Origin of the sequence: Aeromonas sp. 97A, from assembly GCF_051919185.1 — a bacterium.
GTDB lineage: Bacteria > Pseudomonadota > Gammaproteobacteria > Enterobacterales > Aeromonadaceae > Aeromonas > Aeromonas veronii.
Genome location: NZ_JBQBFF010000001.1, coordinates 3,895,344 through 3,937,500, shown reverse-complemented (window position 1 = coordinate 3,937,500; position 42,157 = coordinate 3,895,344). Strand labels below are relative to the sequence as shown.

Below are 42,157 nucleotides of genomic sequence, written 5' to 3'. Positions count from 1 at the left end.
GGCAGTTGAGGCAGTTGAGGCAGTTGAGGCAGTTGAGGCAGTTGAGGCAGTTGAGGCAGTTGAGGCAGTTGAGGCAGTTGAGGCAGTTGAGGCAGTTGAGGCAGTTGAGGCAGTTGAGGCAGTTGAGGCAGTTGAGGCAGTTGAGGCAGTTGAGGCAGTTGAGGCAGTTGAGGCAGTTGAGGCAGTTGAGGCAGTTGAGGCAGTTGAGGCAGTTGAGGCAGTTGAGGCAGTTGAGGCAGTTGAGGCAGTTGAGGCAGTTGAGGCAGTTGAGGCAGTTGAGGCAGTTGAGGCAGTTGAGGCAGTTGAGGCAGTTGAGGCAGTTGAGGCAGTTGAGGCAGTTGAGGCAGTTGAGGCAGTTGAGGCAGTTGAGGCAGTATCAGAATGGATTAAAAGAAAAGCCGGGACAAGCCCGGCTTTTTCTTTATCACTCAGCAGCTGCTTCAGCAGCGGCCGGGCGGTCTACCAGCTCAATATAAGCCATAGGGGCGTTGTCGCCTGCACGGAAACCGCATTTCAGAATGCGAGTATAACCGCCGGCGCGCTCCAGGTAGCGCGGGCCCAGTTCATTGAACAGCTTAGCCACGATCGCGTTATCGCGAGTACGGGCAAATGCCAGGCGACGATTAGCAACGCTATCAGTCTTGGCAAGGGTGATCAGCGGTTCAACTACACGACGCAGCTCTTTTGCCTTAGGCAGAGTCGTCTTGATGATCTCATGACGAACCAGGGAGCTGGCCATGTTGCGGAACATTGCCTGACGATGGCTGCTGTTCCGGTTCAGTTGACGACCACTCAAACGATGGCGCATGACCTTATCCTTCTAACTAAATCTGTGAAACCCGTAATCTGGATTACTCGTCAGCGATGCTGGCGGGCGGCCAGTTCTCAAGGCGCATGCCAAGAGACAGACCACGGGAGGCCAACACGTCCTTGATCTCAGTCAGGGACTTCTTACCGAGGTTAGGAGTCTTAAGCAACTCAACTTCGGTACGCTGTACCAGATCACCAATATAGTGGATAGCTTCTGCCTTCAGACAGTTCGCAGAACGAACTGTCAGCTCCAAATCATCGACAGGACGTAGCAGAATCGGATCAAACTCGGGTTTCTCTTCTTTCTTCTCGGGCACGCTGACATCGCGCAGATCCACGAAGGCTTCCAGTTGCTCGGCCAAGATAGTGGCAGAACGACGGATGGCTTCTTCAGGATCCAGGGTACCATTGGTCTCCATGTCGATGACCAGCTTGTCCAAGTCGGTACGCTGTTCCACACGCGCTGCCTCAACATTGTAGGCAATACGAACGATGGGGCTGAACGCGGAGTCCAGCAGCAGGCGACCAATAGGACGCTCTTCGTCATCGTTGTGAACACGAGCAGAAGCAGGCACATAACCACGACCGCGCTGAACTTTCAGGCGCATGCTGATTTCAGCATTGGCACCAGTCAGATGGCAGATTACGTGCTCCGGGTTTACGATCTCGACTTCATCACCGTGAGTGATATCACCAGCGGTAACGGGGCCTGTTCCAGACTTGGTCAGGGACAGAGTTACCTCGTCCTTGCCTTCCAGCTTCACAGCGATACCTTTCAGGTTGAGCAGGATTTCAAGAATGTCTTCCTGTACACCTTCTTTGCTGCTGTACTCATGCAGTACCCCGTCAATTTCGACTTCAGTAACTGCACAACCGGGCATAGATGACAGCAAAATACGACGCAGGGCGTTGCCCAGCGTGTGACCAAAGCCACGCTCGAGTGGCTCAAGAGTCACTTTCGCATGAGTCGGGCTAACTTGCTCGATGTCAACTAGCCGCGGTTTAAGAAAATCTGTTACAGAACCCAGCATTGTGTCCTCTCTTTAGAAGCTAGCTTTACTTGGAGTAAAGCTCGACGATCAGCTGTTCGTTAATGTCGGCAGACAGGTCGGAACGCTCTGGCAGACGCTTGAAAGCACCTTCCATTTTAGCGGCGTCAACCTCTACCCAAGTCGGCTTCTCACGCTGACCAGCAACTTCCAGGGAAGCTTTGATACGCGCTTGCTTCTTAGCCTTCTCACGAACGCAGATCACGTCCTCAGGGGAAACCTGGAAAGAAGGAATGTTCACAACGCGACCGTTTACCATGATGGCCTTGTGGCTCACCAGCTGACGAGATTCAGCACGGGTAGCGCCGAAGCCCATACGGTAAACAACGTTGTCCAAACGACCTTCCAGCAGCTGCAACAGGTTTTCACCGGTGTTACCCTTTTGACGGGCAGCGTCGCGGTAGTAGTTGCGGAACTGTTTTTCCAATACGCCGTAGATACGACGAACTTTTTGTTTCTCGCGCAGCTGAACACCGTAGTCGGACAGACGCGCTTTACGCGCACCGTGCTGACCAGGGGCGGTGTCAATCTTGCACTTAGAATCAATCGCACGAACACCTGACTTCAGGAAGAGGTCGGTGCCCTCACGACGGCTAAGCTTAAGCTTAGGACCGATATATCTTGCCATCTTCTTTCTCCAACAATCCTAGACCAAGTAGCTACAGCGTTATACGCGGCGCTTCTTGGGAGGACGACAACCGTTGTGCGGGATCGGAGTCACATCAGTAATGTTAGTGATGCGGAAACCAGCCGCGTTCAGGGCGCGGATGGAAGACTCACGACCGGGACCCGGACCTTTGACCATGACTTCCAGGTTCTTGACGCCATATTCTTTGGCCATCTCACCAGCGCGCTCGGCAGCTACCTGAGCAGCGAACGGGGTGGACTTACGAGAACCACGGAAACCGGAACCACCAGAAGTAGCCCAAGACAGAGCATTGCCCTGACGGTCAGTAATGGTCACGATTGTGTTGTTGAAAGATGCATGAACGTGCGCAATACCGTCGCTCACTTGCTTTTTAACGCGCTTGCGAGCACGAGTCGGAGTTTTAGCCATTTTCTACCTTCCCGTTACTTCTTGATAGCCTTGCGCGGACCCTTACGGGTACGAGCGTTGGTCTTGGTACGTTGACCACGAACAGGCAGGCTACGACGGTGACGCAAACCACGGTAGCAACCCAGATCCATCAATCGCTTGATGTTCATGGAAATCTGACGACGCAGGTCACCTTCAACGGTGAATTTACCTACTTGTTCACGCAGACTCTCGATCTGAGCTTCGTCCAGGTCTTTAATTTTCACATTCTCAGCGATACCGGCTGCGGCACAGATGGCCTTGGAGCGGGTACGACCGACGCCATAAATCGCAGTCAAAGCGATGACTGCATGCTTATGGTCAGGAATGTTAATGCCAGCGATACGGGCCACTATTCACTCCTACATATAGTAGATTACGACCACCACAAAGCCCGTGAGCGGATACGTGGCGGTCAACCAATACACAACAAAAGTTGGCTGGCTATATTAGCCAGCACAACTATTTGTTGCAAGTACTAACCGTAAAAAATTAGCCTTGGCGCTGTTTATGCTTTGGCTCGCTGCAAATCACACGCACCACACCGTGACGCTTGATGATTTTGCAGTTACGGCAGATTGCCTTAACGGAAGCACGAACTTTCATTGCTTAACTCCGTAACTACGCCGACCTTTAGCGGCCGTAGCCCTTCAGGTTGGCCTTCCTCAGGACGTCGCCATATTGATGAGACATCATATGGGTTTGTACCTGAGCCATGAAGTCCATGATAACAACCACGATAATCAGCAGCGAAGTGCCACCGAAGTAGAACTGTACGTTCCAGGCAGTCATCAAGAACTGGGGTACCAGACAGATAAAGGTTATATAGAGCGCACCTGCCAATGTCAGGCGAGTCATAACCTTATCGATGTAACGTGCTGTCTGCTCGCCCGGGCGAATCCCCGGGATAAAGGCTCCACTCTTCTTCAGATTATCTGCTGTCTCGCGGGGGTTGAACACCAGCGCGGTATAGAAGAAGCAGAAGAAGATAATGGCTGCTGCATACAGCATCTCGTAAAGCGGTTGACCCGGCTGCAGGACCATAGAGACCTGTTGCAGGATATCAGCTACTTTACCCTCGCCCTGACCAAACCAAGAGGTAATGGTCCCCGGGAAAAGGATGATACTGGATGCGAAAATCGCAGGAATCACACCAGCCATATTCACTTTCAACGGCAGGTGTGTGCTTTGCGCGGCAAATACCTGGCGGCCTTGTTGACGCTTGGCATAGTTAACGACGATACGACGCTGACCACGCTCCACGAACACCACAAAGTAAGTCACTGCGAAAACAATCAAGCCCAGCAACAACAACAGCAGGATGTGCAATTCCCCTTGACGTGCCTGTTCGGCCGTAGCGCCAATGGCATGCGGCAGACCAGCAACGATACCTGTGAAAATAATCAACGAGATACCATTACCAATCCCACGCTCGGTAATCTGCTCACCCAACCACATCAAAAACATGGTACCGGTGACCAGACTCACAACCGCTGTGAAATAGAAGCCCAGACCCGGATTAGTCACGAGTCCATGCATCATATTCGGCAGACCGGTTGCAATACCAATGGCCTGGAAAGTTCCCAAAACCAGCGTGCCCCAACGGGTATATTGGCTAATCTTGCGACGGCCGGATTCACCTTCTTTCTTGAGTTCAGCAAGAGCGGGGTGAACCACTGTCAGCAGCTGGATAATGATCGACGCCGAAATGTACGGCATGATCCCCAACGCAAGAATAGAAGCACGCGAGAGTGCACCACCACTGAACATGTTGAACATCTCAATGATGGTGCCCTTCTGTTGCTGGAACAACTCGGCCAGTACGGCGGCGTCAATACCAGGAATCGGCACATAAGAGCCTGCACGGAAAACGATAATCGCCCCGAGAACGAAGAGCAGACGGCTCTTCAGTTCACTCAGACCACCCTGTGCTTTAACATCCAATCCTGGTTTCTTAGCCATTGTACTGATTATTCCTCGATTTTACCGCCAGCGGCCTCGATGGCTGCGCGTGCACCTTTGGTGACGGACAGACCACGAACGGTCACAGCACGGTCAATGTTGCCTGACAGAACAACTTTAGCGAACACGATGTTCTTAGTAACAACACCGGCTTGCTTCAGAGTGCTCAGGTCGACCACATCACCTTCTACCAGGGCGATTTCGTTCAGACGCACTTCGGCAGAAACCAAAGATTTGCGAGAGAAGAAACCGAACTTCGGCAGACGGATTTTCAAAGGCATCTGGCCGCCTTCGAAACCGTTGCGGACTTTACCGCCACCGGAACGAGAGGTTTGGCCTTTAACACCACGACCACCAGTCTTGCCCAGGCCGGAGCCGATACCACGACCACGACGTTGTTTTTCAGGCTTGGAACCAGCGGCCGGAGACAGAGTGTTCAGACGCATGCTTAGCCCTCCACCTTAACCATGTAATAAACCTGGTTGATCATGCCGCGTACGCAAGGAGTATCTTCCAGCTCAACGGTGTGACCAATGCGACGCAGACCCAGACCACGCAGAGTCGCCTTGTGCTTTGGCAGACGGCCGATAGAGCTGCGAGTTTGAGTTACTTTTACAGTGTTAGCCATGTCGCATTACCCCAGAATTTCTTCAACGCGCAGACCACGCTTGGCAGCGATCTGTTCCGGTGATTGACCGTGAACCAGAGCGTCTACAGTAGCGCGAACAACGTTGATTGGGTTGGTGGAACCGTAGGTCTTGGCCAGCACGTTGTGGATACCGGCAACTTCCAGAACAGCACGCATAGCGCCACCTGCAATGATACCAGTACCTTGGGAGGCCGGCTTCATGAACACGGTGGAGCCAGAGTGAACACCACGCACCGGGTGGTGCAGAGTGCCGTTGTTCAGCTCAACCTTGTTCAGGTTACGCTTAGCCTGTTCCATTGCTTTTTGAATAGCAGCCGGAACTTCACGGGCTTTACCGTAACCGTAACCTACACGGCCGTTACCATCACCCACCACGGTCAACGCGGTGAAGGACATGATACGACCACCTTTAACAGTTTTCGAAACACGGTTTACTGCAATGAGCTTTTCTTGCAGTTCGCCGGCTTGAGATTCGACTTTAGCCATCTTCGACTCCTAGCTTAGAACTGAAGACCAGCGTCACGTGCGGCAGCTGCCAGGGCAGCGATGCGACCGTGATACTTGAAACCGGAACGATCGAAAGATACGTTCTGAACGCCTTTGGCAATAGCACGCTCAGCGATAGCCTTACCTACAGCGGTAGCAGCATCTGCGTTACCGGTGTATTTCAGAGCTTCACTGATGGCTTTCTCTACTGTGGAAGCAGAGGCCAGAACTTCGGAACCGTTGGCTGCAATAACCTGCGCATAGATATGACGCGGGGTACGGTGAACAACCAGACGGGTAGCTCCCAGTTCCTGCATCTTTTTCCGAGCACGAGTAGCACGACGGAGACGAGCTGCTTTCTTGTCCATAGTGTTACCTTACTTCTTCTTAGCTTCTTTAGTACGCACTTGCTCGTTGGCATAGCGTACACCCTTGCCCTTGTAGGGCTCCGGAGCGCGGTAAGCACGGATATCGGCGGCGACTTGGCCAACCAGCTGCTTGTCGACGCCACGCAGAACGATTTCTGTAGCAGTCGGGCACTCAGCGGTCACACCAGCCGGCAGCGCATGCTCTACCGGGTGAGAGAAGCCCAGAGCCAGCGCAACAGCATTGCCCTTGATGGAGGCTTTATAACCTACACCAACCAGCTGCAGCTTGCGCTCGAAGCCTTGGGTAACACCGATTACCATGTTGTTGACCAATGCACGGGCAGTACCGGCCTGAGCGTCAGCACCAGCGATGCTGCCGCGCGGGGCGAACTTCAGTACATTGTCTTCTTTGGTCACTTCTACACCGGCGTGAATAGAGCGAACCAGAGAACCTTTACCACCTTTGATGGTCAGTTCCTGGCCGTTCAGAGTCACCTCTACGCCAGCAGGAATAGTGACGGGTGCCTTAGCAACACGAGACATTTCCTACCTCCTATTAAGCGACGTAGCAGATGATCTCACCGCCCATGCTTGCTTTGCGAGCAGCACGGTCAGTCATCACACCTTTAGACGTGGACACGATAGCAACACCGAGACCGCCCATAACTTTCGGCAGATCAGTAGTGCGCTTGTAAATACGCAGGCCTGGACGGCTTACGCGTTGGATCAGTTCTACAACTGGCTTGCCCTGGAAATATTTCAGTTCAATTTCCAGTTCCGGCTTCACGTCACCAGCTACGGAGTAGCCAGCGATGTAACCTTCTTCTTTCAGCACTTTGGCGATAGCCACTTTCAGCTTGGAAGAAGGCATGGAAACCGCAACTTTGCTCGCCGCCTGACCGTTACGGATGCGGGTCAGCATATCCGCGATCGGATCTTGCATGCTCATAAGTCTAACTCCCGAGATTCGTTACCAAGAAGCCTTCTTCAGGCCCGGAATTTCGCCCTTCATGGCATGCTCACGCACCTTGATGCGAGACAGGCCAAACTTGCGCAGGAAACCGTGCGGACGACCAGTAATATTGCAACGGTTACGCTGGCGGGACGGACTGGAATCACGGGGCAGCTGTTGCAGTTGCAGTACAGCATCCCAACGCGCTTCTTCAGAAGCGTTCATGTCAACGATGATAGCTTTCAGCTCGGCACGCTTGGTCGCGTACTTGGCTACCAGCTTGGCACGCTTTGCTTCGCGCGCTTTCATGGATGTTTTAGCCATAACCCTAACCTTACTTGCGGAATGGGAAGTTAAAGGCAGCCAGCAGAGCACGGCCTTCTTCATCGGTATTCGCGGAAGTGGTGATGGTGATATCCAGACCACGGACGCGATCGACTTTGTCATAGTCGATTTCCGGGAAGATGATCTGCTCACGCACGCCCATGGAGTAGTTACCACGACCGTCGAACGCTTTAGCGTTCAGGCCACGGAAGTCACGGATACGCGGTACGGAGATGCAGATCAGCCGTTCCAGGAACTCCCACATACGCTCGCCACGCAGGGTTACTTTACAACCTATCGGGTAGCCTTCACGAATCTTGAAGCCCGCAACAGATTTGCGAGCTTTGGTGATCAGCGGCTTCTGACCGGAAATGGCAGCCATATCGGCAGCAGCATTTTCCAGCAATTTCTTGTCAGAGATCGCTTCACCAACACCCATGTTCAGGGTGATTTTCTCGATCCGAGGGACTTGCATGATAGTCTTGTAACCGAACTGCTTGGACAGTTCATTTACTACATCGGATTTGTAGTAATCATGCAGTTTCGCCATCGTTAAACTCCAATTACTTCACAAGTTCGCCGGTGGATTTGAAGAAACGGACTTTTTTGCCGTCTTCAATCCGGAAACCAACGCGGTCAGCTTTGCCAGTGGCAGAGTTGAACAGCGCTACGTTTGATACATCGATGGGGGCTTCTTTGGTGACGATACCGCCAGCCTGACCCAGTGCGGGTACCGGCTTCTGGTGTTTCTTCACCTGGTTGATGCCTTCCACGATTACCTTACCTTTTGCAATCAGGACTTGAGTGACTTTGCCACGCTTGCCCTTGTCTTTGCCGGTAAGAACAATCACTTCGTCTTCGCGACGGATTTTAGCTGCCATCGTTCGACTCCTTACAGTACTTCGGGTGCCAGGGACACAATCTTCATGAACTTCTCATTACGCAGTTCACGGGTCACCGGGCCAAAAATACGAGTACCGATTGGCTGTTGGTTGTTGTTAAGCAACACAGCCGCATTGTTGTCGAAACGGATGACAGAGCCGTCCGGACGACGAACGCCTTTACGGGTGCGTACGACCACCGCGTTATACACATCACCTTTCTTCACTTTACCGCGAGGAATGGCTTCCTTGATGGAAACCTTGATGATGTCGCCGATGCCGGCGTAACGGCGGTGCGAGCCACCCAGAACCTTAATACACATTACACTGCGAGCGCCGGAGTTGTCGGCAACACCCAGCATACTTTGCATCTGGATCATCTTAGTGCTCCGCTTTGTTTACTTCTTATCCCTAATGGGATCTGGCTGCCTTCAAAAGGCGCGAAACTATAACACAGGATTTTCAGAAAAGGTAGCCTAAAAAACAAACGGCCCCTGAAAGGGGCCGCTTGGACTACAAAGTACCGATTAGGCCTTTTCTACAACGGCAACCAGGGTCCAGGACTTGGTCTTGGACAGCGGGCGGCATTCGCGGATTTCCACGAGGTCGCCAGCTTTGCACTCGTTGTTTTCGTCATGCACGTGCAGCTTGGTAGTGCGCTTGATGATCTTACCGTAGATCGGGTGCTTTACCTTGCGCTCGATAGCAACAGTGATGGACTTGTCCATCTTGTCGCTGATTACACGACCTTGCAGAGTACGGATCTTGTCAGTCATTACGCACCTGCCTTCTCAGTCAGTACAGTCTTGATACGTGCGACGTCACGACGCACTTGTTTCAGAGTGTGAGTCTGAGCCAGCTGGCCGGTGGACGCTTGCATGCGCATGTTGAATTGCTCACGCAGCAGGCCCAGCAGCTCCTGGTTCAGTTCTTCGACGCTCTTTTGACGCAGATCTTGGGCTTTCATCACATCACCGTCTTAATTACGAAAGTGGTCTGAACAGACAGCTTAGCTGCGGCCAGGGCAAACGCTTCACGCGCCAGAGCCTCAGGTACACCGTCCATCTCGTACAGAACCTTGCCAGGCTGGATCGGGCAAACCCAGTATTCCACGTTACCCTTACCTTTACCCATACGAACTTCGAGGGGCTTTTCGGTGATGGGCTTGTCCGGGAACACACGGATCCAGATCTTACCTTGACGCTTAACGTGACGGGTCATGGCACGACGGGCTGCTTCGATTTGACGAGCAGTCAGTTGACCACGGGATGTCGCCTTCAGGCCAAAGGTACCGAAGGATACTTCGTTACCAGAGGTGGCCAGACCGCGGTTACGACCCTTGTGGGTCTTGCGGAATTTAGTACGCTTAGGTTGCAACATTTACCGAATCTCCTTACTTAGCAGCGCGGCGCTTGTTGTCACGCTTGGGCTTTGCAGGAGCTTGCTCTTGAGCAGCGGCAGCGTTAACAGCAGCCAGACCGCCCAGAACTTCGCCCTTGAAGATCCAAACTTTAACGCCGATCACACCGTAAGTGGTGTGGGCTTCAGAAGTTGCGTAGTCGATGTCGGCACGCAGGGTGTGCAACGGCACACGACCTTCACGGTACCATTCGGTACGCGCGATTTCAGCGCCGCCCAGACGACCGGAAACTTCCACTTTGATGCCCTTGGCACCCAGGCGCATTGCGTTCTGTACGGCGCGCTTCATAGCACGACGGAACATTACACGACGCTCCAGCTGGGAAGTGATGCTGTCGGCAACGAGTTTGCCATCCAGCTCCGGCTTGCGGACTTCGGAAATGTTGATCTGAGCAGGCACGCCAGCAATAGTGGCTACAGCTTTGCGCAGCTTCTCAACGTCTTCGCCTTTCTTACCGATGACAACACCCGGACGAGCGGTGTGAATGGTCACACGGATGCTCTTGGCCGGACGCTCAATGGTGATCTTGGACAAGGACGCGTTTTTCAGTTCCTTGGTCAGGAACTGGCGTACTTGAAAATCGCTGTACAGGTTGTCAGCGAAGTCTTTGGTGTTCGCGAACCAGGTAGAATTCCAAGGCTTGGTAATACCCAGGCGAATGCCATTAGGATGTACTTTCTGACCCATTGCTTATCTCCCAGCCTTAGCGTCGGATACCACTACAGTGATGTGAGCGGTACGCTTGAGGATACGATCCGCACGACCTTTGGCACGCGGACGGATGCGCTTCATGGAGGGACCTTCGTCGACCATGATAGTAGCAACACGCAGCGCGTCGATATCGGCGCCTTCGTTGTGCTCAGCGTTTGCAATGGCAGATTCCAGCACTTTCTTAACCAGCACAGCAGCCTTTTTCGGGCTGAAGGTCAGGATATTCAGAGCCTTGTCTACGGACAGACCACGTACTTGATCGGCTACCAGACGAGCTTTCTGGGCAGAAGTACGGGCATAACGGTGTTTAGCGATAGCTTCCATCATTTATCCCTTAGCGCTTCTTAGCCTTCTTATCAGCAGCATGGCCGCGATAAGTACGAGTCGGTGCGAATTCACCCAGTTTGTGACCGATCATTTCTTCGGTAACGAAAACCGGAACGTGCTGACGACCATTATGGACAGCGATGGTCAAACCGATCATGTTCGGGATGATCATTGAACGACGGGACCAGGTTTTAACCGGCTTTTTATCCCCGCTTTCCACCGCTTTCTCTACCTTCTTCAGCAAGTGCAGGTCAATAAATGGACCCTTCTTGAGAGAACGTGGCATGGTGATTCCTCTATGTTAACAATTACTTGTTACGACGACGTACGATGTACTTGTCGGTACGCTTGTTCTTACGGGTCTTGAAGCCTTTAGCCTTCTGGCCCCATGGGGACACAGGCTGCATGCCCTTGTTACGACCCTCACCACCACCGTGCGGGTGGTCAACCGGGTTCATCGCCATACCGCGAACGGTCGGACGAATACCACGCCAGCGGTTTGCACCGGCTTTACCCAGTTGACGCAACATGTGCTCGGAGTTACCGACTTCACCGATGGTAGCGCGGCACTCGGCCAGAACTTTACGTACTTCGCCGGAACGCAGACGCAGAGTTACATAGTTACCTTCACGAGCCAGGATCTGGATGAAAGTACCAGCGGAACGAGCCAGCTGGGCACCTTTACCAGGCTTCATCTCTACAGCGTGAACGGTAGAACCAACCGGGATGTTGCGCATCGGCAGGGCGTTACCTACCTTGATGGCTGCATCAGCACCAGAAGCGATCGCGTCACCAGCTTTCAGGCCTTTCGGAGCCAGGATGTAACGACGCTCACCGTCTGCATACAACACCAGAGCGATGTTAGCGGTACGGTTCGGATCGTATTCCAGGCGCTCTACTTTAGCCGGGATACCGTCTTTGTCGCGCTTGAAGTCGACGATACGGTAGTGCTGCTTGTGACCACCACCGATATGACGGGTAGTGATACGGCCGTTGTTGTTACGACCACCGGACTTGCTTTTGCTGTCCAGCAGAGCGGCGAAGGGCTTGCCCTTGTACAGCTCTTGATTGACGATCTTGACGACGTGGCGGCGGCCCGGAGAAGTAGGCTTGCACTTAACGATTGCCATTTTTGAGAACTCCTCTTACTCGGCTGCGCCCATGAAGTCGATGTCCTGACCAGCTTTCAGGGTCACATAAGCCTTTTTCCAATCGGAACGACGGCCTACGCGTGCACCTGCGCGCTTGGTCTTACCCTTCATGTTCAGGGTACGGACGGTCTCAACTTCGACCTCGAACAGTTTCGCAACTGCAGCTTTGACTTCCGCCTTGGTAGCATCAACAGCAACTTTGAACACGATAGTGTTCTGCTTTTCTGCAACCATGGTGCTCTTTTCAGAGATGTGCGGAGCCTTCAGAACTTTCAGCAGACGCTCTTCACGGATCATGCCAGCATCTCCTCGATTTGCTTAACTGCGTCAGCAGTCATCAGAACCTTGTCGAAAGCGATCAGGCTGACCGGGTCGATACCGGCAACGTCACGCACGTCAACTTTGTACAGGTTGCGAGCAGCCAGGAACAGGTTCTCATCGACTTCAGCAGTCACGATCAGAACGTCAGTCAGTTCCATTTCTTTCAGCTTGGCGATCAGTTCTTTGGTCTTCGGAGCTTCGATGCCGAACTTCTCAACAACGATCAGGCGCTCTTGACGTACCAGCTCGGACAGAATGCTACGGATAGCGCCGCGGTACATCTTCTTGTTTACTTTCTGGCTGTGATCTTGCGGCTTAGCAGCAAAAGTCACACCACCGGAACGCCAGATGGGCGAACGGATGGAGCCAGCACGGGCACGACCAGTACCCTTCTGACGCCACGGCTTTTTGCCGCCACCAGACACTTCAGAGCGAGTCAGCTGCGCACGAGTACCCTGACGGGCACCAGCGGCATATGCAACGACGACCTGGTGAACCAGAGCTTCGTTGAATTCGCGCCCGAAGGTAGTCTCGGAAACTTCAAGAGCGCTCTTGGCGTCTTTCATTACCAATTCCATTACTATCTCCTCAGACGTTACGCTTTGACGGCAGGTTTGACGATCACGTTGCCGTTGGTTGCACCCGGTACTGCACCTTTGATGAGCAGCAGGTTGCGTTCAGCGTCAACACGAACCAGTTCCAGGTTCTGAGTCGTTACACGCTCAGCACCCATGTGACCAGCCATCTTTTTGCCCTTGAATACACGACCCGGAGTCTGGTTCTGACCGATAGAACCCGGAACGCGGTGAGACAAGGAGTTACCGTGGGTCATATCCTGGGTGCGGAAGTTGTGGCGCTTAACAGTACCAGCAAAGCCCTTACCTTTGGATGTGCCGGTAACGTCTACCAGCTTAACGTCAGCGAGAAGATCTACTTTCAGCTCGCTACCAACAGTGAAAGTTTCACCGTTGTTCAGGCGGAATTCCCACAGACCGCGACCGGCTTCTACACCAGCTTTGGCGAAGTGGCCAGCTTCCGGCTTGGTCACACGGCTGGCTTTCTTGGCGCCAGTGGTAACCTGAATAGCGTTGTAGCCGTCGGTTTCTACAGATTTGACCTGAGTTACACGGTTAGCTTCAACTTCGATAACAGTCACCGGGATAGAAACGCCATCTTCAGTGAAGATGCGAGTCATACCCACTTTGCGACCTACAAGACCGATTGTCATTGTTATCAACCTCTTTCCGTAATTAACCCAGGCTGATCTGGACGTCTACACCAGCTGCCAGATCCAGACGCATCAGGGCGTCTACGGTCTTGTCAGTCGGCTCAACGATGTCTACCAGACGCTTGTGAGTGCGGATCTCGTACTGATCACGCGCATCTTTGTTGACGTGCGGGGAGATCAGGACGGTGAAGCGCTCTTTGCGAGTCGGCAGCGGAATAGGACCGCGAACCTGCGCGCCAGTGCGCTTAGCAGTTTCAACGATTTCCGCAGTGGATTGATCAATCAGGCGATGATCAAAAGCCTTCAGGCGGATACGGATTCTTTGGTTCTGCATTGACAGAGCTCCAATAGATAAAAGAACATAAATCAACACCGCCCGACCGAGATTTCTCCCGCCAGAGGTGTGATTTTTCACGTTTCCCCCCATATCGGGAGGACTGTATGGCTGGCTCCTGTAAACAGGAAACTCAGCAGCAGACATATCGTCTGGCTTACCTCATGGGTAAGCGGAGGGGATTATACAGATTTTTCAAATTTGCGCAAGGGAGAGCGAACAGATTATGCGCAGCTTTATGTGACAGATGGATCTCGCCTGCGGCAACGCACTCTGCTGCCGCCACCCAGGTAACGACAATGTTACAAGCAGACTGGTAGACTGTGCGCTTGCCTCTGTCAGTGGAACGACATCCCATGCTCAAAGATCAAAAGAAAGCCTATCAATATGGCCTCTGCGCCGTTGCCCTCTGGTCGACGGTCGCCACAGCCTTCAAGATCTCCCTCGCCTATTTCGAACCTGTGCAACTGTTGCTTGTGGCCGCATTCACCTCGACTCTCACGCTGACAGCCGTCGTCGCCAAACAGGGCAAACTGCCGCTGCTGGGGAGCTACATCAAGGCCCGCCCTCTCTACTACCTGACTCTGGGCGTGCTGAATCCCTTTCTCTATTACCTGTTGCTGTTCAAAGCCTATGATCTGCTGCCTGCCCAGCAGGCACAGACCCTCAACTACACCTGGGCCATTACCCTCAGTCTGCTGGCCGTACCCTTCCTCGGCCAGAAGCTGCGTCGGCGCGATGGCGTCGCTATCGTGCTGGGGTATTTTGGCGCACTGGTGATCGCCACCAGAGGGGATGTATTCGGCCTCCAGTTCGACAGCCCCCTCGGCGTGACGTTAGCGCTGGTCTCGACCCTCATCTGGGCCAGCTACTGGATCCTCAACACCCGCAATCAGGGGGATCCCATCGTCAGCCTGTTGCTCGGCTTTATGATCAGCCTGCCTTTTATCGTCGTTGCAACCTGGTTGCTCTCCGATTTTGCCATGACCGCCTGGCAGGGATGGGCTGGAGCCATCTATGTGGGACTGTTCGAAATGGGCTTCGGTTTCGTGCTCTGGCTGATGGCGCTGCGCCATGCCACCAACACGGCCCCCATCAGCAACCTCATCTTTATCTCGCCGTTTGCCTCACTGGTGCTGCTCAATCTGTTGATCGGCGAAACCATCCATCCGGCCACCCCCATCGGGTTAGCGCTCATCGTTGCCGCCCTGTTGATCCAGCAGCTCAAGTACGGCAAACGCTATCGAGCATCAGTCGAAACCAAGAGCTGACCATGCAGAAGGGCGTATCCACAGATACGCCCTTCTCTCAATCCATCCACTCCTGTGGCTGATGTTTCGGCAGCCGCATCTCGACCAACAAGCCGCCGAGATCCGAGCTTCCCAACCGGATAGTGCCGTGGTGCTGGGCGACTATCTTGGCCACGATGGCCAACCCCAGCCCACTACCTCCAACAGTCCGCGCCACATTACCCTGAGTAAACGGCTTGAGCACCCGGGAGTAGTCCTGCTCCGGAATCCCGGGGCCATCATCGGAGAGGCGCAAGCGCACCCAGTGCCCATCGTCCTTGAGCTCGGCATGCAAGCGGCTCGCCCCGTAACGCTGCGAGTTGCTTGAGAGGTTGTTCAACACTCGCCGGATACTGACCGGATTGCAGGCCACCCGCACCGCCTCTTGCGGCAGCGCCAGATCGACCTCCAGCCCCTGCTCCGAGTAGATCAGCAAGGTATCGTGCACCAGCTGGGTCAGGTCGATCGGCTCCAGATCCTGGCCTTCATCCGGGCGGATGTAATCGATGAACTGATCGATGATGGCATTGGACTCATCGATGTCGGCGTTGATGCTCTCCTTGAGGTACTCGTCACCGGAGGACATCATCTCGGTGGCCAGCCGGATGCGGGTCAGCGGGGTACGCAGATCGTGGGAGACCCCCGCCATCATCAGGTTACGCTCTTCGATCAGGCTCTTGATGGAGTGCGACATATGGTTGAAGGTGCGGGTCAGCCGCCGCACCTCCCTTGAGCCCAGCTCCCCCAGCGCCTCGGGGAAATGGCCCCTGGAAACAGCAACAGCACCAGCCTCGAGATCCTCGAGCGGGCGCACCAACTGCCGGGCAAAACGCCAGGCCGCAAACAGGGTGATCACCAACAACACGCTCAGATAGATGATGAGGGGTTCGATATCGTCATCTTCAATCTCGGTCAGCGGGATCCGCACCCAGATTTTGCTGGCCTGCGGCGGCTGGATCCAGATGATGTAATGATCCTGGATCTCGACCCGCACCTTGGCCGGGCCACCCAGTTCGCGGCTGATATTCTCCTCCAGATAGGGGTACGGCTTGGCCTCGTTGAAGCCATGCTGCACCGCCTCGCTCTGGGTATAGATGTCGGTACCGGTTGTCACATAGACCAGCGCCTCGGCATCTTCGCTCAGCGCCAGTTGTTCAGTGTTGACCGGAAAGATCAGCTTGACCTGGTTGGCCAGCAAGTGACTGATCTGCTTGACGGTTGGCGCCAGCAGATAGTTGTAGAAGGTGACGTAGGAGACTGCTTGATAGACCACCAGAACGGCAGCCAGAAACCAGAGCATGCGCGAGAACATGCTGCCGACCTTTTTCATGCACCGTCACCATCTGGCACGAACACATACCCCAGACCCCAGACGGTCTGCAGGTAGCGGGGCTGGGCCGGATCCTGTTCCAGCAGACGGCGCAGGCGAGAGACCTGCACGTCGATGCTGCGCTCGGTGGCGGTGTATTCGCGGCCACGGGCCAGATTCATCAGCTTGTCGCGGGAGAGCGGCTCGCGCGGATGGCTGACCAGTACCTTGAGCACCGCAAATTCACCGCTGGTGAGCGCCATCGGCTCACCATCCCGGCTCAGCTCGCGGGTCGCCAGATTGAGCTGGAAGGCCCCGAAGTTGACCACCTTTTCTGCAGCAGAGGGAGCCCCCGGCAGCTCGACGGTATGGCGACGCAGCACGGCACGGATCCGCGCCAGCAGTTCGCGGGGGTTGAACGGCTTGGGCAGATAGTCATCGGCCCCCATCTCGAGCCCGACGATGCGATCCACTTCATCCCCCTTGGCAGTGAGCATCAACACCGGGATCTGGTTGCCCGCTTCCCGCAGACGACGGCAGATGGAGAGCCCATCCTCCCCCGGCAACATCAGGTCGAGCACCATCAGGCTGAAGTTTTCACGAGTCAGCAAGCGATCGGCCTGCTCGCCATTGGCCACGCCGCGCACTACGAATCCCTGCTCGGTGAGATAGCGCTCCAACAGGGAACGTAATTTCAGGTCATCGTCCACGACCAGGACCTTGTATTGCTGCTGACTCATTGCTTTGCCTCTTCATTCTTTAGCTGCCCCCAATACTAGGGGGGGATATAGCGGGAGCAAAGCACAAATATGTTACCGGTTATTACCCGTCCCGAGAGCGTGACGGCCATCAAGTCACTGCGCTGGCCAGCGACTCCCTGAATGGCGCCAGCCGAGCCATCACGATTTCCCTCGACAGCAAGAGGACAAAAGCTAATATTCCCGAGCAGTTAGCGATGAATACCCCTCTTTGACAGGTCCGCATCACCATGAAGACAAAGCTGATCACCCGCGAAGGCTACAACAAGCTGAAAGAAGAGCTCGATTTCCTCTGGCGTCAGGAGCGCCCCGAGGTCACCAGGAAGGTGGCATGGGCCGCCAGCCTGGGGGATCGCAGCGAAAATGCCGACTACCAGTACAACAAGAAGCGGCTGCGGGAGATCGACCGGCGGGTGCGTTACCTGCGCAAATGTCTCGAAGAGCTGGGGATCGTCGACTATGCCCCCGCGCAGGAGGGCAAGGTCTTCTTCGGCGCCTGGGTCGAGGTGGAAAACGAAGAGGGCGAGACCAAGCGCTTTCGCATCGTCGGCTATGACGAGATCTTCGAGCGCAAGGATTACATCTCCATCGACTCCCCCATGGCCCGCGCCCTGCTCAAGAAAGAGGTCGGTGATGAGGCCATCGTCCGTACGCCAGTTGGTGACGTCTGCTGGTATATCAACGAGATCAACTACCCCAAATAGCCGGACTGCTTGCCACAGGCACATTCTGAGTCACAGGTGCAATGGCAAGATAAACGCCTCCCCTGCGACTTTCTCAGTCTGACGGGTGCAGCCCCCAGCGCAGGGTGGCATCCCGCAACACGACCCCATATAGTGCTCACACTTGGCGCCTGATGGCGCGGACTCGACCACAGAGGCCCTCAACAACATCATGATGCAAACCATAGAGAGACAGATTGCCGGTGAGCTCCATGCTCGCCCGGAGCAGGTGCAGGCCGCAGTGCGCCTGCTGGATGAAGGCTCGACCGTACCCTTTATCGCCCGTTACCGTAAAGAGGTGACCGGCGGTCTGGACGACAGCCAGCTACGTACTCTGGAGAGCCGCCTCGGCTATCTGCGTGAACTGGAAGATCGCCGTCAGGTGATCATTCGCTCCATCGAAGAGCAGGGCAAACTGACCCCCGAGCTGGCCCGCGAATTGAATGGCGCCGACAGCAAGACCCGACTGGAAGACCTCTACCTCCCCTACAAGCCCAAGCGCCGCACCAAGGGGCAGATGGCCATCGAAGCCGGGTTGGAGCCGCTTGCCAACCTGCTGCTCAGCGACCCGATGCAGGATCCAGAGCAAGCGGCGGCCACCTTCCTCAATCCCGAACAGGGCATTGCCGACAGCAAGGCTGCCCTCGACGGCGCCCGCTATATCCTGATGGAGCGCTTTGCCGAGCAGGCCGACCTGCTGGAGAAGTTGCGCGACTACCTGTGGCAGAATGCCACCCTGCGCGCCCGCGTGGTGGCAGGCAAGCAGCAGGAAGGGGCCAAGTTCAAGGACTATTTCGAACACGACGAACCACTGCACAAGGCCCCCTCCCACCGGGTGCTGGCCATGCTGCGCGGCCGTAATGAAGGGATCCTCAATCTGGCGCTGGTAACCGGTGACGATGAGAGTGCCAGCCCCTGCGAAGGGATCATTGCCCACCATCTCAAGCTCAATCTGCAGAACCGCCCGGCCGACAAATGGCTGCAAGGGGTGGTGAGCTGGACCTGGAAGATCAAGTTGTCGCTTCAGATGGAGACCGAGCTGATCGGTCGCATCCGCGAGTCGGCAGAGGAGGAGGCGATCAAGGTGTTCGCCATGAACCTCAAGGATCTGCTGATGGCGGCCCCGGCCGGCATGCGCTGCACCATGGGGCTGGATCCGGGCATCCGTACCGGGGTCAAGGTTGCCGTGGTGGATGCCACCGGCAAACTGGTCGATCACGCCACCATCTATCCGTTCGAACCAAAACGCCAGATTGATCAAAGCCTCAAGACCCTGAGCGAGCTGTGCCAGAAACACAAGGTCGAGCTCATCAGCATCGGCAACGGCACCGCCTCGCGGGAGAGCGACCGGCTGGTGAGCGACCTGTTCGAGCGCTACCCCGCCGCCAAGGCGCAGAAGATAGTGGTGAGCGAAGCGGGGGCCTCGGTCTATTCCGCCTCCGAGCTCGCCTCCCAGGAATTCCCGGATCTCGATGTCTCGATCCGTGGCGCCGTCTCCATCGCCCGCCGCCTGCAAGACCCGCTGGCCGAGCTGGTCAAGATCGACCCCAAGAGTATCGGGGTGGGCCAGTATCAGCACGACGTCGGCCAGAGCCAGCTGGCCCGCCGACTGGATGCCGTGGTTGAGGATTGCGTGAACGCGGTCGGGGTCGATGTGAACACCGCCTCGGTCGCCCTGCTCAACCGGGTTTCCGGCCTCTCCCAGACGTTGGCCCAGAACATCGTCGCCTATCGGGATGAGCACGGCGCCTTCAAGAGCCGTCAGCAGTTGCTGAAAGTGAGCCGACTCGGCCCCAAAGCCTTCGAACAGTGCGCCGGCTTCCTGCGCATTCGCGGCGGCAGCAATCCCCTCGACAGCTCAGCGGTACACCCGGAGTCCTATCCGGTCGTGGAGCGGATCCTCGCCAAGCTGGAGCAGACCGTGGAGAGCCTGCTCGGCAACAGCAGCCTGCTGCGCAGCCTGAAACCGGCCGATTACACCGATGAGCAATTCGGCGTACCTACCGTCACCGACATCATCGGCGAGCTGGACAAGCCGGGCCGCGACCCGCGCCCCGAGTTCAAAACCGCGACCTTCAAGGAAGGTGTGGAGCAGATCAGCGACCTGGTGCCAGAGATGGTACTGGAAGGGGTGGTCACCAACGTCACCAACTTCGGCGCCTTCGTCGATATCGGTGTTCATCAGGACGGTCTGGTGCACATCTCCTCCCTGACCGACCGTTTCGTCAAGGATCCCCGTGAGGTGGTCAAGGCCGGCGACATTGTGCGGGTCAAGGTGCTGGAGGTGGACGCCCCGCGCAAGCGGATCAGCCTGACCATGCGCCTCGACGAAAAGGCAGGGCAACCCGCCCGCAAGCCGGCTGAAGCGCGCAACAGCAGTGCTGGCAACACCAAACCAAGAAATGAGCCGCGGCAAAGCCCCCCTATGGGTGGTGCCATGGGCAACGCCTTCGCGGCAGCGCTCTCCAAAGCGAAAAAGTAACGACACCGTCCAGAACACCTCTGAATGCAAAAAGCCCCGCAAGGGGCTTTTTTACACGCGAAGCTCAGGATCACTGCGTCAGGGCAGCAAGAATACTCTCGGGCTCTCCATGCTGGGCCAGCACCTCCCGCAGTCGGTTGAATGCCTTGCAGGCCTCTTGCGGATACTTGCCGTAAGAGACGACGCCGGTGTGGCTCCAGCCAGCCGCCAGCATCACTTTCTTCTTGAAACTGGTTCCTTCAGTTCCCCCTCCCCCGAGCTGCATCAGAAACTGCTCCATCTGCAGGTGGGGGGGCGGTACACGGGAGAAGGTGGTGAAATCTTCCGCTTTGACTTCATCGAAATGCATGACAGCTCCTGTGAAATTGGAATGGGCCTGATCTTCAGGTTAGTTGCAAAACAGGCAAAGCAGCTGAAAGTTTGGCGAGGGTGACTCAGATATGCAGACTGAGGGACTGGGTAGAGGCTGGGCTGACAGCCTGTTGATAGTGGCCCGCGATGACGCTGTTGCGCTTGTCCATATAGGCACTCAGCACACCGCCCGATTTCGCGCTCTGCTCGGCCATCAGCTCTTTGCGCGCCTTGGCCTCACTCGCGGCGGCGCTGCGCGCGACGGCCAGATCTTGCGCGGAAGGCTCGGCAGGCGCCAGCGCTGCAGAGCGGATCTGCTGCATCTTGGCGATGGTGGCGGCAGGGTCACCGGGTACGACACTGGTATCGATCTGGACTTCGCCACCCGTCGCATAACGCTTGCCATCCGGCCCTTGCGTAAACTGATAGGTGGGTGAGCTGGCGTACTCTCCACCCGCAGACTGGTGAGCCTGCTCGTGAGTACGCACCTCCTTGTCACGCTCGACAAGATCCTGAACCTGCTGCTCTTGCCGCTGTTGCTGCTCCTGCTGTTTGGGATCTTGCTGCTTGCGCTGCCCATCCTCACCGGTGGCCTCGACAAAGCGATTGTCTGGCAGTGTCGTCGGCGCCAGTTGCCCGGTTTCACGGCTGTTCTGGGAGCTCTGATTGCTGGAGGCCTGACCGGCTTTGGATTTCTCTTTCTGGGAGCCGACTTCAGATTCGGCAACGGAGGCTTGGCCCGCTCGGGCCTGCGGGATCAGTTCTGCCCGGCGATTATCCGTCCTCGCCGCTTCCACTTGGGGTTGCAGCTGTGTCGGGATAAGGGGAGGCAGACTGACATTGATGTTCATCTCACACCCGGATGTCGATCAGGGTTCCCATCATCTCGCTGGCCGTCTGCACTACCTTGGCAGAAGCGCCAGCCTGCTGCTCGGCCACCTTGAGATTGACGAGCTCATCGGTCACTTGCACCTGATCCCCGCTGGGGGTGTTGAGGCGGGCGATCTGATTGGATGCCTTGTCGGCAATCTGCTCGGCTCGCTGAAATCCCTGTACCCCGCTGTTGAAAGCAGAATCAATACGCATGGTGTTACTCCTCTGGTCACAGCTTAATTATCCGCCAGACCAGAGGATTAATGAAGCTTGCAGGCTGTTTTTTAGCCAACAAAATCTCGAACGATTTCAATGAATTCGTCAGGGTGGGAGATAAAAGGTGCGTGTGAGGCCTTATTGAGGGTCACGCTACGGCTGGCAGGGTAGAGATCATCCAGCAGGGGAATAGCCGCCTTGGGTACCAATGAATCCAGTCGGCCATAAATCCGCAACCAGGGCAGATCCAGCTCCCGCAGCGGTTCGCGCAGGTCAATCTCGGCCAACAGCGTCAGCCCGGCCTCGAGTGCGGCAAACTGGGGCGCCGGGCGCTCGGCCAGCCAGTGGCGCAACTGACGGATATCGTCCCGGGCATGTTCGCTGCCCATGGCCTGGATCGCCAGAAAGCGCTCTATGGTCTGGCGAAAATCCCCCGCCAGCATCTGGTTGAAGCCGGTCAGTACCTTGGGGGCGATCCCCGGCCACTCATCACGGGCCATGAAACAGGGGGAGCTGGCCACGGTGATCAGGGAGTGCAGCAGATCGGGATGCGTCAGCGCCAACTGGCTTGCCACCAGACCGCCGAGCGACCAGCCAAGCAGATGGCACTTCTGCGGCAAGATAGCAGCCACCTGCTCGGCAAGCCAGGGCAGGCTGTAATCCACCTCGTCTGCCAGCGGGCTGTTGCCAAAGCCGGGCAAATCCACCAGATGAACCCGATAGTGGGACGACAACTGTTGGGCAACACCATGCCAAACCGCACCGTTCATCCCCCAACCGTGCAACAGCACCAGATCGGGCCCCTGGCCAAACTGCTCTACCGATATGCTCATCTAGACTCAAGATCCCTGTTCATGCTCTTGGGGTCAGCATGTTAAAGCGACTGCTCGCTAAAGCAAGCCCGCTGCTCGGCAGCCACGGTGACTGGCAAGGGAGTTGCCTGCTCTGTCATCAGCCTTGTGACAACGAGCCCCTGCTCTGCAGCTGGTGTCGGCAGGCGCTGCACCAGTCACAGCCGAGATGCCACCTCTGCGCCGCACCGCTGGCTGACTATATAGAAGAGAGCATACCGGTCTGCGGCCGCTGCCAACGCAGACCTCCCCCCTGGGAGCGGTTGCAGGTGATCGGCGACTACCAGGCTCCCTACCCCATGCTGATCCCCCGGCTCAAATATTCCGGCCAGATCCTGCTGGCGCCGCTACTGGCACGCCTCTTGGCCGATCATCTGGATGGCCGCGAGCCGCCGGAGGCGATCATTCCGGTTCCCCTGCACTGGTGGCGGCAGTGGCGACGTGGGTTCAACCAGGCGGAGGAGATCGCGCAAGCCCTTGGCGAGTTCACCGACATTCCCTGCGACAACACCCTGTTGCAGCGCATCAAGGCGACCCCGCAACAAACAACCCTGAGCGCCGGGCAGCGGCGGCGCAATCTGCGCGGGGCATTCCGGATCCGCCCCCACCACTATCGCCATGTCGCCCTGCTCGATGACGTCGTGACCACAGGCGCCACCGCTGGGCAGCTCAGCCGTTTGCTCCATGAGAGCGGCATCACAAAGGTAGAAGTATGGGCAATCTGTCGTACCCTGCGGCACAGCAAGTAGCCATCGGCATGCTACCCAAGCATTAATAACCGCGTTATCATGAATACCCTAGTCGTACACTCAGGTTTATGAGGATAGTGATGATCAGCATTTCCGACGCCGCCCAGGCCCATTTCCGTAAACTGCTGGAAAAACAGCCTGATGGCACCAATATCCGGGTGTTTGTGGTCAATCCGGGAACCCAGAATGCCGAGTGTGGCGTATCGTATTGCCCGCCCGATGCCGTGGACCCGGAAGATCAACACCTGCCCTTCAGCGGCTTCGACTGCATGGTCGATCCCCTGAGCGCCCCCTTCCTGGTGGATGCCACCATCGACTTCGTGACCGATCAGATGGGCTCCCAGCTCACCCTGAAGGCACCGAACGCCAAGATGCGTAAAGTGGCCGACGACGCGCCGCTGATCGAGCGCATCGAGTACGTGTTGATGTCCGAAGTGAACCCCATGCTGGCCGGTCACGGTGGCAAGGTCACCCTGGTAGAGCTGACTGAAGACAAACTGGCCATCCTGCAGTTTGGCGGCGGTTGCAACGGTTGCTCCATGGTCGATTACACCCTGAAAGAGGGGATCGAGAAGCAGCTGCTGGAGAAGTTCCCGGGCGAACTCAACGGCGTGAAAGACGCCACCGAGCACCAGCGCGGCGACCACTCTTACTACTGATTTGCAGCCCTTGCAGCAAAGAAAAGGCCCCGCCATCTGGCGGGGCCTTTTGCATGGGCAATCGGCAGATTACTCGTCCTTCTTGTCTCGCGACAGCAGGGCGATGGCCGCCTCTTTCGGGTTCTTACCCTCGTAGAGCACCTTGAAGATCTGCTCACAGATGGGCATCTCGACGCCGCAGCGGGCCGCCAGCAGATGCACCTCTTTGGTGTTGCGATACCCCTCCACCACCTGACCGATCTCGGTCATGGCGGTGTTCACATCCTTGCCTGCCCCGAGGGCCAGCCCGAAGCGACGGTTGCGCGACTGGTTGTCGGTACAGGTGAGCACCAGATCCCCGAGCCCCGCCATCCCCATAAAGGTTTTGGCATCGGCACCCAGCGCCGCACCCAGACGCTGCATCTCCACCAAACCCCGGGTGATGAGCGCGGTTCTGGCATTGGCGCCAAACCCTAGCCCGTCGGAAAGACCGGCACCGATGGCGATGACGTTCTTCACCGCCCCGCCCAGCTGCAGACCGACGAAGTCCGGATTGGTATAGACCCGGAATGAGCGGCCACAGTGCAGCAGGTGGGAGAGATCGTCGGCAAACTCGTCGTGAGTCGAGGCGACCGAGATGGCGGTCGGCAGACCGGCAGCCAACTCCTTGGCAAAGGTGGGACCGGAGATGACCGCCAACGGTATCTCGTCACCCAGCACTTCGCGGGCCACATCCTGCAGCAGACGGCCACTGTCCGGCTCCAGACCCTTGGTGGCCCAGGCGATACGGGTATCGGGGCGCAGGAAGGGTTTGATCCGGGTCAGCACATCGCCAAATACATGGCTCGGCACGACCAGCAACAGCACGGGGGCAGCCTGTACCGCACGTTGCAGATCCGCGGTCAGCTGCAGAGCGGCGGGAAAAGGGACATCAGGCAAAAATGCCTTGTTGCAGCGGTCTTGTTCCAGCTCGGCGACATGAGCAGGGTCGTGACCCCACAGCAGGGTCGGATGACCGTTGCGCGCCAGAGAAATGGCAAGGGCGGAGCCATAAGACCCCGCCCCCAAGACCGAGATAGCGATCTGGTCAGCCATTATCAGGCTTCCGCAGTCGCCTGCTGGGCCTGTGCTTGCGCCATATGCTGGGCAAACAAGGCATCGAAGTTGACCGGTGCCAGGTTCAGCTGCGGGAAGGAACCCTTGCTCACCATGTTGGCCACTGCTTCGCGGGCATACGGGAACAGGATGTTCGGGCAGAAGGCAGCCAGGCAGTGAGCCAGTTGCGGCTCCGGCAGGTTGCCGATGGTGAAGATACCAGCTTGCTGTACTTCGCACAGGAAGGCAGTTTCGGTTTCCAGTTTGCAGGTTACGGTCAGGGTCAGGACAACCTCGTACACGTTCTCAGCCAGGATGTTGGTCTTGGTATCCATATCCAGCTTGACGTCCGGCTGCCACTCTTTCTGGAAGATGTGCGGGGTGTTCGGCGCTTCGAAAGAGACATCCTTGGTGTAAACACGCTGGATGTGGAATTCCGGTTGTACTTCCTGGTTGTTGATCTCGTCAGCCATTTCGTTTGATTCCTTGTTATATGGATAAGTGGGCTCAGGCCCTGCTTAAATCAGCGTTTCTTGGTTACCGGCAGATTTTCTGCACGCCATTGGGCCATGCCACCACCGAGCACATAAACCTGCTTGAAGCCAGCTTTGCTCAGCTGACGGCCCGCGCCGCCCGCAGTCATTCCCGACTCGCACACCACTATGATGGGGGCATCTTTATGCTTTTCAACCGGGCCCAGATTATTGCTCTGGATCTGGGTCAGCGGCAGGTGCTGGGCACCGGCCAGATGGCCCTTGGCGTACTCTTCCTGACTGCGAATATCCACCACGGTGGCATTCTCGCGGTTGATCAGCAGGGTCGCAGTGTGATTGTTGACGGTTTTTACCGGAGACAAACGGGCACGCACAGTGGTGTAAACCAGGGTGCCAGCCAGACCCAACCAGGCTGCGGTCAGCAGCGGGTTACGGGCCGCAAAATCCAAATACTCTTGCATCTTCTACTATCCAGGGACCAAGACAAGGGCCCGAGTATACATGGGGGTATTGATAAGATCAGCCATCTTGGCGGCAAAGCGCGAGCAGGCTCCCATCATCATTGGGCAGCGAGCATGGCAGGAAGGGCGTGGCTTGCGGGGCCGCGGGAGCGCCCCTTGGCTATCAGGTGACTATTTCGGCAGATGTAGTAATATTACGCTAGTTTCATTTCCCGCATTTTTTCCAATCCGAGAGGACATAGTCTTATGTCAACAGCTAAGAAACCTTTGGTTCTGGTCATCATGGACGGTTGGGGCTACAGCACCAAGCAAGAGCACAACGCCGTCGCTGCCGCCAAGACTCCCAACCTCGACCGTCTGGCCCGTGACTACACCAGCACCCTGATCTCCGGCTCCGGTCTGGACGTCGGTCTGCCGGATGGCCAGATGGGCAACTCCGAAGTGGGCCACGTCAACATCGGTGCCGGTCGCATCGTCTATCAGGAGCTGACCCGCATCTCCAAAGACATCCAGGACGGCGAATTCTTCCAGAACGTCGAGCTGGCCAAGGCTGTTGACGCTGCCGTGACCAACGGCAAAGCCGTTCACATCATGGGCCTGATGTCCCCGGGTGGCGTACACAGCCACGAAGAGCACATCATGGGCATGATCGAAATGGCTGCCAAGCGTGGCGCCGAGAAGATCTATCTGCACGCCTTCCTGGATGGCCGCGACGTTCCGCCGCGCTCCGCCCAGTCCTCCATCGAGCTGTTCGATGCCCTGTTCGCCAAGCTCGGCAAGGGTCGTTTCGCCTCCATGATCGGTCGTTACTTCGCCATGGACCGCGACAACCGCTGGGATCGCGTGCAGCAAGCCTATGACCTGATGACCCAGGGCAAGGGCGAGTTTACCGCCGAGAGCGCCACCGAAGCGCTGGCTGCCGCCTATGCTCGCGACGAGAACGACGAGTTCGTCAAAGCCACCCGCATCGGCGAAGCGGCACCGATGGAAGATGGCGATGCGCTGATTTTCATGAACTTCCGTGCCGACCGTGCCCGTGAAATCACCCGCGCCTTCGTTGACACCGACTTCACCGGCTTCGCCCGTGCAGTCGTGCCGAAGCTGAACTTCGTGATGCTGACCGAATACGCGGCCGACATCAAAACTGCCTGTGCCTACCCGCCGACCGCTCTGGTCAACACCCTGGGTGAGTGGCTGGCCAAGCAGGGCAAGACCCAGCTGCGCATCTCCGAAACCGAGAAGTATGCTCACGTCACCTTCTTCTTCAACGGTGGCGAAGAGTCCTGCTTCACCGGCGAAGATCGCGAGATCGTGGCCAGCCCGAAAGTGGCGACCTATGACCTGCAGCCGGAGATGAGCTCCGAAGAGCTGACCGACAAGCTGGTTGCGGCTATCAAGAGCGGCAAGTACGACGTCATCATCTGTAACTACCCGAATGGCGACATGGTTGGTCACACCGGTGTGTTCGATGCCGCCGTCAAAGCGTGTGAAGCCGTTGACCACTGCATCGGTCGCGTCACCGACGCCCTGGCCGAAGTGGGTGGCGAGTGCCTGATCACTGCCGACCACGGTAACGCCGAGAAGATGCTGGACGAAGAGACTGGTCAGGCCCACACCGCCCACACCAATCTGCCGGTTCCTCTCATCTATTTCGGTCGCAAAGCCGAGGTAGTTGAAGGTGGCAAACTGTCCGATCTGGCCCCCACCATGCTGACCCTGATGGGTCTGCCGGTGCCGCCGGAAATGACTGGCAAGCCCCTGATGATTCTGAAATAATCCTTCCCCATGCGGGGATGCGAAGTTATTTCACAAAAAACCAGTCGCGTCGGCCTGTTGGCCGGCGCGCTGTTTTTTTGCCTGTCATTTGGCGCCAGCACAGCAGCTTTGGCCGCCAATCAGCAGCTGGGGACCATGCAGTCCCAGATCAAAGAGCAACAGAAGACCATCAAGCTCAGCAAGCAGGAGCTTGCCAAGCTCAATACCCAGCTCAAGGCTGACGAGCAGGCCATCTCGGCCGCCGCCGCCAAACTCAACCAGACCAAGCAGCAGTTGAAGCAGAACCAGCAGACGCTGGCGACCCTGCAAAAAGACAAGCTGGCGCTGGAAGTTCAAGCCAAACATCAAAAGCAGTTGCTGGCCAAGCAGGCGGAAAGCGCCTTTCAAGCGGGCAACCACGACTACCTCAAACTGCTGCTCAATCAGCAGGATCCGGCCAAACTGAGCCGCTCACTCGACTACTACGACTACCTCAACAAGGCCCGCATCGAGGCCATCGACGCCCTGCGCGCCACCCGTGACAAGCTGGCGAAAAACCAGCAAGCCACCAAAGAGACCGAAACCAGACTGCAGACCCTGCTTGCCGAACAGCAGGAGCATCACCAGACCCTGCTGGCCAGCCAGCAGAGCCGGGCCAAGGTGCGCAACCAGTTGCAGCAGTCGGTACAAGATGACGAGCAGAAGCTCACCAAGCTGGTCAAGGCGGAGAAGGCGCTGAAAGCCCGGCTGGAAGAGCTGCGCCGCCAGCGTGAAGAGCAAGAGCGCCGTGAACGGGCCGAGCGGGAACGGCTGGCCAAGCTGAAAGCGGAGCAGGAGCGTCAGCGCAAGCTGGCTGAACAGCGCCGCGCCGAGCAACAACGACTCGCTGCCCAGCAGAACAAAACCGTCAAACCGGCAGAACCTGCCGAAGAGGTGGCCAGCAGCAAACCGGAGCGCGGCTCGGGCATCAGCAGTGCTGGCCACTATAGCGGCCTCAAGACCAATGGCAGCCTGCGCTGGCCGGTGCAGGGACCGATCCTCATCTCCTATGGCTCGCCCCGTACCGCCCAGCTCAAGTGGAAAGGCACCCTGATCGGCGCCAGCGAAGGAACCCAGGTCAAGGCGGTTGCACCGGGACAAGTGGTCTACGCCGACTGGCTCGACGGCTTCGGTATGCTGCTGGTGATCGACCACGGTAAAGGCTATATGAGCCTCTACGGTCACAATCAGTCGCTGCTGCGTCAGGTTGGCCAGAATGTGGAACAGGGTGAACCGGTAGCGCTGGTCGGTGACAGTGGCGGTCAGGACAGACCGGGCCTCTACTTCGAAATTCGCTATCAGGGCGAGGCGATCAACCCGACCAAATGGCTGGCCAAGGGTTGAGTCAACCCGGCCGACAAACGCGTCATACGCTCACTAGCAAAAGCCTGCCTCACGCAGGCTTTTGTCATTTCAGGAGCGCCCTCCCCACCGTCGGCCTCATTTGATGAAAAATTACCTATTTTTTCGCTCGGCTCAGGGGAAGACAACCAGACCGATCTGCTCCAGCAATGTCTGCTGCTGATCCTCGTTGATCTGTACCCCTTGCAGATCAACCCGGCGCAGATCCAGCCCCGGCAGATCGCACTGGCGCAGATCGCAGCCCTGCAGCTTGAAGCTGGTCCAGTCAATCTGGCCAAACTCGGAGCCGCTGAGATCGGAACCCGCCAGCGAGGCACCGAACAGGTTGGCCCCCTGCCAACGGTTACCGGTCAGCTCGCACTTCTCCAGCAGACAACCCTCGAAGCTGGCATAGCTGAAGTTGTTGCCGGTCAGATGGGCCTCGCAGAAGTAGCTTTTGGCGGTGATCTGGTTGGCGAAGCTGGCATGGCTGAAGTTGATACCGACCGCCTGACAGTCGCGCATCTCCAGCCCCAGACACTGGCTGCGGCTGCAATCGGCCATGGTGAGATCGCAGCGCAGAAAGCTCGCCTCGCGCAGCTCGCAACCCTGCAACAGGCAGCCCCGTTCACTCTCCCGATCGTAGAAGCTGCAGTCGATGAAGCGGCTATCGCTCAAATCCAGCCAGGAGAAGTTGCAGCCGATAAAGCGGCACTCCGAGAACTGCTCCCCCTCCACATCCTGTTGCTCGAACCGGACATCCACGAACTGCTTGCCTCTGATCATCGGAAAACTCCTGCAAAAACGGCTTCATATGCTGACTTTATCCGCCAAAAACGGTAATGTTACATGTAACATCCACGCTGGACACCCCTATGAGCCCCACCCGCAAGCGCCGCCCCACCCTGCAAGATATCGCCGACCAGACCGGCGTGACCAAGATGACTGTCAGCCGCTATCTGCGCGACCCACAGACCGTGGCGGAGGGGACCCGCGAGCGGATCGCGGCTGTGGTGGAAGAGCTGGGTTATATCCCCAACCGGGCGCCGGACATTCTCTCCAACGCGACCAGCAAGGCGATTGGCATCCTGATCCCCTCGCTTTCAAACCAGGTATTCTCGGCGGTGATCCATGGCATCGAGTCGGTGACCCGACCGGCTGGCTACCAGACCCTGCTTGCCCACTACGGCTACAGTCCGGAGAGAGAGGAAGAGCAGGTCGCGTCCCTGCTCTCCTATCACGTGGATGGGCTGATCCTCTCCGACAGCCAGCACACCGAACGCACCCGCAAAATGATCGCCACCGCCGGCATTCCGGTGGTGGAGACCATGGATCTGCCGCAAACCCCCATCGACATGGTGGTCGGCATGGACCATAGAGCCGCGGCCCGGGCCATGGTAACAGAGATGCTGCACCGGGGCCGACGCAAGGTGGTCTATCTGGGAGCGCGGCTCGACGTGCGTACCCAGCTGCGGATGGAGGGCTACTATCAGGCGATGACCGACTTCGGCCTCACCGGCCAGCATCTGCTGACCGAGCAATCCTCCAGCTTCACCCTGGGGGGTGAGTTGCTGGATCAGGCGCTGGTACGCTATCCCGACCTCGACGGCCTGTTCTGCACCAACGATGACCTGGCGGTGGGCGCCCTGCTGCAGTGTCAGGCCAAGTGGATCCCGGTGCCGCAGCAGATCGCCATCGCCGGTTGCAACGCCCTCGACATCGGCCACGCCATGACCCCCAAGCTGGCCAGTATCGCCACCCCGCGGGAAGCGATAGGTCGGGAGGCGGCCACCATGCTGCTGGCACGTCTCAACGGCCAATCCCAACCCGACACCCGCAAGGATATCGGCTTCTCCCTCTATGTCGGGGAGAGTCTGGGGTAATCCCTTCCCTCACCCACTTAAGTCACGCCGATAACAAACAGGCCACCCGAGGGTGGCCTGTTCGATTTATCTACACGACTTGCGCTTAGCGTTTAACCAATTCAACCGCTTCGCGGGAGAGGCGGGTCACCTCTTCCCAGTTGCCGCTCTTGACCGCATCGGCCGGCAGCATCCAGGAACCGCCGACGGTGGCGACGCACTTGAGTGCCAGATAGTCGGCCACGTTTTTCGGGCCGATACCGCCGGTCGGGCAGAACTTCACCTGGGGCAGCGGCGCGGCAATGGCGGAGAGCGCCTTGGTGCCACCGTTCGCTTCGGCCGGGAAGAACTTCAGGTGGTCGTAGCCTGCTTCCAGCGCCTGCATCACTTCAGACGGAGTAGCCACACCCGGGATCAGCGGTGCAGTACTCTTGGCGGCGTGGGCCAGCAGGGCCGGGGTCATCCCCGGGGAGATGACGAAGCGGGCACCGGCAGCAACGGCTGCGTCAAACTGCTCGCAGTTGAGCACGGTACCGGCACCGACCATGGCATCCGGCATCGCCTTGGCAATGAGGGCGATGGCATCGAGCGCCACCGGGGTGCGCAGGGTGATTTCGAAGACAGAGATGCCGCCGTCGAGCAGCGCCTTGGCCATCGGCAGGGCCTGATCCAGCTCGTTGATAACCATCACGGGTACCAGCGGGGAGGCGGCAAACACCTCGGCCGGGGTCACTTTCCAGTTCTGCATAGCTCTTCCTTAGTCAAAGATGGTAGCGCCACACTCGGCGCTCGATACCGCGCGACGCATCACGCTGAACAGTTCACGGCCCCACCCCTCTTGTTCCAGAGTGAGGTCAATCTCGGCCTGGGTACGGCCACTCAAATCGGTCAGGCAGTCGAGGCTGCCGTTTACCGCGTCAACCCGCAGCAGGTCGCCGTCAGCCAGCAGGCCGATGGCCCCGCCGTGCAGCGCTTCCGGGGTGACGTGGATGGCGGCCGGGATCTTGCCGGAGGCACCGGAGAGACGGCCATCGGTGACCAGCGCCACCTTGTAACCCGCCTTCTGCAGGTTACCGAGCACCGGCATCAGCTTGTGCAGCTCCGGCATACCGTTGGCGGCTGGGCCATTGTGGCGCACCACGATCACGGCATCCTGATTGAGATCGCCCGCCTTGTAGGCCGCTTCCACCGCATGCTGGGAGGAGAAGACCCGCGCTGGTGCTTCAATCACCCGATACTCGGGAGCCACGGCGGAGACCTTGACCACGGCGCGGCCCAGATTGCCCGCCAGCAGCTTGGTGCCGCCGGTGGCCTGGAATACGCTGCCGGAAGGCGACAGCACGCTCGCATCGCCGCTCTCGCCGACCGGCTGCCATACCAGCTGGCCATCCACCAGAGCCGGACGGCTGAGGTAATCCTGCATCTCGCCAAAGACTGGAGTGGCGTCCATGTGGATCAGCCCCTCTTGCGCCAGACGGCGCATCAGGCCGGGCACGCCGCCTGCTTGTTCGAAGGCGTTCACGTCGGCCGGGCCGTTCGGGTACATGCGAACCAGCAGCGGCACCACGTCGGAGAGATCGCTGATGTCATCCCAGGTCAGTACCAGACCGGCGGCGCGGGCCAGCGCCACCATGTGGATGCTGTGGTTGGTGCTGCCGCCGGAGGCGAGCAGGGCCACCAGACCGTTGACCAGCGAGCGCTCATCCAGCACCTCGCTCAACGGGCGATAGGCCGGGGAACCCGGGATCATGGCGCTGATACGGCGGGCCGCTTCGGCGGTCAGGGCGCGGCGCAGCTCGCTATGCGGGTGCACAAAGGCGGAGCCCGGCAGCATCAGGCCCATGGCCTCGAACACCAGCTGGTTGGTGTTGGCGGTGCCGTAGAAGGTGCAGGTGCCCGCCGCGTGGTAGGCGCCGCACTCCATCTCCAGCAGGGCATCACGACCCACTTCACCGGCAGCGTACTTCTGACGAACTTTCACCTTCTCGTCATTGCTGATACCGCTCGCCATGGGGCCCGCCGGTACGAATGCAGTCGGCAGGTGAGCGTGGGAGAGGGCCCCCATGATCTGACCCGGAGCTATCTTGTCGCAGATGCCGAGCAGCAGGGTGGCATCGAAGGTGTTGTGAGAAAGAGAGAGCGCGGTCGCCTGAGCGATCAGGTCGCGGGAGAAGAGGGACATGTCCATCCCCGGCTGCCCCTGGGTCACGCCGTCGCACATGGCGGGCACGCCGCCGGCGACCTGGGCACTGTGGCCCAGCTCGGCCAGCACTGCCTTGATCTGATCCGGATAGCCCTGATAGGGCTGATGGGCGCTCAACATATCGTTGTAGGCGGTGACGATGCCGACGTTGGCGCGGGTCATATCGAGAATGCGACCCTTCTCGTCACTGCTGCAGGCGGCCACGGCGTGAGCCAGGTTGCCACAGGCCAGCGCGGCGCGGGTCTTGCCCTGCTCTGCCTGACGCTGGATGCGGGCCAGAAATGCCTGACGACGGGCGACACTGCGCTCGCGGATGCGAGCGGTGACGTCGGAAATTACCTGATGAATCATTGGGCTTGCTCCAATGCTGTGACGGCGCGGTCAACCACCTGTTCGAAGGTGCCGTCTATATCAATGTGGAATACACCGGCTTCGCCATCCGGGCGCTCCAGAGTATCGAACTGACTTTGTACCATGCTTTCACGCATGAAGTGGCCCTTGCGGGCACGCATCCGCTCGAGGATCAGCGGCTGGCTGCCATCGAGGAAAATGAAGCTGACCGACTCGTTGCCTTCGCGGATCTGGTCGCGGTACTTCTTTTTGAGGGCGGAACAGACAATGATGCCGGTCTCGTTCTTCTGCTCGAGACTGTAGGCGGCGTCGCGGATCCGCTCCAGCCAGGGGGCTCGATCCTCATCGTTGAGGGGGTTGCCGCCAGCCATCTTCTGGATGTTGGCCTTGGGGTGCAAGTCATCACCATCGATGAACTTGGCGCCCAGCGCTTCGGCCACTTTCAGACCCACGCTGGATTTGCCGCTACCACACACACCCATCACGATAATGCACTTACCCGCCATAATTTGACCTCTGTCCCACTTTTCAAAAAACCAGCTGTTGATGGGTTCTAATCTATCACGTTACCGGTAACATGTTACCGGTAACGCCTGAAAATGTGAAGTCGGCCACAGACTGAAACTAACACTCGCCGGCCCCGTGCCTGATGCTGCAGACTAGCCATATATACAAATAAATCATAATGTTATGGTTAGTAATGAGTCCTGCGGCATTGCCACTGAACAACTAACAAGGAACAGAGAACAATGTCGGATATCTCTTTGATCATGACGGCCGCCGGCTCGATCGTGCTGCTGCTCTTTCTGGTAATGAAGGCCCGGCTCCACGCCGTGGTCGCCCTGATCCTGGTCTCCATGGTGGCGGGTCTCGCCGCCGGCATGAACCCGGCCGACATCGCCGCCACCATCCAGAAAGGGATGGGCGGCACCCTCGGCTTCGTTGCCGTGGTGGTGGCGCTGGGTGCCATGTTTGGCAAGGTGATGGAAGTGACCGGCGCTCTCGACCGGGTGGCTCACACCCTGCTCGGCAAGTTTGGCGTCAAGCGCGCCAACTGGGCCATGGCCCTGACCGGCTTTGTCTGCGCCCTGCCGCTCTTCTTTGATGTGGCCGTGGTGCTGCTGATCGGCGTCGCCTTCGCCATCGTCCGTCGTGGCGGCGGCAGCGTGGTGAAGATCGGTATCGCCCTACTGGCCGGTATCGCCACTTGCCAAGCCTTCCTTATCCCGGCGCCGGGCCCGATCCTGGTGGCTTCCCAGCTGGGTGCCGACTTCGGCTACATGATCCTGTTCGGCCTGATCGCCGCCGTGCCGGCGCTGATCCTGGCAGGCCCGCTGTTCGGTGACTTCATCAGCAAGATCGTCGATGTGCCGCTGCCTGCCGATGCCCAAAACAGCGTCCACGATGACAGCAAATCCCTGCCCTCCTTCGGGCTGGCCATGGGCCTCATCGGTCTGCCGCTGCTGCTGATCGGCCTCAAGACCATCGTCGGTCGCTTCGTCGAGGCAGGCTCCACCCTGCACAACTGGCTGGAGTTCATCGGTCACCCCTTCACCGCCATCATGGTCGCCTGTCTGGCCGCCTTCTACCTGCTGGGTATTCGCCGCGGCATGTCCCGTGACGAGGTAATGAGCGTCTGCAACAGCGCCATCCAGCCGGCCGGTGTCATCATCCTGGTGACCGGTGCCGGTGGCGTGTTCAAGCAGGTGCTGGTTGATTCCGGCGTAGGCGCCGCGCTGGGCAACATGCTGGCCGACTCCGGTCTGCCTATCGTCGCGCTGGCCTTCATTCTGGCCGCTGCGGTACGGGTGATTCAGGGTTCTGCCACCGTCGCCATGCTGACCGCCTGTGGTCTGGTGCTGCCGATGCTTGAGCCGCTCGGCCTGAACGGTGCCCAGCTGGCTGCCGTCACCATCGCCATCGGCGGCGGTGCCATCGTGCTCTCCCACGTCAACGACTCCGGTTTCTGGCTGGCGAACCGCTACCTCGGCCTGACCGAGAAGCAGACCCTGCAGACCTGGACCGTGATGGAGACCATCATCGGCACCACCGGCGGCGTGATGGCGATGATCATCTACAGCTTCCTCTGACAAGGGGGAAATGCTGACAAAAAGGCCTCACTCGTGAGGCCTTTTTCATCTTTCTGATGATTCTTTCTTTGGCTGAGAGGGCGAGATTGCTAGAATCGCCTATTCATCGCTCCGAGTGGAACGCTTAACCCCGTGATTTCAGGTTTATCTATGCATTCATCGGCCCATTATCGACAACTGCTGGCGCGCCTGCCCCAGATCGCCGTCGCAGCGGATCAGTTTGAAGTGCTCTACAGCGCCCAGGATTTCAAACGCCGCATTCTTGCGCTTATCGCCAGTGCCACCCGGCGCATCTATCTGGTCGCGCTCTATCTGCAGGATGACGAAGCAGGCCGGGAGATCCTCTCCGCCCTCTACGCTGCCAAGCAGCGCAATCCGGCCCTCGACATCAAGCTGTTCGTCGACTTCCACCGTGCCCAGCGCGGCCTGATCGGCAAAGGCAAGCAGGGCGGCAACCACCTGATGTATCAGGCCATGGCTGCCGAACACGAGCACCAGATCGAAATCTACGGCGTACCGGTCAAGGGGCGCGAGCTGCTCGGCGTGCTCCACCTCAAGGGCTTCATCTTTGATGATGTGGTGCTCTACTCCGGTGCCAGCCTCAACGACATCTACCTGCACCAGCAGGATCGCTACCGCTTCGATCGCTATCACCAGATCACCAGCCCGGAGCTGGCCCGCAGCATGGTCAACTATGTGGATGACCTGTTCGTGAAGAGCGACGCGGTGCAGCGACTGGATCACAGCGATATCCCCAGCGCCAAACAGCTGAAGGGGCCGATCCGCCGCTTCAAGCAGAACCTGCGCCAGAGCCAGTACCGCTTCAGCACCATGCCGGTCAACACTCAGGAAGTGGCCGTCACCCCCATGGTGGGTCTGGGCAAGCGCAACAATCAGCTCAACCTGATGATCCGCAATCTGGTGCGCGCCACCGAGCGGGAGATCTTCATCTGCACCCCTTACTTCAACCCGCCCAAGGAGTTGAGCAAGGATATCGAGGATCTGCTGCAGCGCGGTTGCAAAGTCACCATCGTAGTGGGCGACAAGACCGCCAACGACTTCTTCATTCCGCCGGAAGAGAAGTTCTCCACCATCGGTGGCCTGCCCTATCTCTACGAGACCAACCTGCGCAAGTTTGCCGAGCGCAACCAGCGCCACATCGACGACGGTCGCCTCAACCTGATGCTCTGGTGCTGCGAGCGCAACTCCTACCATCTCAAGGGGATCTTCGTGGATGACGAGTGGGCGCTGCTCACCGGCAACAACCTCAACCCCCGCGCCTGGGCGCTGGATCTGGAGAACGGCCTGCTGGTACACGATCGTCGCCACCTGCTGCGTCCCCAGTTCAACGCGGAGCGGGAGAACATCCTGACCAACACCAAGCGGATCAGTCACTTCGATCAGGTGGAGCAGATCCAGGACTACCCGGAACAGGTGCGCAAGCTGCTGGGACGGATCCACAGGGTCAAGGCCCACCTGCTGCTAAAACGCATCATCTGACCTTGGGCGCCATGCGCCCGCACCTTGCCTGTTGGCAGCCGCACAAAGGCCTCCCGTTTTCGGCAGGCCTTTGTTATATCCGCCGTTTCCCCCGCCTTGGCGGCCCTGCCAGCAGCAACTCGGCTTGCATCGGCCCCTCAACAACCCCTATCATCTGGACATATTTACAGTGTTTTCGGGCATCTAATTGATGAAATTGGATAAAATTCCTCTCGATAGCCTCAAGGGTGTCGGCAGCAAGATGCTGGAGAAGCTCGAGCGGCTGGGGCTGGCCACGGTACAGGATCTGCTGTTCCACCTTCCCCTGCGCTACGAGGACCGCACCCAGGTATGGCCCATCGGCGATCTGCCGCCCGGCCTGCACGGCGCCGTCGAGGCCGAAATCCAGGACACTCAGTTGGTGATGGGGCGCCGCCGCATGATGGTCTGTCGCATCAGCGATGGCACCGGCACCCTCACCTTGCGCTTCTTCAACTTCACCGCCGCCCAGAAAAACAGTCTGGCGGCGGGCCGTCTGATCCGCTGCTTTGGCGAGGTGCGCCCAGGCAAATACGGGCTGGAGATGGCCCACCCCGAGTACAAGCTGCTCGGCGAGGAGCAGGCCGGTCAGACCGAAGAGGCGCTCACCCCCGTCTACCCGACTACCGAAGGGCTGCGCCAACTCACCCTGCGCAACCTCACCGATCAGGCGCTGGCCCAGCTAGACCTCTATGGCGTGGAGGAGCTGCTGCCCGCCGGACTCTATCCCCATCAGATTGAACTGGCCGCCGCCCTGAAGCTGCTGCATCGCCCGCCCCCCTCGGTAGCGCTGCCGCTGCTGGAAAGCGGCCAGCATCCGGCCCAACAGCGGCTGGTACTGGAGGAGCTGCTGGCGCACAACCTCTCGGTACTCAAGGTGCGTGCTCAGGCGCAAACCCAGCTGGCTCGCGCTCTCAAACCGGCGCCCGAGCTGGTTGAACAACTGCTCGGCGCTCTGCCGTTCAAACCCACCGGCGCCCAGAGCAGGGTAGTAGCGGAGATAAGCAAGGATCTGCAACAGAGTCACCCCATGATGCGGCTGGTGCAGGGTGACGTAGGTTCCGGCAAGACCCTGGTCGCGGCACTGGCAGCCCTGCAGGCTATCGGCAATGGCTGTCAGGTGGGCTTGATGGCGCCGACCGAGCTGCTGGCGGAACAGCACGCTATCAACTTCGCCAAGTGGCTGGAGCCGCTCGGCATTGGAGTCGGCTGGCTGGCGGGCAAACAGAAAGGCAAGGCGCGGGAAGAGTCGCTGGCCGCCATCGCCGATGGCAGCGTCAAGATGGTGGTGGGCACCCACGCCATCTTTCAGGAGCAGGTGGTGTTCCAGCGTCTGGCGCTGGTCATCATCGATGAACAGCACAGATTTGGGGTGCATCAGCGCCTCGCTCTGCGCGAGAAAGGGGAGCGGGAGGGGGTACATCCCCATCAGCTCATCATGACCGCCACTCCCATCCCCCGTACCCTGGCAATGACCGCCTATGCCGACCTCGACACCTCGGTCATCGACGAACTGCCGCCGGGCCGCACCCCCATCACCACGGTGGCGCTGCCCGACAGCCGTCGCGGCGACGTGATCGAGCGGGTCAAACTCGCCTGCACCGAGGGCAAGCAGGCCTACTGGGTCTGCACCCTGATCGAGGAGTCGGAGGTGCTGGAGTGTCAGGCCGCCGAGGATACCGCCGCCGAGCTGCAAAACCTGCTGCCGGGGCTGCATATCGGGCTGGTGCACGGCAGGATGCGTCCGGTCGAGAAACAGCGGGTGATGGAGGAGTTCAAGGCAGGCATACTGCAACTGCTGGTCGCCACCACCGTCATCGAGGTGGGGGTGGATGTGCCCAACGCCAGCCTGATGATCATCGAGAATCCGGAACGGCTCGGGCTGGCGCAGTTGCACCAGTTGCGCGGCCGGGTTGGCCGGGGGGCGGTAGCCTCTCACTGCGTGCTGCTCTATCATGCCCCCTTGTCCAAGACGGCCCAGAGCCGGCTCGGGGTGCTGCGGGAGACCAACGACGGCTTCCTCATCGCCCAGCGCGATCTGGAACTGCGCGGCCCGGGGGAACTGCTCGGCACTCGCCAGACCGGTCTAGCCGACCTCAAGATCGCCGATCTGGTGCGGGATCAGCCGCTTATTCCACAGGTGCAAAAGATGGCGCGCTTCCTTATGGATAGGCATCCGAGTCATGTCGAACCCTTGATTCGCCGTTGGCTCGGCTTACGGGATCACTATTCCAATGCCTGACCGAGGTAGATGCAGAAGATGGGCACATCTCCTTATGGATAGGTCCCCAAGCCATGTCGAACCTTTGATACGGCGCTGGCTCGGTCTGCGAGACCACTACTCAAACGCCTGACAACCAATCCCAAAACAGGAGGAAAGCAACCATGAATTCCTGGCTACGCGGCCTGCTCTACACCTTCGCCTTCCTGCTGCTGTTTGTCTGGGTTGCCCTCGGCCTGTTCGACGCCGAGCGCGCCAAAGGCCCCATCGCCAGCTGGATCAGCCAGCAGACCGGCGTGCCGGTCACCATAGGGCGACTGGTGTTCAACCCGCTGCACCCCTACACCCTGCTGGCAGAGCAGGTACGCTACGGCGATGCGGTCTCCCTCGACAAGATCTATCTGGAGATCGAGAGCATCGACTGGCTGAGCCGCGACGTGCGCATCGCCCATCTCGATCTCATTCGCCCCGCCATCAAGCTGCCGCTGCCCAACCAGCTGCCGAACCTGCCGGTGCACTCCCTCACCATCAGCGACAGCACCATAGACCGGCTCAGTCTGGAAAGCCCCGAGCTGACCCTGCGCGGTCTCAACGCCACCCTGAGCGACTGGGAGCTGATCGATCCGAAACGGCAGCCACAGGCCAACCTGAGCCTCAATATCGGCCAGCTGGAAACTCCGCAGTTCACCTTCACCCGTCTCAACCTGCAAGGACGGCTGGAGGGAGAGGTGCTGCGCACCGACAAGCTGGTGACCAACCTGTTCGACGGTCTGCTGGAGACCGGCATGGTGCTGGACTGGCCCGCCCGCACCCTGCAACTGCATGACCTCAAGGCGCGCGGCATGCGGGTGGAGCTGGGGGATCTGACACAACAAGGCTTCCCGCAGCGCTTCCCGTTGCAAAGCGTGTCGCTGGATCGCGGCCAGCTGGACGGCGTCAGCCTCAACGACATCAATCAGGAGCTCTCCTTCAACAACTTCAGCGGCCAGCTCACCGCCTTCAACTGGCAGGCGGGCAACCAGCCCACCGGCTATCTGAGCGGCACCCTGGGCGACATGGGCCGTGGCCTGTTCCAGCTGGAGGAGATCAAGGGCAAGCTCGCCTTCTCGCCCCAGCAGATCGACGGCGAACTGCAGGGCAAGGCCTATGAAGGGGAGTTCAATGTCGAGCTCTCCCTCGATAGCCAGCAGCAGAAGCTGACCCTGAAAGACGTGGCGCTGAGCGGCATGGATATCAGCCTGCCACAGGGTTGGTGGCAGGATTGGCAGAGCTGGCGCCCGCAGCAGGTGGATATCCGCAAGCTGGCGTTCGACAAGCTCAAGGTGCTCTCCTTCGACGATTCCATCCCTCTGTCGCTGACCGGCTGGCAGCTCTACCTGAGCGATCTCGCCCTGCGCGGCAATCAGCCCGGCCCACTGCTTGGCCGTGCCCGCATCGAGAGCAAGTGGTTCGAGCTGGTATGGGATGGCCTCAGCGCCCGCAACGGTGAACTGGATGGCGAGCTGACCCCCAGCTCCTGGCAACTGGGCAAGCTCACCAGCTCGCTGCCGGATGAGGGCAGCCTCAGCATGAGCGGCCAGTGGGCACGCGAGCCGGGCCAGAGCAGCACCCTGCAGTTGAAGGCGACCAAGCTCGATCTGGAGCAGTGGGGCAAGATGTTCGGCTCTCCCGTCTCCTTCTCCGGCAAGGCAGATCTGAGTGCCGACCTGCAGGCGGAGCACGGCAGCGCACCGGGTGCGTGGCGCAGCACCCTGCAGGGCAACTTCGCCCTCGATGCCAACGAGCCGTTCTGGGACAAGGTGAAGATAGACCCGCTGCTGGATCAGTGGTTCAAGCAGGCAACGGCGCCGGCGCTCAATCCGGATCAGCTGTGGCAGGCGATGCAGGAGGGTGACACCCCCTTCTACCGCATCAAGCTGCAGGGCAAAATCGACAGGGGGCAGCTGCAGCTCGAACAGGCTGGCGCCTCCACCATCACTCACCTGCTGGGTGTGCAGGGCGGCCTCGATCTGGTCAAGGAGCAGTGGCAACTCGATCTGGGAGTGCTCAACGGCAACCGCTGCGCCGAGCTTGTCGGCCAGTGGCGCGGCCCGCTCACCGCGCCCACTCTGAGCTGGGATTTCAAGCAGAAGCCGGATGGCTGCGACTGGGAGACCGGGGTGCGCTACCCGCCGCAGGGCAACAGTGCGCCGCTCTGGCGACCAGCTCCGGCGCCAAAAGCCCAAGCCCAAGCCCAAGCAGAGCAGAGCAGAGCAGAGCAGAGCAGGCGACCAACAGCCAGCAAGGGTAAAACAAACAAGGCCTCATGATGAGGCCTTGTTTGTTTTGTGGCGAAGCGCGCTGCCGTTAATGGCCCGGCCGCTTGACCGACTGCACCACGTAGTGACCGAGGAACTCCGCCGCCAGCTTGCTGCCGCTGAACAGCTGGATCTTGAGGCTGA

General features: G+C 58.5%; 55 protein-coding genes (2 of these 55 only partly in view). 13 read left to right on the top strand and 42 right to left on the bottom strand.

What is annotated here, in order from left to right; genetic code table 11:
* On the top strand, window positions 1-476 hold the 3' portion of the coding sequence (locus tag ACTG27_RS17965) for a hypothetical protein (RefSeq protein ID WP_439980094.1). Its footprint begins 211 nt before the window's first position; 476 of the gene's 687 nt are visible here — the last part of the coding sequence; its start codon lies off the left edge, out of view; its stop codon occupies window positions 474-476.
* On the opposite strand, the gene rplQ is transcribed toward ACTG27_RS17965, so the two are convergent.
* The 28 genes from rplQ to rpsJ form a co-directional block, all read right to left on the bottom strand.
* Complete coding sequence (gene rplQ, locus ACTG27_RS17960) at window positions 425-808, bottom strand: 50S ribosomal protein L17 (RefSeq protein WP_005307999.1); 384 nt, start codon at window positions 806-808, stop codon at window positions 425-427. The two genes, ACTG27_RS17965 and rplQ, sit on opposite strands and share 52 nt — an antisense overlap.
* A gap of 43 nt (window positions 809-851) precedes the next feature.
* Window positions 852-1,841 carry a DNA-directed RNA polymerase subunit alpha gene (locus ACTG27_RS17955; RefSeq protein ID WP_005307997.1) on the bottom strand — a complete coding sequence of 330 codons (990 nt, stop codon included), beginning with the start codon at window positions 1,839-1,841 and terminating at the stop codon, window positions 852-854.
* Between the two features lie 25 nt (window positions 1,842-1,866).
* On the bottom strand, window positions 1,867-2,487 hold the full coding sequence (rpsD, locus tag ACTG27_RS17950) for a 30S ribosomal protein S4 (RefSeq protein ID WP_005340600.1): 621 nt from the start codon (window positions 2,485-2,487) through the stop codon (window positions 1,867-1,869).
* A gap of 39 nt (window positions 2,488-2,526) precedes the next feature.
* Window positions 2,527-2,916 (bottom strand): 30S ribosomal protein S11, encoded by a 390-nt coding sequence (rpsK, locus tag ACTG27_RS17945; RefSeq protein ID WP_005307993.1) that lies wholly within the window; start codon window positions 2,914-2,916, stop codon window positions 2,527-2,529.
* Between the two features lie 14 nt (window positions 2,917-2,930).
* Complete coding sequence (rpsM, locus tag ACTG27_RS17940; protein WP_005307991.1) at window positions 2,931-3,287, bottom strand: 30S ribosomal protein S13; 357 nt, start codon at window positions 3,285-3,287, stop codon at window positions 2,931-2,933.
* A gap of 139 nt (window positions 3,288-3,426) precedes the next feature.
* Window positions 3,427-3,540 carry a 50S ribosomal protein L36 gene (rpmJ, locus tag ACTG27_RS17935; protein ID WP_005319705.1) on the bottom strand — a complete coding sequence of 38 codons (114 nt, stop codon included), beginning with the start codon at window positions 3,538-3,540 and terminating at the stop codon, window positions 3,427-3,429.
* A gap of 27 nt (window positions 3,541-3,567) precedes the next feature.
* Window positions 3,568-4,896: a preprotein translocase subunit SecY gene (gene secY, locus ACTG27_RS17930; protein WP_005340602.1), complete on the bottom strand. Its 1,329-nt coding sequence runs from the start codon at window positions 4,894-4,896 to the stop codon at window positions 3,568-3,570.
* Between the two features lie 8 nt (window positions 4,897-4,904).
* Window positions 4,905-5,342: a 50S ribosomal protein L15 gene (gene rplO, locus ACTG27_RS17925; protein WP_005340604.1), complete on the bottom strand. Its 438-nt coding sequence runs from the start codon at window positions 5,340-5,342 to the stop codon at window positions 4,905-4,907.
* A 2-nt stretch (window positions 5,343-5,344) separates the two neighbouring features.
* Window positions 5,345-5,524, bottom strand: a complete 180-nt coding sequence (gene rpmD, locus ACTG27_RS17920) for a 50S ribosomal protein L30 (protein ID WP_005307985.1) — start codon at window positions 5,522-5,524, stop codon at window positions 5,345-5,347.
* Window positions 5,525-5,530: 6 nt separating this feature from the next.
* Entirely contained in the window at window positions 5,531-6,031 is a 501-nt protein-coding gene (gene rpsE, locus ACTG27_RS17915) for a 30S ribosomal protein S5 (protein ID WP_005340605.1), read from the bottom strand.
* A 14-nt stretch (window positions 6,032-6,045) separates the two neighbouring features.
* A complete protein-coding gene (rplR, locus tag ACTG27_RS17910; RefSeq protein ID WP_005340606.1) occupies window positions 6,046-6,399 on the bottom strand; it encodes a 50S ribosomal protein L18 in 354 nt (117 codons plus the stop codon).
* A gap of 9 nt (window positions 6,400-6,408) precedes the next feature.
* Window positions 6,409-6,942: a 50S ribosomal protein L6 gene (gene rplF, locus ACTG27_RS17905; protein WP_005340607.1), complete on the bottom strand. Its 534-nt coding sequence runs from the start codon at window positions 6,940-6,942 to the stop codon at window positions 6,409-6,411.
* Window positions 6,943-6,955: 13 nt separating this feature from the next.
* A complete protein-coding gene (gene rpsH / locus ACTG27_RS17900; protein WP_005307980.1) occupies window positions 6,956-7,348 on the bottom strand; it encodes a 30S ribosomal protein S8 in 393 nt (130 codons plus the stop codon).
* A gap of 21 nt (window positions 7,349-7,369) precedes the next feature.
* The gene (rpsN, locus tag ACTG27_RS17895; protein WP_005340609.1) at window positions 7,370-7,675 is read right to left on the bottom strand and encodes a 30S ribosomal protein S14; all 306 of its coding nucleotides are present in this window, start codon (window positions 7,673-7,675) and stop codon (window positions 7,370-7,372) included.
* 10 nt (window positions 7,676-7,685) lie between these two features.
* Complete coding sequence (rplE, locus tag ACTG27_RS17890) at window positions 7,686-8,225, bottom strand: 50S ribosomal protein L5 (RefSeq protein WP_005331162.1); 540 nt, start codon at window positions 8,223-8,225, stop codon at window positions 7,686-7,688.
* Window positions 8,226-8,238: 13 nt separating this feature from the next.
* Window positions 8,239-8,556: a 50S ribosomal protein L24 gene (rplX, locus tag ACTG27_RS17885; RefSeq protein WP_005307977.1), complete on the bottom strand. Its 318-nt coding sequence runs from the start codon at window positions 8,554-8,556 to the stop codon at window positions 8,239-8,241.
* Window positions 8,557-8,567: 11 nt separating this feature from the next.
* A complete protein-coding gene (gene rplN / locus ACTG27_RS17880) occupies window positions 8,568-8,936 on the bottom strand; it encodes a 50S ribosomal protein L14 (RefSeq protein ID WP_005307975.1) in 369 nt (122 codons plus the stop codon).
* Window positions 8,937-9,083: 147 nt separating this feature from the next.
* Window positions 9,084-9,332: a 30S ribosomal protein S17 gene (rpsQ, locus tag ACTG27_RS17875; protein ID WP_005307966.1), complete on the bottom strand. Its 249-nt coding sequence runs from the start codon at window positions 9,330-9,332 to the stop codon at window positions 9,084-9,086.
* The gene (rpmC, locus tag ACTG27_RS17870; protein ID WP_005307965.1) at window positions 9,332-9,523 is read right to left on the bottom strand and encodes a 50S ribosomal protein L29; all 192 of its coding nucleotides are present in this window, start codon (window positions 9,521-9,523) and stop codon (window positions 9,332-9,334) included. Before rpmC ends, rpsQ begins: the two co-directional genes overlap by 1 nt.
* Window positions 9,523-9,936 carry a 50S ribosomal protein L16 gene (gene rplP / locus ACTG27_RS17865; protein WP_005340612.1) on the bottom strand — a complete coding sequence of 138 codons (414 nt, stop codon included), beginning with the start codon at window positions 9,934-9,936 and terminating at the stop codon, window positions 9,523-9,525. The genes rpmC and rplP overlap by 1 nt, the downstream gene beginning before the upstream one ends.
* A gap of 13 nt (window positions 9,937-9,949) precedes the next feature.
* Window positions 9,950-10,663 carry a 30S ribosomal protein S3 gene (gene rpsC / locus ACTG27_RS17860; protein WP_005307962.1) on the bottom strand — a complete coding sequence of 238 codons (714 nt, stop codon included), beginning with the start codon at window positions 10,661-10,663 and terminating at the stop codon, window positions 9,950-9,952.
* A 3-nt stretch (window positions 10,664-10,666) separates the two neighbouring features.
* Window positions 10,667-11,011 carry a 50S ribosomal protein L22 gene (rplV, locus tag ACTG27_RS17855; RefSeq protein ID WP_005319741.1) on the bottom strand — a complete coding sequence of 115 codons (345 nt, stop codon included), beginning with the start codon at window positions 11,009-11,011 and terminating at the stop codon, window positions 10,667-10,669.
* 10 nt (window positions 11,012-11,021) lie between these two features.
* On the bottom strand, window positions 11,022-11,300 hold the full coding sequence (gene rpsS / locus ACTG27_RS17850; protein WP_005307960.1) for a 30S ribosomal protein S19: 279 nt from the start codon (window positions 11,298-11,300) through the stop codon (window positions 11,022-11,024).
* Window positions 11,301-11,322: 22 nt separating this feature from the next.
* On the bottom strand, window positions 11,323-12,144 hold the full coding sequence (gene rplB / locus ACTG27_RS17845; RefSeq protein WP_005340614.1) for a 50S ribosomal protein L2: 822 nt from the start codon (window positions 12,142-12,144) through the stop codon (window positions 11,323-11,325).
* 15 nt (window positions 12,145-12,159) lie between these two features.
* On the bottom strand, window positions 12,160-12,462 hold the full coding sequence (gene rplW / locus ACTG27_RS17840) for a 50S ribosomal protein L23 (RefSeq protein ID WP_005307955.1): 303 nt from the start codon (window positions 12,460-12,462) through the stop codon (window positions 12,160-12,162).
* Entirely contained in the window at window positions 12,459-13,064 is a 606-nt protein-coding gene (rplD, locus tag ACTG27_RS17835; protein WP_005340616.1) for a 50S ribosomal protein L4, read from the bottom strand. The genes rplW and rplD overlap by 4 nt, the downstream gene beginning before the upstream one ends.
* A gap of 17 nt (window positions 13,065-13,081) precedes the next feature.
* A complete protein-coding gene (gene rplC, locus ACTG27_RS17830; RefSeq protein WP_005340620.1) occupies window positions 13,082-13,714 on the bottom strand; it encodes a 50S ribosomal protein L3 in 633 nt (210 codons plus the stop codon).
* Between the two features lie 22 nt (window positions 13,715-13,736).
* Entirely contained in the window at window positions 13,737-14,048 is a 312-nt protein-coding gene (rpsJ, locus tag ACTG27_RS17825) for a 30S ribosomal protein S10 (protein ID WP_005307944.1), read from the bottom strand.
* Between the two features lie 356 nt (window positions 14,049-14,404).
* On the opposite strand from rpsJ, the gene ACTG27_RS17820 reads away from it, so the two are divergent.
* The gene (locus ACTG27_RS17820) at window positions 14,405-15,319 is read left to right on the top strand and encodes a DMT family transporter (RefSeq protein WP_439980093.1); all 915 of its coding nucleotides are present in this window, start codon (window positions 14,405-14,407) and stop codon (window positions 15,317-15,319) included.
* A 37-nt stretch (window positions 15,320-15,356) separates the two neighbouring features.
* On the opposite strand, the gene envZ is transcribed toward ACTG27_RS17820, so the two are convergent.
* Together envZ and ompR are read right to left on the bottom strand one after the other, a co-directional pair.
* The gene (envZ, locus tag ACTG27_RS17815; protein WP_204380503.1) at window positions 15,357-16,667 is read right to left on the bottom strand and encodes a two-component system sensor histidine kinase EnvZ; all 1,311 of its coding nucleotides are present in this window, start codon (window positions 16,665-16,667) and stop codon (window positions 15,357-15,359) included.
* Entirely contained in the window at window positions 16,664-17,386 is a 723-nt protein-coding gene (gene ompR, locus ACTG27_RS17810; RefSeq protein WP_005340625.1) for an osmolarity response regulator transcription factor OmpR, read from the bottom strand. Before ompR ends, envZ begins: the two co-directional genes overlap by 4 nt.
* Window positions 17,387-17,634: 248 nt before the next feature.
* Between ompR and greB the strand changes: the two genes are divergently transcribed.
* Both greB and ACTG27_RS17800 read left to right on the top strand, forming a co-directional pair.
* Window positions 17,635-18,108, top strand: a complete 474-nt coding sequence (gene greB / locus ACTG27_RS17805; protein ID WP_167565218.1) for a transcription elongation factor GreB — start codon at window positions 17,635-17,637, stop codon at window positions 18,106-18,108.
* A 190-nt stretch (window positions 18,109-18,298) separates the two neighbouring features.
* Complete coding sequence (locus ACTG27_RS17800; RefSeq protein WP_439980092.1) at window positions 18,299-20,608, top strand: Tex family protein; 2,310 nt, start codon at window positions 18,299-18,301, stop codon at window positions 20,606-20,608.
* Between the two features lie 70 nt (window positions 20,609-20,678).
* Here the strand turns inward: ACTG27_RS17800 and ACTG27_RS17795 are convergent, their stop codons facing one another.
* From ACTG27_RS17795 to bioH, 4 genes are all read right to left on the bottom strand, one after another.
* Window positions 20,679-20,957 carry a hypothetical protein gene (locus ACTG27_RS17795; protein WP_005355353.1) on the bottom strand — a complete coding sequence of 93 codons (279 nt, stop codon included), beginning with the start codon at window positions 20,955-20,957 and terminating at the stop codon, window positions 20,679-20,681.
* 85 nt (window positions 20,958-21,042) lie between these two features.
* The gene (locus tag ACTG27_RS17790) at window positions 21,043-21,810 is read right to left on the bottom strand and encodes a putative metalloprotease CJM1_0395 family protein (protein WP_058056364.1); all 768 of its coding nucleotides are present in this window, start codon (window positions 21,808-21,810) and stop codon (window positions 21,043-21,045) included.
* 1 nt (window position 21,811) lies between these two features.
* On the bottom strand, window positions 21,812-22,045 hold the full coding sequence (locus tag ACTG27_RS17785) for a flagellar basal body rod C-terminal domain-containing protein (RefSeq protein WP_005342675.1): 234 nt from the start codon (window positions 22,043-22,045) through the stop codon (window positions 21,812-21,814).
* Window positions 22,046-22,116: 71 nt separating this feature from the next.
* The gene (bioH, locus tag ACTG27_RS17780; protein ID WP_439980090.1) at window positions 22,117-22,881 is read right to left on the bottom strand and encodes a pimeloyl-ACP methyl ester esterase BioH; all 765 of its coding nucleotides are present in this window, start codon (window positions 22,879-22,881) and stop codon (window positions 22,117-22,119) included.
* Window positions 22,882-22,919: 38 nt separating this feature from the next.
* Between bioH and ACTG27_RS17775 the strand changes: the two genes are divergently transcribed.
* On the top strand, window positions 22,920-23,648 hold the full coding sequence (locus tag ACTG27_RS17775; protein WP_421347200.1) for a ComF family protein: 729 nt from the start codon (window positions 22,920-22,922) through the stop codon (window positions 23,646-23,648).
* Between the two features lie 80 nt (window positions 23,649-23,728).
* Window positions 23,729-24,307 carry a Fe-S biogenesis protein NfuA gene (gene nfuA / locus ACTG27_RS17770; protein ID WP_005340636.1) on the top strand — a complete coding sequence of 193 codons (579 nt, stop codon included), beginning with the start codon at window positions 23,729-23,731 and terminating at the stop codon, window positions 24,305-24,307.
* A 69-nt stretch (window positions 24,308-24,376) separates the two neighbouring features.
* Here the strand turns inward: nfuA and gpsA are convergent, their stop codons facing one another.
* From gpsA to ACTG27_RS17755, 3 genes are read right to left on the bottom strand one after another with little or no spacing between them, the layout of a single operon-like run.
* Complete coding sequence (gene gpsA, locus ACTG27_RS17765) at window positions 24,377-25,381, bottom strand: NAD(P)H-dependent glycerol-3-phosphate dehydrogenase (protein ID WP_439980089.1); 1,005 nt, start codon at window positions 25,379-25,381, stop codon at window positions 24,377-24,379.
* Window positions 25,382-25,383: 2 nt separating this feature from the next.
* The gene (gene secB, locus ACTG27_RS17760) at window positions 25,384-25,854 is read right to left on the bottom strand and encodes a protein-export chaperone SecB (protein ID WP_005340639.1); all 471 of its coding nucleotides are present in this window, start codon (window positions 25,852-25,854) and stop codon (window positions 25,384-25,386) included.
* Between the two features lie 50 nt (window positions 25,855-25,904).
* A complete protein-coding gene (locus ACTG27_RS17755) occupies window positions 25,905-26,336 on the bottom strand; it encodes a rhodanese-like domain-containing protein (RefSeq protein WP_005340640.1) in 432 nt (143 codons plus the stop codon).
* 246 nt (window positions 26,337-26,582) lie between these two features.
* Between ACTG27_RS17755 and gpmM the strand changes: the two genes are divergently transcribed.
* Entirely contained in the window at window positions 26,583-28,112 is a 1,530-nt protein-coding gene (gpmM, locus tag ACTG27_RS17750) for a 2,3-bisphosphoglycerate-independent phosphoglycerate mutase (RefSeq protein WP_439980087.1), read from the top strand.
* A 9-nt stretch (window positions 28,113-28,121) separates the two neighbouring features.
* Entirely contained in the window at window positions 28,122-29,474 is a 1,353-nt protein-coding gene (gene envC, locus ACTG27_RS17745) for a murein hydrolase activator EnvC (RefSeq protein ID WP_439980085.1), read from the top strand.
* Between the two features lie 132 nt (window positions 29,475-29,606).
* Here the strand turns inward: envC and ACTG27_RS17740 are convergent, their stop codons facing one another.
* Window positions 29,607-30,257, bottom strand: a complete 651-nt coding sequence (locus tag ACTG27_RS17740; protein ID WP_076493929.1) for a Qnr family pentapeptide repeat protein — start codon at window positions 30,255-30,257, stop codon at window positions 29,607-29,609.
* A gap of 89 nt (window positions 30,258-30,346) precedes the next feature.
* On the opposite strand from ACTG27_RS17740, the gene ACTG27_RS17735 reads away from it, so the two are divergent.
* Window positions 30,347-31,354 carry a substrate-binding domain-containing protein gene (locus ACTG27_RS17735; RefSeq protein ID WP_005355407.1) on the top strand — a complete coding sequence of 336 codons (1,008 nt, stop codon included), beginning with the start codon at window positions 30,347-30,349 and terminating at the stop codon, window positions 31,352-31,354.
* A gap of 85 nt (window positions 31,355-31,439) precedes the next feature.
* Here ACTG27_RS17735 and ACTG27_RS17730 read toward each other — a convergent pair whose 3' ends face one another.
* From ACTG27_RS17730 to ACTG27_RS17720, 3 genes are read right to left on the bottom strand one after another with little or no spacing between them, the layout of a single operon-like run.
* Complete coding sequence (locus tag ACTG27_RS17730; RefSeq protein WP_005342660.1) at window positions 31,440-32,081, bottom strand: bifunctional 4-hydroxy-2-oxoglutarate aldolase/2-dehydro-3-deoxy-phosphogluconate aldolase; 642 nt, start codon at window positions 32,079-32,081, stop codon at window positions 31,440-31,442.
* A gap of 9 nt (window positions 32,082-32,090) precedes the next feature.
* Window positions 32,091-33,887, bottom strand: coding sequence for a phosphogluconate dehydratase (gene edd, locus ACTG27_RS17725; protein ID WP_021230776.1), 1,797 nt, complete (start codon window positions 33,885-33,887; stop codon window positions 32,091-32,093).
* Entirely contained in the window at window positions 33,884-34,393 is a 510-nt protein-coding gene (locus tag ACTG27_RS17720; protein ID WP_005340649.1) for a gluconokinase, read from the bottom strand. Before ACTG27_RS17720 ends, edd begins: the two co-directional genes overlap by 4 nt.
* A 243-nt stretch (window positions 34,394-34,636) precedes the next feature.
* Between ACTG27_RS17720 and gntU the strand changes: the two genes are divergently transcribed.
* The 4 genes from gntU to ACTG27_RS17700 all read left to right on the top strand — a co-directional run bounded on the left by gntU (window position 34,637) and on the right by ACTG27_RS17700 (window position 42,025).
* On the top strand, window positions 34,637-35,977 hold the full coding sequence (gene gntU / locus ACTG27_RS17715) for a gluconate transporter (protein WP_439980084.1): 1,341 nt from the start codon (window positions 34,637-34,639) through the stop codon (window positions 35,975-35,977).
* A gap of 150 nt (window positions 35,978-36,127) precedes the next feature.
* Entirely contained in the window at window positions 36,128-37,477 is a 1,350-nt protein-coding gene (gene pssA / locus ACTG27_RS17710; protein WP_005342654.1) for a CDP-diacylglycerol--serine O-phosphatidyltransferase, read from the top strand.
* A gap of 190 nt (window positions 37,478-37,667) precedes the next feature.
* The gene (gene recG / locus ACTG27_RS17705; RefSeq protein ID WP_439980083.1) at window positions 37,668-39,737 is read left to right on the top strand and encodes an ATP-dependent DNA helicase RecG; all 2,070 of its coding nucleotides are present in this window, start codon (window positions 37,668-37,670) and stop codon (window positions 39,735-39,737) included.
* 143 nt (window positions 39,738-39,880) lie between these two features.
* Entirely contained in the window at window positions 39,881-42,025 is a 2,145-nt protein-coding gene (locus tag ACTG27_RS17700) for an AsmA family protein (RefSeq protein ID WP_439980082.1), read from the top strand.
* Between the two features lie 37 nt (window positions 42,026-42,062).
* Here ACTG27_RS17700 and ACTG27_RS17695 read toward each other — a convergent pair whose 3' ends face one another.
* A protein-coding gene (locus tag ACTG27_RS17695; protein ID WP_439980080.1) for a bifunctional GNAT family N-acetyltransferase/hotdog fold thioesterase crosses the window boundary here: on the bottom strand, window positions 42,063-42,157 show its 3' portion. The gene runs 814 nt beyond the window's last position; only the last 95 of its 909 coding nucleotides appear in the window; its start codon lies off the right edge, out of view; its stop codon occupies window positions 42,063-42,065.

What these genes read in the sequence shown, in the direction of transcription:
- rplQ (WP_005307999.1), bottom strand. Translation starts at nt 808, where the DNA reads ATGCGCCATCGTTTGAGTGGTCGTCAACTGAACCGGAACAGCAGCCAT.
- ACTG27_RS17955 (WP_005307997.1), bottom strand. Translation starts at nt 1,841, where the DNA reads ATGCTGGGTTCTGTAACAGATTTTCTTAAACCGCGGCTAGTTGACATC.
- rpsD (WP_005340600.1), bottom strand. Translation starts at nt 2,487, where the DNA reads ATGGCAAGATATATCGGTCCTAAGCTTAAGCTTAGCCGTCGTGAGGGC.
- rpsK (WP_005307993.1), bottom strand. Translation starts at nt 2,916, where the DNA reads ATGGCTAAAACTCCGACTCGTGCTCGCAAGCGCGTTAAAAAGCAAGTG.
- rpmJ (WP_005319705.1), bottom strand. Translation starts at nt 3,540, where the DNA reads ATGAAAGTTCGTGCTTCCGTTAAGGCAATCTGCCGTAACTGCAAAATC.
- secY (WP_005340602.1), bottom strand. Translation starts at nt 4,896, where the DNA reads ATGGCTAAGAAACCAGGATTGGATGTTAAAGCACAGGGTGGTCTGAGT.
- rplO (WP_005340604.1), bottom strand. Translation starts at nt 5,342, where the DNA reads ATGCGTCTGAACACTCTGTCTCCGGCCGCTGGTTCCAAGCCTGAAAAA.
- rpmD (WP_005307985.1), bottom strand. Translation starts at nt 5,524, where the DNA reads ATGGCTAACACTGTAAAAGTAACTCAAACTCGCAGCTCTATCGGCCGT.
- rpsE (WP_005340605.1), bottom strand. Translation starts at nt 6,031, where the DNA reads ATGGCTAAAGTCGAATCTCAAGCCGGCGAACTGCAAGAAAAGCTCATT.
- rplR (WP_005340606.1), bottom strand. Translation starts at nt 6,399, where the DNA reads ATGGACAAGAAAGCAGCTCGTCTCCGTCGTGCTACTCGTGCTCGGAAA.
- rplF (WP_005340607.1), bottom strand. Translation starts at nt 6,942, where the DNA reads ATGTCTCGTGTTGCTAAGGCACCCGTCACTATTCCTGCTGGCGTAGAG.
- rpsH (WP_005307980.1), bottom strand. Translation starts at nt 7,348, where the DNA reads ATGAGCATGCAAGATCCGATCGCGGATATGCTGACCCGCATCCGTAAC.
- rpsN (WP_005340609.1), bottom strand. Translation starts at nt 7,675, where the DNA reads ATGGCTAAAACATCCATGAAAGCGCGCGAAGCAAAGCGTGCCAAGCTG.
- rplE (WP_005331162.1), bottom strand. Translation starts at nt 8,225, where the DNA reads ATGGCGAAACTGCATGATTACTACAAATCCGATGTAGTAAATGAACTG.
- rplX (WP_005307977.1), bottom strand. Translation starts at nt 8,556, where the DNA reads ATGGCAGCTAAAATCCGTCGCGAAGACGAAGTGATTGTTCTTACCGGC.
- rplN (WP_005307975.1), bottom strand. Translation starts at nt 8,936, where the DNA reads ATGATCCAGATGCAAAGTATGCTGGGTGTTGCCGACAACTCCGGCGCT.
- rpsQ (WP_005307966.1), bottom strand. Translation starts at nt 9,332, where the DNA reads ATGACTGACAAGATCCGTACTCTGCAAGGTCGTGTAATCAGCGACAAG.
- rpmC (WP_005307965.1), bottom strand. Translation starts at nt 9,523, where the DNA reads ATGAAAGCCCAAGATCTGCGTCAAAAGAGCGTCGAAGAACTGAACCAG.
- rplP (WP_005340612.1), bottom strand. Translation starts at nt 9,936, where the DNA reads ATGTTGCAACCTAAGCGTACTAAATTCCGCAAGACCCACAAGGGTCGT.
- rpsC (WP_005307962.1), bottom strand. Translation starts at nt 10,663, where the DNA reads ATGGGTCAGAAAGTACATCCTAATGGCATTCGCCTGGGTATTACCAAG.
- rplV (WP_005319741.1), bottom strand. Translation starts at nt 11,011, where the DNA reads ATGGAAGCTATCGCTAAACACCGTTATGCCCGTACTTCTGCCCAGAAA.
- rpsS (WP_005307960.1), bottom strand. Translation starts at nt 11,300, where the DNA reads ATGCCACGTTCTCTCAAGAAGGGTCCATTTATTGACCTGCACTTGCTG.
- rplB (WP_005340614.1), bottom strand. Translation starts at nt 12,144, where the DNA reads ATGGCAATCGTTAAGTGCAAGCCTACTTCTCCGGGCCGCCGCCACGTC.
- rplW (WP_005307955.1), bottom strand. Translation starts at nt 12,462, where the DNA reads ATGATCCGTGAAGAGCGTCTGCTGAAAGTTCTGAAGGCTCCGCACATC.
- rplD (WP_005340616.1), bottom strand. Translation starts at nt 13,064, where the DNA reads ATGGAATTGGTAATGAAAGACGCCAAGAGCGCTCTTGAAGTTTCCGAG.
- rplC (WP_005340620.1), bottom strand. Translation starts at nt 13,714, where the DNA reads ATGACAATCGGTCTTGTAGGTCGCAAAGTGGGTATGACTCGCATCTTC.
- rpsJ (WP_005307944.1), bottom strand. Translation starts at nt 14,048, where the DNA reads ATGCAGAACCAAAGAATCCGTATCCGCCTGAAGGCTTTTGATCATCGC.
- ACTG27_RS17820 (WP_439980093.1), top strand. Translation starts at nt 14,405, where the DNA reads ATGCTCAAAGATCAAAAGAAAGCCTATCAATATGGCCTCTGCGCCGTT.
- envZ (WP_204380503.1), bottom strand. Translation starts at nt 16,667, where the DNA reads ATGAAAAAGGTCGGCAGCATGTTCTCGCGCATGCTCTGGTTTCTGGCT.
- ompR (WP_005340625.1), bottom strand. Translation starts at nt 17,386, where the DNA reads ATGAGTCAGCAGCAATACAAGGTCCTGGTCGTGGACGATGACCTGAAA.
- greB (WP_167565218.1), top strand. Translation starts at nt 17,635, where the DNA reads ATGAAGACAAAGCTGATCACCCGCGAAGGCTACAACAAGCTGAAAGAA.
- ACTG27_RS17800 (WP_439980092.1), top strand. Translation starts at nt 18,299, where the DNA reads ATGATGCAAACCATAGAGAGACAGATTGCCGGTGAGCTCCATGCTCGC.
- ACTG27_RS17795 (WP_005355353.1), bottom strand. Translation starts at nt 20,957, where the DNA reads ATGCATTTCGATGAAGTCAAAGCGGAAGATTTCACCACCTTCTCCCGT.
- ACTG27_RS17790 (WP_058056364.1), bottom strand. Translation starts at nt 21,810, where the DNA reads ATGAACATCAATGTCAGTCTGCCTCCCCTTATCCCGACACAGCTGCAA.
- ACTG27_RS17785 (WP_005342675.1), bottom strand. Translation starts at nt 22,045, where the DNA reads ATGCGTATTGATTCTGCTTTCAACAGCGGGGTACAGGGATTTCAGCGA.
- bioH (WP_439980090.1), bottom strand. Translation starts at nt 22,881, where the DNA reads ATGAGCATATCGGTAGAGCAGTTTGGCCAGGGGCCCGATCTGGTGCTG.
- ACTG27_RS17775 (WP_421347200.1), top strand. Translation starts at nt 22,920, where the DNA reads ATGTTAAAGCGACTGCTCGCTAAAGCAAGCCCGCTGCTCGGCAGCCAC.
- nfuA (WP_005340636.1), top strand. Translation starts at nt 23,729, where the DNA reads ATGATCAGCATTTCCGACGCCGCCCAGGCCCATTTCCGTAAACTGCTG.
- gpsA (WP_439980089.1), bottom strand. Translation starts at nt 25,381, where the DNA reads ATGGCTGACCAGATCGCTATCTCGGTCTTGGGGGCGGGGTCTTATGGC.
- secB (WP_005340639.1), bottom strand. Translation starts at nt 25,854, where the DNA reads ATGGCTGACGAGATCAACAACCAGGAAGTACAACCGGAATTCCACATC.
- ACTG27_RS17755 (WP_005340640.1), bottom strand. Translation starts at nt 26,336, where the DNA reads ATGCAAGAGTATTTGGATTTTGCGGCCCGTAACCCGCTGCTGACCGCA.
- gpmM (WP_439980087.1), top strand. Translation starts at nt 26,583, where the DNA reads ATGTCAACAGCTAAGAAACCTTTGGTTCTGGTCATCATGGACGGTTGG.
- envC (WP_439980085.1), top strand. Translation starts at nt 28,122, where the DNA reads ATGCGGGGATGCGAAGTTATTTCACAAAAAACCAGTCGCGTCGGCCTG.
- ACTG27_RS17740 (WP_076493929.1), bottom strand. Translation starts at nt 30,257, where the DNA reads ATGATCAGAGGCAAGCAGTTCGTGGATGTCCGGTTCGAGCAACAGGAT.
- ACTG27_RS17735 (WP_005355407.1), top strand. Translation starts at nt 30,347, where the DNA reads ATGAGCCCCACCCGCAAGCGCCGCCCCACCCTGCAAGATATCGCCGAC.
- ACTG27_RS17730 (WP_005342660.1), bottom strand. Translation starts at nt 32,081, where the DNA reads ATGCAGAACTGGAAAGTGACCCCGGCCGAGGTGTTTGCCGCCTCCCCG.
- edd (WP_021230776.1), bottom strand. Translation starts at nt 33,887, where the DNA reads ATGATTCATCAGGTAATTTCCGACGTCACCGCTCGCATCCGCGAGCGC.
- ACTG27_RS17720 (WP_005340649.1), bottom strand. Translation starts at nt 34,393, where the DNA reads ATGGCGGGTAAGTGCATTATCGTGATGGGTGTGTGTGGTAGCGGCAAA.
- gntU (WP_439980084.1), top strand. Translation starts at nt 34,637, where the DNA reads ATGTCGGATATCTCTTTGATCATGACGGCCGCCGGCTCGATCGTGCTG.
- pssA (WP_005342654.1), top strand. Translation starts at nt 36,128, where the DNA reads ATGCATTCATCGGCCCATTATCGACAACTGCTGGCGCGCCTGCCCCAG.
- recG (WP_439980083.1), top strand. Translation starts at nt 37,668, where the DNA reads ATGAAATTGGATAAAATTCCTCTCGATAGCCTCAAGGGTGTCGGCAGC.
- ACTG27_RS17700 (WP_439980082.1), top strand. Translation starts at nt 39,881, where the DNA reads ATGAATTCCTGGCTACGCGGCCTGCTCTACACCTTCGCCTTCCTGCTG.